This is a genomic window from Enterococcus sp. H57, from assembly GCF_003112495.1.
GTDB classification, from domain to species: Bacteria; Bacillota; Bacilli; order Lactobacillales; family Enterococcaceae; genus Enterococcus_B; species Enterococcus_B faecium.
Map to the genome: position 1 here is coordinate 31,153 of NZ_BEHC01000044.1, position 42,285 is coordinate 73,437.

General features: G+C 37.9%; 38 protein-coding genes and 2 pseudogenes. 28 read left to right on the forward strand and 12 right to left on the reverse strand.

Features of this window, described 5'->3' with window-relative positions; genetic code table 11:
- The 11 genes from DIZ30_RS13705 to DIZ30_RS09490 all read left to right on the forward strand — a co-directional run.
- A partial coding sequence (locus DIZ30_RS13705; protein ID WP_234414799.1) for a dihydroorotase occupies positions 1-636 on the forward strand: 636 nt, incomplete at its 5' end.
- A gap of 4 nt (positions 637-640) precedes the next feature.
- Positions 641-1,717, forward strand: a complete 1,077-nt coding sequence (locus DIZ30_RS09445) for a carbamoyl phosphate synthase small subunit (protein WP_002299712.1) — start codon at positions 641-643, stop codon at positions 1,715-1,717.
- A 4-nt stretch (positions 1,718-1,721) separates the two neighbouring features.
- A complete protein-coding gene (gene carB, locus DIZ30_RS09450) occupies positions 1,722-4,907 on the forward strand; it encodes a carbamoyl-phosphate synthase large subunit (RefSeq protein ID WP_002299713.1) in 3,186 nt (1,061 codons plus the stop codon).
- A gap of 53 nt (positions 4,908-4,960) precedes the next feature.
- Entirely contained in the window at positions 4,961-5,737 is a 777-nt protein-coding gene (locus DIZ30_RS09455) for a dihydroorotate dehydrogenase electron transfer subunit (protein ID WP_002288879.1), read from the forward strand.
- Positions 5,734-6,666, forward strand: a complete 933-nt coding sequence (locus DIZ30_RS09460; protein ID WP_002299718.1) for a dihydroorotate dehydrogenase — start codon at positions 5,734-5,736, stop codon at positions 6,664-6,666. Before DIZ30_RS09455 ends, DIZ30_RS09460 begins: the two co-directional genes overlap by 4 nt.
- Complete coding sequence (gene pyrF / locus DIZ30_RS09465) at positions 6,663-7,379, forward strand: orotidine-5'-phosphate decarboxylase (protein ID WP_002299720.1); 717 nt, start codon at positions 6,663-6,665, stop codon at positions 7,377-7,379. The genes DIZ30_RS09460 and pyrF overlap by 4 nt, the downstream gene beginning before the upstream one ends.
- A 6-nt stretch (positions 7,380-7,385) precedes the next feature.
- Entirely contained in the window at positions 7,386-8,015 is a 630-nt protein-coding gene (pyrE, locus tag DIZ30_RS09470) for an orotate phosphoribosyltransferase (RefSeq protein ID WP_002288884.1), read from the forward strand.
- Entirely contained in the window at positions 8,003-8,317 is a 315-nt protein-coding gene (locus DIZ30_RS09475) for a hypothetical protein (RefSeq protein WP_002288892.1), read from the forward strand. The genes pyrE and DIZ30_RS09475 overlap by 13 nt, the downstream gene beginning before the upstream one ends.
- Positions 8,318-8,354: 37 nt before the next feature.
- Entirely contained in the window at positions 8,355-8,996 is a 642-nt protein-coding gene (locus DIZ30_RS09480) for a YfbR-like 5'-deoxynucleotidase (RefSeq protein WP_002288886.1), read from the forward strand.
- A 42-nt stretch (positions 8,997-9,038) separates the two neighbouring features.
- Positions 9,039-9,731, forward strand: a complete 693-nt coding sequence (locus DIZ30_RS09485; RefSeq protein ID WP_172436436.1) for a carbonic anhydrase family protein — start codon at positions 9,039-9,041, stop codon at positions 9,729-9,731.
- Positions 9,728-10,630: a LysR family transcriptional regulator gene (locus DIZ30_RS09490; RefSeq protein WP_002299726.1), complete on the forward strand. Its 903-nt coding sequence runs from the start codon at positions 9,728-9,730 to the stop codon at positions 10,628-10,630. Before DIZ30_RS09485 ends, DIZ30_RS09490 begins: the two co-directional genes overlap by 4 nt.
- Before the next feature lie 157 nt (positions 10,631-10,787).
- On the opposite strand, the gene efbA is transcribed toward DIZ30_RS09490, so the two are convergent.
- Positions 10,788-12,494 carry a fibronectin-binding protein EfbA gene (efbA, locus tag DIZ30_RS09495; protein WP_002301264.1) on the reverse strand — a complete coding sequence of 569 codons (1,707 nt, stop codon included), beginning with the start codon at positions 12,492-12,494 and terminating at the stop codon, positions 10,788-10,790.
- A 189-nt stretch (positions 12,495-12,683) separates the two neighbouring features.
- Here efbA and DIZ30_RS09500 point away from each other — a divergent pair, with 189 nt between their 5' ends.
- The 11 genes from DIZ30_RS09500 (at position 12,684) to DIZ30_RS09550 (ending at position 23,106) form a co-directional block, all read left to right on the forward strand.
- Positions 12,684-13,307: a hypothetical protein gene (locus tag DIZ30_RS09500; protein WP_002299728.1), complete on the forward strand. Its 624-nt coding sequence runs from the start codon at positions 12,684-12,686 to the stop codon at positions 13,305-13,307.
- Positions 13,308-13,756: 449 nt separating this feature from the next.
- Positions 13,757-14,806 carry a tryptophan ABC transporter substrate-binding protein gene (gene trpX, locus DIZ30_RS09505; protein WP_002299729.1) on the forward strand — a complete coding sequence of 350 codons (1,050 nt, stop codon included), beginning with the start codon at positions 13,757-13,759 and terminating at the stop codon, positions 14,804-14,806.
- Positions 14,803-15,684: an ABC transporter permease gene (locus tag DIZ30_RS09510; RefSeq protein ID WP_002299730.1), complete on the forward strand. Its 882-nt coding sequence runs from the start codon at positions 14,803-14,805 to the stop codon at positions 15,682-15,684. Before trpX ends, DIZ30_RS09510 begins: the two co-directional genes overlap by 4 nt.
- Positions 15,685-15,686: 2 nt before the next feature.
- Positions 15,687-16,457, forward strand: a complete 771-nt coding sequence (locus DIZ30_RS09515) for an ABC transporter ATP-binding protein (RefSeq protein ID WP_002289629.1) — start codon at positions 15,687-15,689, stop codon at positions 16,455-16,457.
- Positions 16,458-16,735: 278 nt separating this feature from the next.
- A complete protein-coding gene (gene aroE / locus DIZ30_RS09520; RefSeq protein WP_002289627.1) occupies positions 16,736-17,590 on the forward strand; it encodes a shikimate dehydrogenase in 855 nt (284 codons plus the stop codon).
- A 177-nt stretch (positions 17,591-17,767) separates the two neighbouring features.
- Entirely contained in the window at positions 17,768-18,931 is a 1,164-nt protein-coding gene (locus tag DIZ30_RS09525; RefSeq protein WP_002317702.1) for an LCP family protein, read from the forward strand.
- Between the two features lie 116 nt (positions 18,932-19,047).
- Positions 19,048-19,458 carry a VOC family protein gene (locus DIZ30_RS09530; protein WP_109023193.1) on the forward strand — a complete coding sequence of 137 codons (411 nt, stop codon included), beginning with the start codon at positions 19,048-19,050 and terminating at the stop codon, positions 19,456-19,458.
- A 173-nt stretch (positions 19,459-19,631) separates the two neighbouring features.
- On the forward strand, positions 19,632-21,860 hold the full coding sequence (gene topB, locus DIZ30_RS09535) for a type IA DNA topoisomerase (protein WP_109023194.1): 2,229 nt from the start codon (positions 19,632-19,634) through the stop codon (positions 21,858-21,860).
- A 169-nt stretch (positions 21,861-22,029) separates the two neighbouring features.
- Positions 22,030-22,314: a hypothetical protein gene (locus DIZ30_RS09540; protein ID WP_002317704.1), complete on the forward strand. Its 285-nt coding sequence runs from the start codon at positions 22,030-22,032 to the stop codon at positions 22,312-22,314.
- A 160-nt stretch (positions 22,315-22,474) separates the two neighbouring features.
- Positions 22,475-22,711: an AbrB family transcriptional regulator gene (locus DIZ30_RS09545; protein ID WP_002289715.1), complete on the forward strand. Its 237-nt coding sequence runs from the start codon at positions 22,475-22,477 to the stop codon at positions 22,709-22,711.
- Positions 22,708-23,106 (forward strand): type II toxin-antitoxin system death-on-curing family toxin, encoded by a 399-nt coding sequence (locus tag DIZ30_RS09550; protein WP_002306744.1) that lies wholly within the window; start codon positions 22,708-22,710, stop codon positions 23,104-23,106. Before DIZ30_RS09545 ends, DIZ30_RS09550 begins: the two co-directional genes overlap by 4 nt.
- 659 nt (positions 23,107-23,765) lie before the next feature.
- On the opposite strand, the gene DIZ30_RS09555 is transcribed toward DIZ30_RS09550, so the two are convergent.
- Positions 23,766-24,710, reverse strand: a complete 945-nt coding sequence (locus tag DIZ30_RS09555; RefSeq protein ID WP_002289717.1) for an L-lactate dehydrogenase — start codon at positions 24,708-24,710, stop codon at positions 23,766-23,768.
- Between the two features lie 296 nt (positions 24,711-25,006).
- Positions 25,007-25,951 (reverse strand): AraC family transcriptional regulator, encoded by a 945-nt coding sequence (locus tag DIZ30_RS09560; RefSeq protein WP_025479171.1) that lies wholly within the window; start codon positions 25,949-25,951, stop codon positions 25,007-25,009.
- 192 nt (positions 25,952-26,143) lie between these two features.
- Between DIZ30_RS09560 and DIZ30_RS09565 the strand changes: the two genes are divergently transcribed.
- Both DIZ30_RS09565 and DIZ30_RS09570 read left to right on the forward strand, forming a co-directional pair.
- Entirely contained in the window at positions 26,144-27,385 is a 1,242-nt protein-coding gene (locus DIZ30_RS09565; protein ID WP_256624758.1) for an MFS transporter, read from the forward strand.
- A 21-nt stretch (positions 27,386-27,406) separates the two neighbouring features.
- Positions 27,407-29,422, forward strand: coding sequence for a family 78 glycoside hydrolase catalytic domain (locus tag DIZ30_RS09570; RefSeq protein ID WP_109023195.1), 2,016 nt, complete (start codon positions 27,407-27,409; stop codon positions 29,420-29,422).
- 82 nt (positions 29,423-29,504) lie between these two features.
- Here DIZ30_RS09570 and DIZ30_RS09575 read toward each other — a convergent pair whose 3' ends face one another.
- The 5 genes from DIZ30_RS09575 to DIZ30_RS09595 form a co-directional block, all read right to left on the reverse strand.
- Positions 29,505-30,878: a PTS ascorbate transporter subunit IIC gene (locus DIZ30_RS09575; RefSeq protein WP_002306740.1), complete on the reverse strand. Its 1,374-nt coding sequence runs from the start codon at positions 30,876-30,878 to the stop codon at positions 29,505-29,507.
- A 25-nt stretch (positions 30,879-30,903) separates the two neighbouring features.
- Complete coding sequence (locus tag DIZ30_RS09580) at positions 30,904-31,188, reverse strand: PTS sugar transporter subunit IIB (protein ID WP_002286047.1); 285 nt, start codon at positions 31,186-31,188, stop codon at positions 30,904-30,906.
- A gap of 1 nt (position 31,189) precedes the next feature.
- A complete protein-coding gene (locus DIZ30_RS09585) occupies positions 31,190-33,205 on the reverse strand; it encodes a PTS sugar transporter subunit IIA (protein WP_109023196.1) in 2,016 nt (671 codons plus the stop codon).
- 178 nt (positions 33,206-33,383) lie between these two features.
- Entirely contained in the window at positions 33,384-33,689 is a 306-nt protein-coding gene (locus DIZ30_RS09590; protein ID WP_002286049.1) for a hypothetical protein, read from the reverse strand.
- Between the two features lie 88 nt (positions 33,690-33,777).
- Positions 33,778-34,809, reverse strand: a complete 1,032-nt coding sequence (locus DIZ30_RS09595; protein WP_002324094.1) for a Gfo/Idh/MocA family oxidoreductase — start codon at positions 34,807-34,809, stop codon at positions 33,778-33,780.
- 206 nt (positions 34,810-35,015) lie between these two features.
- Here DIZ30_RS09595 and DIZ30_RS09600 point away from each other — a divergent pair.
- A pseudogene (locus DIZ30_RS09600) lies at positions 35,016-35,892 on the forward strand (MurR/RpiR family transcriptional regulator).
- Positions 35,893-36,043: 151 nt separating this feature from the next.
- Here the strand turns inward: DIZ30_RS09600 and DIZ30_RS09605 are convergent.
- A pseudogene (locus DIZ30_RS09605) lies at positions 36,044-36,496 on the reverse strand (class C sortase); the annotation flags it as partial.
- A 144-nt stretch (positions 36,497-36,640) separates the two neighbouring features.
- Between DIZ30_RS09605 and DIZ30_RS09610 the strand changes: the two are divergent.
- A complete protein-coding gene (locus DIZ30_RS09610; RefSeq protein WP_002324091.1) occupies positions 36,641-37,426 on the forward strand; it encodes a hypothetical protein in 786 nt (261 codons plus the stop codon).
- Between the two features lie 72 nt (positions 37,427-37,498).
- Here DIZ30_RS09610 and DIZ30_RS09615 read toward each other — a convergent pair whose 3' ends face one another.
- Genes DIZ30_RS09615 through DIZ30_RS09625 form a run of 3 tightly spaced genes read right to left on the reverse strand, consistent with a single transcriptional unit; the run spans position 37,499 to position 39,919 of the window.
- On the reverse strand, positions 37,499-38,146 hold the full coding sequence (locus DIZ30_RS09615) for a TetR/AcrR family transcriptional regulator (RefSeq protein ID WP_002324090.1): 648 nt from the start codon (positions 38,144-38,146) through the stop codon (positions 37,499-37,501).
- Positions 38,147-38,153: 7 nt separating this feature from the next.
- Positions 38,154-38,840, reverse strand: a complete 687-nt coding sequence (locus tag DIZ30_RS09620) for an ABC transporter ATP-binding protein (protein WP_002286060.1) — start codon at positions 38,838-38,840, stop codon at positions 38,154-38,156.
- 5 nt (positions 38,841-38,845) lie between these two features.
- On the reverse strand, positions 38,846-39,919 hold the full coding sequence (locus DIZ30_RS09625) for an ABC transporter permease (protein WP_002300612.1): 1,074 nt from the start codon (positions 39,917-39,919) through the stop codon (positions 38,846-38,848).
- A 222-nt stretch (positions 39,920-40,141) separates the two neighbouring features.
- On the opposite strand from DIZ30_RS09625, the gene DIZ30_RS09630 reads away from it, so the two are divergent.
- Both DIZ30_RS09630 and DIZ30_RS09635 read left to right on the forward strand, forming a co-directional pair.
- Positions 40,142-40,816 (forward strand): response regulator transcription factor, encoded by a 675-nt coding sequence (locus DIZ30_RS09630; protein ID WP_002286063.1) that lies wholly within the window; start codon positions 40,142-40,144, stop codon positions 40,814-40,816.
- A 4-nt stretch (positions 40,817-40,820) separates the two neighbouring features.
- Positions 40,821-42,161: a cell wall metabolism sensor histidine kinase WalK gene (locus tag DIZ30_RS09635; protein WP_002297809.1), complete on the forward strand. Its 1,341-nt coding sequence runs from the start codon at positions 40,821-40,823 to the stop codon at positions 42,159-42,161.
- The last annotated feature ends 124 nt before the right edge of the window (positions 42,162-42,285 follow it).

The window sequence follows — 42,285 nt, forward strand, 5'->3', positions numbered from 1 at the left end:
AGAGATCTGTTGCTAGCTGAAGCAACTGGTGTTCATTACCATGTTTGCCATGTTTCTACTAAAGAAAGTGTCCGTGTAATCAGAGACGCAAAAAAAGCAGGAATCCACGTAACAGCAGAAGTTTCACCCCATCATCTTATTTTGATCGACGAAGATATTCCCGAAGATTTCGGCTTTTGGAAAATGAACCCGCCGCTAAGAGGACGGGAGGACAGAGAAGCTTTGATCGAAGGCTTGCTTGACGGTACGATCGATTGCATCGCTACAGATCATGCCCCCCATGGATTAGAAGAAAAAAGCCAAAGTTTCATGAAATCACCATTTGGTATCGTAGGAAGCGAAACAGCGTTTCAACTGATCTATACTCATTTTGTAGAAACTGGTCGATTCACGTTGGAACAAGTGATCAATTGGTTGGCAGTTAAACCGGCTGAGATTTTTGGTTTGAATGCAGGAACGCTAACGGTTGGTGCCCCCGCTGATGTAGCAGTTTTTGATATTACACAAACTTGCACGATCGATAAAGAAGACTTTTTATCAAAAGGGGAGAATACACCTTTTATCGGCTGGAAAGTAAAAGGCGAAACACAAATGACTTTTGTCAACGGAAAACTTGTGTGGCAGAAGGGAGAATAAAAGTATGGAACGTTTGCTTATATTAGAAGATGGAACAGTTTTCGAAGGAAAGGCTTTTGGTGCAGATGCTAGTGTCTTCGGAGAAATCGTTTTTACAACAAGTATGACTGGTTATCAAGAAACTATCACTGATCAAAGTTTTAACGGTCAAATCATTACATTTACCTATCCTATGGTGGGTAATTATGGGGTAAATAGAGATGATTATGAATCGATTTCTCCAACATGCAAAGGAGTAGTAGTAAAAGAACATGCACGTGTAGCTTCAAACTGGCGAAACCAAATGACGCTAGATTCATTTTTGAAACAAAAAGGAATTCCTGGAATATCAGGTATCGATACGCGCGCCCTTACTCGCAAAATCCGTGAAGTCGGAACGATGAAAGCTAGTATCGTTGATGCTGGAGATTCCTTCGAACATGCATTTGATCAGCTGAAAGCAACCGTTCTAGCAACCAATCAAGTGCAGCAAGTCTCAACTAACAAACCTTATCCAAGTCCAGGAACAGGTCGGAAAGTCATTGTCATTGACTTCGGCTTAAAACATAGTATTTTACGAGAATTGAGTAAAAGAAACTGTAACCTCACAGTACTTCCCTATAACACAGATGCCGAGACGATTTTAGCGCTATCACCAGACGGAGTCATGCTGACGAATGGACCTGGTGATCCAAAAGATGTGCCAGAAGCAATCGAAATGATCAAAAAAATCCAAGGAAAAGTACCGATTTTTGGTATTTGTCTCGGTCACCAGTTATTTGCTTTAGCCAACGATGCAGATACCTATAAAATGAAATTCGGACATCGAGGATTAAATCACCCGGTACGAGAAGTAGCGACCGGAAGAATTGATTTTACTTCTCAAAATCATGGCTATGCAGTCGATGAAGCCACGATTGATCCAGAAAAACTCATCGTAACTCATGTAGAAGTAAATGACGGAACAGTAGAAGGAGTCAAACACAGAGATTATCCCGCTTTCAGTGTGCAGTTTCATCCAGATGCTGCCCCTGGTCCGCATGATGCACTACATTTATTTGATGAATTTATGGAAATGATGGATGCAGGAAAGGAGCAGTAAACAGATGCCGAAACGTACAGATATCAAGAAAATTATGGTGATTGGATCTGGTCCGATCATCATTGGTCAAGCCGCAGAATTTGACTACGCAGGAACACAAGCATGCCTTTCCTTAAAAGAAGAAGGATATGAAGTGGTTTTAGTAAATTCTAATCCTGCGACGATCATGACGGATAAAGAAGTGGCAGATCAAGTATATATCGAACCGATCACACTTGAATTTGTATCAAGGATTCTTCGAAAAGAGCGTCCAGATGCTCTCCTTCCAACTTTAGGCGGACAGACAGGCCTCAATATGGCAATGGAGCTGGCAGCATCAGGTATTTTAGAAGAATTGAACATAGAACTTCTAGGAACAAAGCTTTCTGCGATCGATCAAGCAGAAGATCGTGATCTATTCAAACAGTTGATGAAAGAATTGAATCAGCCAATCCCCGAGTCTGAAATCGTCAATACAGTAGAAGAAGCTGTAGATTTTGCAAATAAAATCGGCTATCCTGTCATCGTTCGTCCAGCCTTTACTTTAGGCGGAACTGGTGGAGGTATGTGTGAAAATGAAGAAGAATTACGTATCGTATCAGAAAATGGATTAAGTCTTTCCCCCGCTACCCAATGTTTGATTGAACGAAGTATTGCAGGTTTTAAAGAAATTGAATATGAAGTGATGAGAGATTCGGCTGATAATGCAATCGTTGTCTGCAATATGGAAAATTTTGACCCAGTGGGTATCCATACAGGTGATTCTATCGTATTTGCCCCTAGTCAAACATTGTCTGACCATGAATATCAAATGCTTCGTGATGCTTCTCTTTCGATTATTCGAGCACTTAAGATCGAGGGAGGCTGTAACGTCCAACTCGCTCTTGATCCACATAGTTTTAATTATTATGTGATTGAAGTCAATCCGCGTGTTTCTCGTTCATCTGCGTTAGCAAGTAAGGCGACTGGCTATCCGATCGCTAAGCTAGCTGCTAAAATAGCGCTTGGATTAACATTAGACGAAATGAAAAATCCTGTTACAGGAACGACTTTTGCAGAATTTGAACCTGCATTAGATTATGTTGTAGCTAAAATTCCTCGCTGGCCGTTTGATAAGTTTGAAAACGGAGAACGGCTTTTAGGCACGCAGATGAAAGCAACTGGTGAAGTGATGGCTATCGGTCGGAATATCGAAGAGTCTTTATTGAAAGCTGTGCGTTCTTTAGAAATCGGTACACACCATATCGAACTTCCTGAGTTGGCAGACATCACGGACGATGACCTAATCCAAAAAGTGGTTCGAGCACAAGATGATCGCCTGTTTTATGTAGCTGAAGCTATTAGAAGAGGGTACACCATAGAAGAATTAGCAGATTTGACAAAAATCGATTTATTCTTTTTAGATAAACTGTTGCATATCGTAGAAATCGAACAGCAGTTGAAACAGCAGCCGTTGGATGACAAGATATTGAAAACAGCGAAACAAAACGGTTTTACAGACAAAAAAGTGGCGGAGCTGTGGGAAATAAACGAAGAAGCCGTTCGCCAGATGAGAAAAGAAAATGATTTGATTCCTGTATATAAGATGGTTGACACTTGTGCAGCGGAATTCGAATCAAAAACACCTTATTTTTATAGTTCCTATGAATATGAAAATGAAAGTTCACGATCAGAAAAGCACTCAGTTCTAGTACTGGGATCTGGTCCTATCCGTATCGGACAAGGGGTTGAATTTGACTATGCGACTGTGCATTCTGTCAAAGCAATCCAGCAGGCAGGATACGAAGCAATCATCATGAACAGCAATCCTGAAACAGTTTCGACTGACTTTTCTATTTCGGATAAATTATATTTTGAGCCATTGACCTTCGAAGATGTGATGAATGTGATCGAGCTAGAACAGCCGATAGGAGTAATCGTTCAATTTGGTGGTCAGACAGCAATCAACTTAGCCGAACCTTTGACTGCTGCTGGTGTAAAAATCTTAGGGACGACGATCGAAGACTTGGATCGTGCGGAAAATCGTGATTTATTCGAGCAAGCGCTGAAAGAGTTGGATATTCCTCAACCTTTAGGGGATACTGCTACAAGTAAAGAAGAAGCCGTGGTTATCGCTTCGAGAATTGGTTATCCAGTTCTTGTTCGTCCAAGCTATGTATTAGGCGGACGTGCGATGGAAATCGTTGAAAACCAGCGAGATTTAGAAGATTACATGGAACATGCCGTGAAAGCATCTCCAGAACATCCAGTACTAGTGGACCGTTACTTGCTTGGCGGTGAATGCGAAGTGGATGCGATTTGTGACGGTGAAACAGTACTCATCCCAGGGATCATGGAGCATATTGAGCGTGCTGGTGTCCATTCAGGGGATTCAATGGCTGTGTATCCACCTCAAACATTATCTGAATCGATCAAGAAAACGATCGAAGATTACACGATCCGCTTAGCATTAGGTTTGAATTGTGTCGGGATGATGAATATCCAGTTTGTCATCCATGAAAATGAGGTTTATGTGATCGAAGTCAATCCTCGAGCAAGTCGGACTGTTCCATTCTTAAGTAAGGTGACAGGAATTCCAATGGCACAAATTGCGACGAAAGCTATTTTGGGAGAGAAACTAAAGACACTTGGTTATGAAAACGGACTTTATCCAGAAACAAAAGAAGTTCATGTTAAAGCACCTGTCTTTTCTTTTACGAAATTGCAGAAAGTTGATACTTACTTAGGGCCTGAAATGAAATCGACTGGAGAAGTAATGGGATCTGACAGACAATTAGACAAAGCTTTGTACAAGGCATTCGAAGCTTCTGGATTACACTTGCCTGAATATGGAGCCGTATTATTTACGATTGCGGACGAAACAAAAGAAGAAGCACTAGAATTAGCTAAACGTTTTACAGAAATTGGCTATAGTCTGATAGGAACGAAACATACAGCTGCTTATTTCGAAAAAAATGGTCTGGTCGTTGAAACAGTAGCGAAAATTTCTGAGGAAGCAGCAGAAAAAAATGTAGTCGACTTAATAAGAGATGGTAAAACACAAGTGGTTGTCAATACGATTGATAAAGATCGGGGAAATGCTTCTAAAGACGGTTTCATCATCCGAAGAGAAGCAGTTGAACATGGTATTCCATTGTTTACTTCTTTAGACACAGCAGATGCGATCGTTCGAGTGATGGAATCCCGTGCTTTTTCAACTAACCCTATTTAACGGCGAGCACATGTTAAGATAAAAAGACGAAAAACCGTTGCAGGAGGGGACAGATGAAACAAGAAATGATGGAAATCGTTCAGCAAAAACAGCTGGCACCAAAGATTTTTGAAATGACATTGAAAGGTGATCTAGTAAAAGAAATGCAGCAACCAGGACAGTTCTTGCATATTCTCGTGCCGCGTGCAGACTTGCTATTACGCCGACCGATTAGCTTGAATCATATCGACCACGAAACAAATACTTGCCGTATCATTTATCGGGTGGAAGGTGAGGGGACTAGAGTCTTCTCTACTCTTTCTGCCGGAGACCATTTAGATGTCATGGGTCCTTTAGGCAATGGTTTTGATTTGTCCAATCTTCATACAGGAGACGAAGTATTTATAATCGGTGGAGGAATCGGTGTCCCTCCTCTATATGAGTTATCAAAACAGTTAGTCGAAAAAGGAATTAAGCCAACGCATTTTTTAGGTTTTGCCACACATGAAGTCGTTTATTATGAAAAAGAATTTAATCGTCTAGGAGAAACAAGAATCGCTACTGACGATGGAACATACGGTATGCACGGAAATGTCGGTAATTTATTGTTAGGAACGAAGACGGAACCTACAGCTGTTTTTGCATGTGGTTCAAACGGGTTATTGAAGACAGTGGAACAGCTGTTTTCTTCGCATCAAAATGTCCAGTTATCATTAGAATCCCGCATGGCATGTGGGATAGGGGCTTGCTATGCTTGCGTTTGTCATACGCCGGAAGATGAAACAGGAACAAAAAGTGTGAAAGTTTGTGACGAAGGACCGATTTTTAAAATAGGAGAGGTAATTATATGAATGAGAATCCTTTAGCAGTCAAGCTCCCCGGTCTAGAATTAAAAAATCCTATCATGCCGGCAAGCGGCTGTTTCGGTTTTGGCAAAGAATACGGAAAATACTATGATTTGAATCAGCTTGGATCGATCATGGTCAAGGCAACGACTCCAAATGCCCGCTTTGGCAATCCCACACCAAGAGTGGCGGAAACACCATCTGGCATGTTGAATGCAATTGGTTTGCAAAATCCTGGTCTAGACGTTGTTATGCATAAACTTCTTCCAGAATTAGAGGAGTACAATGAGTTACCCATCATCGCAAATGTTGCTGGTGCTTGTGAAGAAGACTATGTAGAAGTTTGTAGCAAAATTGGCGAAGCGCCAAATGTGAAAGCAATCGAGCTGAATATTTCTTGCCCAAATGTCAAACATGGCGGAATTGCTTTTGGAACAGATCCTGATGTTGCTTTTCAATTAACACAAGCAGTAAAGAAAGTTTCTTCTGTTCCTGTCTATGTCAAATTGTCCCCAAATGTAACAGACATCGTTCCAATCGCTCAGGCAATCGAAGCTGGAGGGGCGGATGGGTTTACGATGATCAATACTCTTCTTGGTATGCGGATTGACCTTAAGACAAGAAAACCGATTTTAGCCAATCAAACAGGTGGACTCTCCGGACCAGCAATCAAGCCTGTCGCTATTCGTTTGATTCACCAAGTAGCAAGTATATCCAGCCTTCCAATCATTGGGATGGGCGGCGTGCAGACAGTGGATGATGTTCTTGAGATGTTTATGGCTGGAGCAAGTGCTGTAGCTATAGGGACCGCGAATTTCACCGATCCGTATATCTGTCCTAAACTAATTAAAGAGCTCCCTGTGCGAATGAGCGAACTAGGCATCGAATCGCTGGAAAGATTAATAAAAGAAGTGAGAGAGGAACGTGAACGATGAATCAACTAGACCAACGACCAATTATTGCATTAGATTTTTCAACTAGGCAAGAGGTAGAAGACTTTCTTCGATTTTTCCCGAAAGAAGAAAAATTGTTTGTGAAAATCGGAATGGAATTGTTCTACCAAGAAGGACCTGAAATCGTACGTTATCTAAAAGAGGCTGGTCATAATGTATTTTTAGATCTGAAACTTCACGATATTCCGAATACGGTCGAAAAAGCAATGCGGGGATTGGCAAAGCTTGGTGTTGATCTCACCTGTGTTCATGCCGCTGGCGGTATTCGTATGATGGAGGCGGCAATGCGAGGATTAGAAGAGGGGACTCCAGAAGGTGGAAAACGTCCGCTACTTCTAGCTATCACTCAGCTTACTTCTACAAGTGAAGAAGAAATGCATGCCGATCAACTAATCGAAGTTTCTTTAGAAAAAAGTGTGATCCATTATGCTAGCTGTGCCAAAAAAGCAGGATTAGATGGTGTGGTTTCTTCTGCTTGGGAAGTAGAAGCGATCAAAGAAATGGCAGGAGACGAATTTGTTTGCTTAACTCCGGGTATAAGACCAGAAGGAACAGTCGCAGGAGATCAGACAAGAGTAGTCACACCTTCTCAGGCAAAAGAGATCGGCTCAACTTTTATCGTTATAGGTCGACCAATCACTCAGTCAACTAATCCTTATAAAGCATATCAAACGATTCAAACAGAATGGAGCTAACCTAAAATGAATGTTGAACAAAGTATCGCAAAAGACTTATTAGAAATTGAAGCAGTATTTTTAAATCCAAGTAATCCTTTTACATGGGCAAGTGGAATCAAAAGCCCAATTTACTGTGATAACCGAATCACGATGAGCTATCCAAAAGTCCGAAAAGAGATCGCAAAAGGATTAGCAAGCAAAATCAAAGAAGCTTACCCTGAAGTACAAGTGATTGCTGGAACTGCAACAGCAGGAATCCCTCATGCCGCATGGGTAGCGGAAATACTGGATTTGCCAATGGTCTATATTCGAAGTAAGGCGAAAGATCATGGGAAAGGTAACCAAATCGAAGGACGTATATTTGAAGGTCAGAAGATGGTTGTGATCGAGGATTTGATTTCTACAGGCGGAAGTGTCTTGGAAGCAGCTGAAGCAGCAAAAAGAGAAGGTGCGGATATCCTTGGTGTTGCGGCTATCTTTACGTATGAGTTGCCAAAAGGAAAAGCAAATTTCGAAAAAGCCGAAATCCCTCTTATGACGTTGACCAATTATTCTGTATTGATTGAAGCAGCTTTAGAAGATCGTTATATCGATGAGCAAGAATTAACTCTGCTAAAAGAATGGAAAAAAGATCCTGAAAATTGGCAGATTTAAGCGCGCTTGATGAAGATAGAGAAATCCGATTTGTGTCTCCAGAATCATCAATTGGAATAGCAAAAATCCAAAAACTGATTGCGAGAAGCATCTTTTCATCAGGTATGAAAAGAAACTTCTATCGTGATCAGTTTTTGATTTTTTTAAAATTCATTTTTCTAAGACTGGTTAGCAGAAAGAAGAGAATAATCTCTTCTCTTTTTTCTATTATATATAGATTTTCTCTATTTTTTGGTAAGGGAGCTGTTTCAAAAATGGTAAAGAGCGGAAATGTTGCGAATATCAGTTATTTAATGATATGATATTCGGAAAAAGAAATCTCAAAGGGAGGTAACTTTTATGGGATTGAATGAATTTATTTTAGGATTGAACAATTTAGAGACGATCACAAGGGCACCTGGATTTTTTAAATATACAGAGCATACAGTTGCAGCACATTCGTATCGTGTAGCATCTATTGCGCAAGTTCTAGGAGACATTGAAGAAGCGAATGGACAACCGATCGATTGGAAACTGCTCTATGAAAAATCATTGAATCATGACTACACAGAGCGTTTTATTGGTGATATCAAAACGCCGGTGAAATACGCAAGCAAAGAGTTAAGAGGGATGCTGCAAACAGTTGAAGAAAAGATGACGGACGAATTCATCAACCAAGAGATTCCAGCTGAGTTCCAAGAAGTTTATCGCCGTCGGTTGTTCGAAGGAAAAGATGAAACCGTAGAAGGAGAACTATTAGCCATTTCAGATAAGGTTGACCTTCTTTATGAATCTTTTGATGAAATCATCAAAAATAACCCGGAAAAAGTTTATAAGGAGATGTTTATTGAGGCAGTGACTACGATTAAAAGCTTTGAACATCGGCCTTCTGTTCAGTATTTCTTTAAAGAGATATTTCCGGAACTATTGAACCAGGAATTTTATGGAAAAGAGGCGTTTTTAGAAACCGTCTCAACGATTGTAAAGAAAGAAGAAAAATAAAAATAATATGAGATGCAGGGGGAAGTATAGTTGAAAAAGAATATGGATGTCGAATGGGGCTATTCTGGAGACAAAGGTCCGGAAAATTGGGCGAGTTTATGTGATTGGTTTGCGAGAGGTGCGGAATTTCCATTGCAGTCGCCTATTCATTTGACCAAGGGGGAAGAAACCAAAATAGAAGGAGACACGCTTTCCTTTCATTATCAAAAGCAACGGTTTACTGACAAGGAATTCAAAAACACGATTCATTTAGTACCTTTTGACCAACTCAGTTATGTAGAGTTCAAGAAAGAACGCTATTATTTGACAGATATTCATTTCCACTTGCCTTCTGAACATATCATCAACGGAAAACAGGAAGATATTGAATTTCATTTTGTTCATATGAACAGCAAAAAAGAGAATCTAGTCGTGGGTGTCATGTACCAGCTAATGGAACAGGAAGGTTGGCTGTATAATCAAGAAAATGGGGAAAGTTGGAACTTAGAAAAACATGAGCATTGGGTAAATCCGGATGTGTTCTTTCCGGAGCAAAAAAGCCATTTCCATTATATTGGCTCATTGACAACTCCGCCTACCAGCGGGCCAATCCAATGGTTTGTAATGGATCATGTAGGAAAACTGAACCAAGAGTTTCTTCTCCCCTTCGATGGTCAGTATGCTCGACCGAACAACCGACCAATCCAGCCCTTGAATGGAAGAGAAATTTATTATTTCGAGGAGTTTGAGCAATGAATATCCAGCAGATGAAATACGTGGTCGCTGTAGCAAACAATGGTAGTTTCAGAGAAGCGGCAAAGAAAATGTTTGTCTCCCAGCCAAGTCTTTCAGCTGGTATCAAAGAATTAGAAACCGAGTTAGGGATCACGCTGTTTACTCGAACGAATCGAGGGGCATATTTAACAGAAGAAGGGCAAGACTTCTTAAATCGTGCCGAGAAAATATTGGTCCAGCTTGATACATTAGAAACTCACTATCTAACGAGTGAAAAGAGAGACAATTTTTCGATCGCTGCCCAGCATTATGATTTCTTAGGTCCTTTGACCGCACAGCTACTCGAGGAATTCAAAGACGAGATCAAACAATTTCGGATCATGGAGACGACAACAGCGAGAGTGATCGAAGAAGTCAAAGAGCAGCACAGTGAGATCGGCATTATTTATATGAATGAGCATAATCAAGCTGGTATCAGAAGATATTTACAACTAGGAGAGCTAAGTGGCCGCAGCATTGGAAAATTCAAAACGCATATTTTTTTAAGGCAAGGACATCCATTAGCTGAACACGCAGAGATCACCAAAGAAGAATTGTTATCTTATCCTCAAGTTCGTTTTACACAGGATGGAAATAATTTCCCGTATTTTTATGAAGACCTTATCGAGATCCCTGATCAAGAAACAGTGATTTATACGAGTGATCGAGGTACTTTGATGAATATCGTTCTTGAAACTGATGCTTACGCTTCAGGATCTGGTATTGTGATTGGAGGGATTCGCGAGCATTTGCGGTTAATCCCTTTGGCAGAAGGCGAACTAAATGAATTTTATATCATTTATTCGGCGAAACGTCCGCTCAGTGAAATCGCTCAAAGATTTATCAAAGAGCTTACTCGGTTACTGGACCAGCAGAGCTAAGAAAAGCAGATGAGAACGCTGTTTATTGAACACCGTTAATCAAAAAAGAGGGGTTGTGACAGAATTTTGTCACAACTCCTCTTTTTGTAGCAAACAATTTATAACTAATTGCTGTTGTGGGAAAGTACGCAAATATGATTCTAGAAACACTCATTGATTACCTGTTTTGTTTCATAGCTGTAATTTTTTCTTCTTCTGGTGTCACGATAATCGTCTTTTGGTTTTCATAAATAACATAACCAGGCTTGGCGCCATTTGGTTTTCGGATATGCTTTACCTGTACAAGATCAACCGGCACTTGGGCAGAGTATCGGTATTTTGAAAAATAGGCAGCTAACTCGGCAGCTTCTGTAATTGTTTCATCTGAGGGCTTGTCACTTTTAATGATGACGTGCGAACCGGGTATATTTTTTGCATGAAGCCAATATTCGGTTTTTTTAGCTGTCTTCATTGTCAGCTGGTCATTTTGAAGATTGTTTTTACCAACAAGAATGAGCGTTCCGTCAGAAGAAAAGTATTGATCAGGCTGAGATGGTTTCTTACGTTTTTGTTTTTTTAAGTTCTTCTTTTTCAGGTATCCTTCTGAAGTCAATTCTTCTTTGATTGCTTCGATATCCATTGGGCCGGCAATTTCCAGTTGAGATAAGACAGATTCAAGATATTGGATTTCATCTTTGGCTTCTTGGATTTGTTCGCCAATCAGCTTAACAGCGTTCTTCAGCTTTTGGTAACGATGGAAATATTTCTGTGCATTTTGATTTGGTGTCAATGCCGGATCTAGTGCTATTTTGATTGGCCGATCTTCTTCATAATAATTAGGTAAAACAACTTCTTTTGCGCCGCGTGGTACTTGTGTCAGAAAAGTAGTAAGTAGTTCGCCATCTCTACGGTAATTCTCAGCGTTTTCGGATTCTTTGAGTGTTTGTTCACGTTTTTTCAATTTATTTTTATTTCGTTTTAGTTCATTTTCGATTTTTCGAATCAGTTCTCCGCCTTGTTGTTTTGCCCGATCTTTCTCTGCTTTTTCGTGATAATAGCTATCTAATAATTGACTGAGTGTTGGATAAGCTGTTACAGCAGATGCCTGTTCGGACAATACCTGATAAGCAATCGGTGTGAAAAAATTTTTATTTTCCGTTTCGTAAAAAGTAGGAATAGGCTGATGGCTGATGGCTGAGAAAAATTCGTCCCATACAACCATCTTTTCATTAGGACGTTCCAGTAATCTTTTGGTCAGCTCTTGAGCGGTATCGAAACCGATTCCCTGAAACTGACGTTGGATTGCTTTTGGCTCTAGTTCAGTTTGGGAAAGCCGATGAAAGATTTTTTCTTTCTCGGAGCTAAATGGGTTCAAGACCTCTTGTTTTGGCGGAGCAACATATTCTACACCAGGAAGCAAAGAACGATAAGTGTTTTGAGAGCTTCCAATGTGTTTGATCGCATCCAGTATTTTTCCAGTTTCTCGATTAACTAAGACGATCGTACTATGACGTCCCATTAATTCAGCGATCAATATGATATTTTGTAGATCACCCAACTCGTTTCGTTTAGCAAAGTGGAAATGGATCACTCGATCATTTTCGATTTGTTCGATGTCTTCTAAAATAGCGCCATCCAAATATTTTCGAAGCATCATCACGAAGTTAGGCGGATTATCAGGATTCTGATAATCGATTTGGGTAATCTGTACACGAGCATAACTTGGGTGCGCAGATAATAATAATCGATGGTTTTTGCCGCGTGAACGAATCACCAGCACGATTTCATTTTCATAAGGCTGATGGATTTTCGAGATCCGGCCAGATAGTAACGTTTCACGCAATTCGTTGACCATCGCGTGGGTAAATACACCATCAAAGGACATGGTTCATTCCTCATTTCTTTTCATAAGTATATTCATTATAACGAAAAAAAGAAGAAAAACCAATTTGGCCGAATAGTAAAGTAAAAGTCTAGAAAAATCTTGGACTAATTACATAAAAAACAGTGTTTCTATCGTTGAAATCCAAATTTTTAGGTATAATAAAAAATAGGAGAAAAAGTAGAAAAGAAGGTGTTTGTTATTTGGGAAGTAGTTAAATCGAGAGTACAAGAAATGAATGAACATTTCTCAGTGTCATTCGCAGAAAATCCAAGTAAGTATTTTCGACGTCTTGTGTTTCTGCTCATCTTATCATTGCTGTTAACAGTTGCAATGTTTTTATTGCCGGAAAAAATCCGAGAAGAGCAAGTAAATAGTCTCGTTTATTCGTCCATACCAACCAGCAAATTGAAACCTTTTGATTACAGCAAAGCTGATCAGAAAATCAGACAAAGCCGGGCGATATCGGTGATGTTCAGCAAACCGAACGGGAAAACCTATCAGGACATGCTTGATGTTTTTAATGATCCTGAGCTTATGGAAGAATTGAATCGACCGATCTTTTATTATCCGATCGTTTATGATGTACATGAACTGGAACAAAAATATAACATACGAACGGATGAAGTGACATTTATTTTTTTTGATGGAGGAAAAGAAGCAAATCGGATAACTGCGGGTAAGGGAGGAATAACTGATTTTGATAAGGAGTTGATCCCTGAACTGAATCGACTTCCGTTAGCCAATATCAAACAATTAGAAGAAGAATTGGATAGAACGGGAGTAACTTCCCAAAATTCCGAGATTGCTAATTGAGACATTGGCGCGATGAAACGGTGGGTCTATATAGCGCTATTTTTAATTATCAGAACAAGTGATGTTTGATCTTCAAAATAACAAATAAAAAATTAAAAAATATAGTTGACGAAATTCAAAAATTCGATTAGACTTAAATCAATTCTTAAGGAAAGGGTGACCTGTAATGAACTTATCAAAACGTATTTCAGCAGAAAACAAAAAAAATTGGCGCAGCTGGCGTAGATAAGTTGTATTAATGGTGAGACTTTCCCATAGATACAACTTTTTAGAGTGCATTTCTAAAGCTTGTATCTATGCTAGACATGAACATTGACTGCCGCATAGATTAGAATCTATGCGGTTTTTTGTGTAAAGACAATGACCGCTTTGGCCATTGTCTTTTTTTGTAGACTGGATACTTGCCTAATTATAATAAATAAAAAGATTGATTTTGCAGGAGGAAAAAAATGAAAAACAAACGATTAATAACAGTTGTAGTAATTATTTTAGTTTATTTAGCAGGCGCATTTATTTATGGAAAAGCCTCAGGCGAAAAAGAAAGTACTTCGACGAACCAGACAAAAAAAACAACAGTTGTTGGGGTATTGCAATACGTGAGCCATCCGGCATTAGATGAGATTTATCGAGGAATCAAAGATGGTCTGAAAGAAGAAGGATTAAAAGAAGGAGAAAATCTTGAGATCAAATTTCAAAATGGACAAGCCGATCAGAGCAAGCTAGCCACAATGAGTCAACAGCTAGTACAATCTGATCCAGATGTCTTGATTGGAATCGCAACACCTGCCGCTCAATCATTAGCAAACACGACTTCATCGATCCCAGTTGTGTTAGGTGCTGTAACGGATCCTGTGGGGGCTGGATTAGTTGCTTCTTTAGAGAAACCTGGTGGTAATGTAACAGGTGTTTCTGATCAGCCGCCTGTTGCTTCACAAATCAAGCTTGCTTCTGATTTGTTGCCAAATGCAAAAAAAGTCGGAATCTTGTATGCTTCTTCAGAGGATAATTCAAAATACCAAGTAGCACAAGCAGAAGAAGCTGCAAAAAAAGAAGGGTTAGAATCAGTAAAATATGCGGTGCCTTCCACTAATGAGATTGCACAAACGGTTCAAGTGATGAGCCGACAAGTCGATTTTATCTATGTTCCATTAGATAATACCATTGCCAATGCGATGCAAACAGTGGTAAAAGAAGCAAACAAAGCAAATATCCCCGTCATTCCATCTGTGGATACAATGGTGGAACAAGGTGGACTAGCAACAATCGGGATCAATCAATATCAATTAGGGCTTCAAAGCGGTAAGATGGCAGCAGAACTTGCGAGTGGAAAAGAAAAACCGGAAACGACGCCTGTTTATACATTTGATCAAGGGGATACAGTGATCAATCAATCTCAAGCTGATCGCTTAGGAATCATTGTTCCCCAATCGATGAAGGAAAAAGCCAAAATCATTACAGATGACTCGCAGCAAGAAACATCTAAGGAGGATGACAAATGATCGTATCAGCTATTTCACAAGGCATGCTTTGGGCAATATTAGGATTAGGGATTTTCATGACTTATCGGATCTTAGACTTTCCTGATATGACGACAGAAGGGTCCTTCCCATTAGGTGCTGCTGTCTGTGTGACAGCTATTACTCATGGGGTAGCGCCGATTGTAGCTACATTATTAGGCGTAGGTGCTGGCATGATAGCAGGACTCGTTACGGGGTTACTTTATACAAAAGGAAAGATACCGGTTATTTTAGCAGGGATTTTAGTGATGTCAGGATTGAACTCAGTTATTTTGTTTGTGATGCGAACACCAAATCTTTCTTTATTGAATCATCCGATTCTACAAGACAGCTTCCATAGCTTTGGGTTACCTGATTACTTTGACACAGTCCTTCTTGGCTTCATCTCTTTGGGCATCTTGATTGCTGTACTGCTATTCTTCTTCAATACAGATTTGGGTCAAGGCTATATTGCGACAGGAGACAACGAAACGATGGCTCGGTCGTTAGGGATAAAAACCGATCGTATGAAAATTTTAGGTTTAACTTTGTCGAACGGTGTCATTGCATTATCCGGTGCGCTGATTGCCCAGAACGACGGATATGCAGATGTAAATAAAGGGATTGGCGTAATCGTCATCGGTCTTGCTTCCATCATCATCGGTGAAGTGATCTTCCAAGAATTGACGCTAGCAGAAAGATTGATTGCTATTGTTGTCGGCAGTATCATTTATCAGCTATTGATTTTAGTAGTAATCAAACTAGGGTTTGACACGACTTATCTGAAGTTGTTCTCCGCTATCATCTTAGCTATTTGTCTGATGATCCCGCAATTGAAGAAAGCACTGAACTTAAAAACGGGTTTTGAGAAGGAGGCATAGTAATGACTGATATATTGACAATCAAAAATGGCAGAAAAGTCGTAAACAATGGAATGAATGAAGAGAAAGTACTATTGGATGAAATTAACCTTACAATCAGAGAAGGGGACTTCATCACTGTCCTTGGCGGGAATGGTGCTGGAAAAAGCACACTGTTCAATACGATCGCTGGTACGCTTCAACTCAGTCAAGGATCGATCTCTTTTAAAGATCAGCTGATCACAAAAGATTCAGAAGAAAAAAGAGCACGATTCCTTTCTCGAGTTTTCCAAGACCCCAAGATGGGAACGGCTCCTCGGATGACAGTAGCAGAAAATTTGCTACTTGCACAAAAAAGAGGTCAAAAACGGAAATTCCGTTTACGTAACTTGAAAAATCAAAAAGAAGATTTTTTCAGACTATGTCAAGAAGTCGGTAATGGCCTAGAGCAACACTTGGATACTCCAGCGGGTGAATTATCTGGTGGTCAACGCCAAGCATTAAGCTTGCTGATGGCGACGATCACAGCTCCTGAGTTACTATTATTAGATGAACATACTGCAGCTTTAGATCCTAAAACAGCTAAAGCATTAATGCGATTAACAAATCAGCGGATCAATGAACAAAAATTGACTTGTCTCATGATCACGCATCGAATGGAAGACGCCTTGAAATACGGAAATCGTCTGATCGTACTCCAAAAAGGGAAAATCGTTCAAGATATTTCTGAAAAAGAAAAGCAACATTTGACAATGGGCGACCTTTTGCAGTTCTTTGAAGAAGTAGTGGATTGATTTCGACAGAAAAATTCCTTTCAGTAGAAGGACTTGAAAACTCATTGACATCTTCCTTTGATTCATCCTATACTTAAAACAATAAACAATTAAACATATTTGGGTGTTTTGTAGGATCACGTAGTCAATGATTTTAACAATTAAATAGAATATTCTTTGCTCTGACAAGTAAACGATGAGAAAAGAATTTGCTACTTTGCCACCTAGACGTTTCGTACTTTTTCGTATCAAACGCTAAGTGGCTTTTTTTATTGAAGTAAGAACAAAGGAGGAATAAGATGATTTCTGGACAAACCAAATTAGCTGGGCTCTTTGCTGATCCGGCTTCTCACAGTTTATCCCCATTGATGCACAATACTGCTTTTGAAGCAAACAACATCGATGCGGTGTATTTAGCTTTCCAAGTAAATCCAATGAATTTGAAGCAAGCAGTCGAAAGTATTCGAACTTTTGATATGTTAGGTGTAAATCTTTCGATGCCGAATAAAACAGCGGTTATTCCTTATCTGGATGAGGTAAGCCAGGAAGCGCAATTGATCGGAGCAGTGAATACGATCGTGCACGAAAAGGGTCGTTTGATTGGCTATAATACCGATGGTGCGGGCTTCATGCAATCCGTGCAAGAAGCTGGGATTTCGATCAAAAAGAAAAAAATGACTCTACTGGGAGCTGGAGGTGCAGCAAAGGCAGTCACTGTTCAAGCAGCGTTAGACGGCGCTGAGGAAATCGTAGTTTATAAACGAAACAACCAAACATTCGCTCAAGTAAAAGAAACATTCGAACAACTCAGCTATCGAACTTCTTGTAAGATAAAAGTTCGTGACTTTGCCGATACGCATCAATTAAGAAAAGACTTGAAAGAAAGCTGTCTTCTAGTCAATGCAACAGATATCGGGATGGGAAAGAAAATCAATCAGTCACCGCTCTTAGATATAAGCATGATGCATGAGAATCTAGCGGTTTTTGATTTGATTTATGCACCTAGAGAAACACGTTTATTAAAAGAAGCAAAAAAAGTAGGAGCAAAAGGATACAATGGACTTGGCATGTTGATCTACCAAGGAGCAATCGCGTTTGAATTATGGACAAAGGAAAAGATGCCGATCCATGTGATTGAAAAGCTGTTTGATTAAAAAAGGATAATAGATAAAGATCTTTTATTCTCGCATAAACGGTCTCAAGAAAAGTAATCCTTTATGTATCGAAGCATTTATTTCGTTATTTTTTATTAAATTATCAAAAAATGATAGGCTTTTGTCGATTGGTTATCGTATCCTTTATTTATCAGTAAGAAACGAGGAGGAACCACAATGAGTCGGATGGATCGCTATAAGGACATCCATAAGAAGGCGAAACCTCTGAAGCGGGATACGGGGAGTATTTTTGCTAGAAGAGAACGAAAACGAACGCGTATGGAAAATGAGGAAGATGCTTCCCGTATTTATGAAAGAGAGCAGCATTCATTTGAACATTTGAACCAATACGAGCAACAGATATACAGAGATGCACCAAGAGCAGAAGAACAACAAAAAAATAAAAAATTTTTCAATCGGCAAAAGAAGAACAAACCGTTAAAACCTCGAAGAAAGCGATCGTGGAAAAAAATCATACTATCGATTTTGCTTGTTTTGATCCTTTATTCAGGTATCTCATTTTTTATTGGTAAATATGTAGCTGAACATGACACAAGCTTAGAGGCAGCGACTTCAGAAACCTTTCATGGGCAAAAAGCGACGAATGGTGCGCATAATATTTTGATCCTTGGAAGTGATACACGCGGAGAAGATGCCGGGCGAGCCGATACGATCATGGTCTTACAGTTGGATGGTCCTTCCCATAAGCCGAAACTGATTTCTTTTATGCGTGACAGCTTCGTTACGATCCCAGGGGTAGGACAAAATAAGATCAATTCAGCTTATGCATACGGAGGAGCCGATCTAGTGCGTCAAACTTTAGTAGAAAATTTTGGAATCGATTGTCAATACTATGCGAAAGTCGATTTCAAATCGTTTGAAAAAGTGATCGATGCCTTATTCATGAACGGAGTGAAGATCGATGCAGAAAAAGATCTGAATCTGGATGGTGTAGATATTAAAAAAGGGGTCCAGAAGATGGATGGACATGTTCTTTTGCAGTACGCACGTTTCCGAATGGATGAACAAGGAGACTTTGGCCGTGTCAGACGCCAACAGCAAGTAATGAACGCTATTTTCAGCCAATTGAAGAATCCATTGAATCTGATCCGTGCACCTTATGCAGCTGGTAAAGCTTTAGGGTATACATCCACAGATGTCACTGCTTGGTTCTTGACGAAAAACCTCTTTTCGATTGCACGAGGAGCTGGTGGCATTGATCGAATAAGTGTGCCAGTAGACGGTTCGTGGAATTATGGGCAAAGTGATTATGCTGGCAGTATTCTTGAAATTGATAATCAAATGAATCAATCTGCTATTACAGATTTTTTGAATAAATGATCATAAAAAAGATCAAGAAGAAGCTGCGCAAGGCTTTTGTCATGAATCAATCAAACGATTCACTCGTAAAAAAAGCTTTCTTATGGTAGATTTAACCAAGAGAGGAGCTGTTTACATTGGATATCTATCTGAACTTCAAAAATGAGTCGCGTGAAGCCATCGCTTTTTATGAAAAAGTTTTTGAGACTGAAGCATCAGGTATCACCACATACGGTGAAAAGCCTGGAATAGAACAAATGAACTTGCCAGAAGAAGCAAAAAATCTAATCACGAATGCACGGCTGAACATTTATGATACATTAGTTATGTTTGCAGATACGCCAGAAGGAATTGGTCCTGAATTAGTTGTGGGAAATAATGTTTCTTTAGTCATCCAGACAAGAAATGAAGAAGAAACGAAGCGCCTATTTGAAAGCTTAGCTGAGGGTGGTAAGATTGAGATGCCACTGGATGCTGTTCCGTGGGCTCAATTGTATGGGATGGTAACTGATCGATTTGGCATCAACTGGCAGATCAACCAAGAGTGACAGCTAAAGATGAATATTTTTTGGAAACATCATGCAGCAAACGGAACATCGTTTGTTTGCTTGATGTTTTTTGTGCCTATTTCGACTATACGGTATCTTTTTTTTATTGCCAGATGCGAAAATATGTTCCATAATAGAGAAGTCCGCAAAAATCAAGTAACGGAGGTCAGAAGATGAAGACGGTGATACTAGCTGAAAAACCTTCACAAGCAAAAGCCTATGCTGAAACCTTCCAACAGCGAAAGCGACATGAAGGGTATTATGAAATCAGCGATCCATTGTTTGCTGGTGAAGTAACCATCACTTATGGTTTTGGACATTTGGTAGATATGGTTGCTCCAGGAGCTTATGAAGAGCGTTGGGCAAAATGGTCGTTAGAAAATTTGCCTATTTTCCCAGAAACCTTCCGTTACGAAGTTCCAAGGGACAAACGTACACAATTTTCGATCGTAAAACGAGAGTTACAGTCAGCTGATACCATCATTATTGCAACAGATGGTGATCGAGAAGGTGAAGCCATCGCGTGGTCGATTATTCGACAAGCAAACGCATTTTCTAAGGAAAAGAACTATTTACGTTTGTGGATCAATTCTCTTGAAAAAGAAGCAATCTATGATGGTTTTAAGAATCTTCAACCTGGGAAGAACTATTTTCCAAAATATAAAGAAGCGCAAGCAAGGCAGAACGCTGATTGGCTGATTGGAATGAATGGAAGTCCATTATATAGCTTGCTACTTCAACGAAAAGGGATTGATGGCAGTTTTTCTCTTGGTCGTGTACAAACACCGACACTCTATATGATTTATCAGCTGCAAGAAGAAATCAAACACTTCAAAAAAGAAACGTACTTTGAAGGAGAAGGTTTAATTACGACAAACAAAGGGCAGTTTTCTGGAAAAATCGTACCAAAAAAAGCATTTAAAACCCAAGAAGAGTTAACGAAGGAAATAGAAAAACTTGGAGCGCATTTAGGTAAGCAAAACGGACGGATTCTTGAAGTTACGAAAAAGGAAAAGAGGTTGCATAGTCCACGTTTATTTTCGCTATCTAGTTTGCAGACAAAGATGAATCAGCTAATGAAAGCAAGTGCTAAAGCCACACTTGATGCTGCTCAAGGATTGTACGAAAGCAAGTTTCTAAGCTATCCAAGAACGGATTCCTTTTACATTACAGAAAATGAGCATCAGTATCTGGTTAAACATCTGCAAAATTATAAAAAATTTTTAGGAATAGAAGAAGTACAGACAACTGAGATCAAAGCAAAGAAACGATATGTCGATGCGAAAAAAGTTCAAGAACATCATGCAATTATTCCGACAAAGACGATTCCGACTCCTGCACGCTTTGCAAAGCTATCTAAATTACAGCAAGCAATCTATTTGCAAGTCTTACGTACCACTGTGGCTATGTTTGCTGCAGATTATATTTATGAAGAGACGACTGTCATGACAGGTGTACAGCAATTAAAGCTAAAAAGCATCGGAAAGATCCCATTACAGCAAGGTTGGCAGGAAATCTTGCGCATCAAGTCAAAAAAGAAAGAAGCACAGACTCTTCCTCCTATCGTAGAAAATGAAGAAGCAGAAGTAGAGCTGAAAAGTATGGAGAAAGAAACACAACCTCCGAAACCCTATACCGAAGGAACGTTGATCACAGCAATGAAAACTGCGGGAAAAACGCTGGATAATGATGAAGCGCAAGAAATCCTCAAAGAAGTAGAAGGAATAGGAACAGAAGCTACACGGGCCAATATCATTGAAAATCTAAAGCAGAAACATTACATCGAAGTCAATAAAAACGAAATAATCGTTACGCCAAAAGGAATCACTCTTTGTAAGGCAGTAGCTAATGAACCATTGCTGACAAGTGCAGAAATGACTGCACGCTGGGAAGGATACTTGAGAAAAATTGGTAACCAAGAAGGGACGCCATCTGTTTTTTTAGAGAACATCAAAAAATTCATCCTACATTTATTGACAGAAGTACCTAATCAAATCGATAAGGTAGATTTTTCAGATGAGATCAGCGGAACACGCCAGATAAAAGCGATGGAGAAGAAAAACGATCAATTAGGAAGATGTCCAAAATGTAAAAAAGGGACAGTCATGCTTTATCCTAAAATCGCTACATGCTTGAACCCGGAATGCGACTTCAAATTATGGCCAACAGTAGCTAAAAAGAAGCTGACTAAAACGAATCTTAGAGATTTGCTTTCAAAAGGAAAGACAAGTAAAGTTGTCAAAGGTTTTACTGGTAAAAAAGGGAAATTCGATGCAGTTTTAGTATTAAAAGAAGATATGACGATTGGTTTTTCTTTTCCTTGGATCGAAAACAGCGGAACAAAAGCAGTTGATGGAAACAAAGAAACATCAAGAAAAAATAATGAAAACGAAGTAGAGTAAATGAAACAGTGAAATAGCGGAATATTTATTCCGAAAAGTGAGAATATAAATACCAACAAAACTAAAAAATATCAGTGAATCAAGCAAAAATGTTGGGGTAGGCTGATTTTATATAGATAGCAAGGAGTTTTTTTATTTGAAAAAAGTGCATTCATTTTTAAATTATCTTATGGGAGCAATCACAATTGTGGCTGTGTACCAAGCATTTCTAAAGTATCCTGATTACGGGACGAAGTTGTTGTCATTGACGCACAATCAAACAGCATATTCACCAACGTTGATTTTATCGACTTTGACTGCAGGAGCTAAAAGCGCTACTTATTTTTTTCATAAAACGACAAGCATGCTAAAGCGAAAGAAACAGCGAAAACAATTGTTGATGGTGGTAGCGGCTATGATCATTATTTATTTTCTACCAGTTATTACACAAGTATTTCATCAATATTTTGGTTAAGAATACGAGAGTTTGTGACAAAAGTCATGTCACAAACTTTTTTTCTTTGTCATTTTTTCGTAAGAAAAAGCAAAATAAAAGTATATACATTGATTAAAAGTATATACTTGGATATAATGTACTTACTATAGAATGAGAATGGTATAGAGGGTGGCGAAATATGAAAAAAATGAAAAAGTATAAAATTAGAAAATCTGGCAATAGCGATGTAACAACTATCCCACCAGAAGTAAAAGAATTCATGGGTGTGCAGACAGGTGACGCAATCAGTTATGTTTTTCAATCTGATGGTTCTGTACGAATGATCAAAGCACAAGAAGAACCTGATATTGATTCATTAGTTGATTCGATCATGAATCAATATGAAGACGCGTTAAAAGATTTGGTTGATTTATGAGGTATCTTTCGACTAAAGAAATTATCAAAATCAACGCGAAAGTTATTTTACGTCACTCGCCAGGCGAAATGATCGGTGTAAAAGATGCCAATGCATTAGATATGGCTGTTAAACAGCCTTCACAAGCAGTATTTAATCAAGAACTCTATCCCGAAGTCTATGAAAAAGCGGCGATTTTAGCAATTAATTTAGCTAAAAAACATCCTTTTCATAATGGCAATAAACGAACTGCTCTTGTTGCCATGTTGTTGTTTCTTCAATTGAATAATTGTCCAGTTGCTTTTTCTCGTCAAGAAGCTGTTGATTTTATCATAATGATTACCACTAGTTCATTGGATTTCGATTCACTAAAGTCCAAGATAACCAATTATTTACGACAAACCGCAATAAAATGAACGAATTAAAAACTTTATTTCTCAATTAGATCAGCATGTCATGAAGGAATATGCTGATTTTTTTGTATGGTTAATCATACAAAATAGTTTTTTCATAAAAATATGGATTAATTTTGAAATAATTGATTTAAAAGGAATACAAAAGAGTGGATAGTAGGAAATAGTGGTTTAGAACTAGTGGACTGGTTTTTTATATATTTTAGTTTACATAATATATATTATACAAAGTAGATTCAAAAAATGATAAACCTCTCTCGAACGGTTTTTTATCAAAAATCGTCATTTTTCCATCAAAATCTGCTTATGCAAAATTATAAAAAAATTTTGCAGTTTTTCTTACTTTTTTTGTCGTTTAATTGAATGATAAAAACCAGTTTCTTTATTAAGTTAATCAAATATGAACGAATTAGATATGAATCATTGTATTTGCCGTTGCAGAAGGATTTTTTAATTAACCACAGATAAACATTGATAACGATTCGCTTATTGTAATCAACAGATTAAATTTCATATGTTCATATGTACGGATACATTTTTGGACTGATTAATTTTAACCATTCTGTTTATTTGCTTACCTATTAGATATCAATAAAAAACTGCTTAACAGCTATTTCAGCTGTTAAGCAGTTTTAGGATTTTTAGTTCATATTCATTGTTTCTTATAATACAGTGTTCAATACTTCTCTTAAAGCACTTGTTGATTTGCTGAACATTGCTTTTTCTTCTTCGTTGATTGATAATTCAACAACTTCACGAACACCATTTTCGTCAACGATTGATGGCACACCTGTAAAGATATCTTTTTCGTCGTATTCACCAGTTAAATAAGCAGATACAGGCAATACAGCTTGTTCGTTATTCAAGATAGCTTTTACGATACGTGCAGTACTCATACCAATACCATAGTAAGTTGCTTTTTTACGATCAATGATCTCATAAGCAGCATTACGGACTTTATCAGCAATCACATCTAATTCATCTTGGGCAATACGATGGTCTTTTTCTACAATTTCAAACACTGGTTTACCACCGACAGTTGTATGTGACCATGCAGCAACTTCTGAATCACCATGTTCACCTAAGATATAGCCGTGGACGCTGCGTGGGTCAACTTTTAATTTCAATGCGATTTCTTTACGGAAACGAGTTGTATCCAATGTTGTTCCAGTACCGATAACACGTGATGTTGGCAGACCAGATTCGTTCCAAGCGATATATGTCAAAATATCTACTGGGTTTGAAGCAACAACGATAATACCGTCGAATCCTGATCCCATGATTTCTTTTACGATTTGGCGCATGATTGACGCATTTGTTTTAACTAAATCTAAACGAGATTGACCAGGTTTTTGGTTGATACCAGCTGTGATAACAACGATATCAGCATCTTTACACTCTTCATAGCCACCTGACCATACAGCCACATTTTCATCGCCCCAAGCCATACCATCTAAAAGGTCCAATGCTTCCCCTTCTGCTTTTTCTTGATTCACATCGATCAATACTAATTCATTAGAGATTCCTTGGTTGATCATTGCATAAGCGATACTTGTTCCAACAAAACCTGTACCGACGATTACTACTTTACGACTTGTTTTTTTCATGAATAAACAGCTCCTTTTCATAACTATTTGTTACTTTCATGAAAAGTATAGTCTTGTTTATTCATTTTATCAACATGTTAATTATAATAGTTGTTATTATAATTTTTGATGGAAACGAATTCCTGAATACGCATAACAGATAAATGACAAATGTTTACACCTATATCCCCTGATAATACAACCAAAAGTTTAGAACTGAAAATAAATCCAAAAAAAATTCGCTGCAACGATATAATAAGACAGCAACCGCACCTAAAACAATTTTCCTTCATATGCTTTAGTGAAAGATTTTCTTCTTAATGTTTATTTCTCCATTCATTGGGAGTACATGTTGAATACTTCTTGAATAATTTGAATAAAGAAGTCGTTTGTTTATATCCGATACGATTAGCGATTTCTTCCAACGAAAAACTCGTTTCTTGAATCAGTTCCAACGCAAAGTCGAATTTTTTCTTTAGAACCAGTTCTTGAAAGGAAGCATCAAAATACATTTTCAATTTATTACTAAGATAGACCGGATTGTAGCCAAAATGAGCTGCTGTTTCTTTTAACGTACAAGAAGTAAAATGCTTATCGATATAATCTAATACTCTAAGCATCTCATTTTCTGCGCATCCATCTGCTGATGAAAAGCTTTGTTGTTCTAATAAATGAGTCAATTCGATCAGTAATAGTGATGTATAGAGATTTAACGAACGGAACTTATGACTGTATGTATCAAAATAAATCAACAGCATATTTTCAATCAAATGCGTCAAACGACTTGTTTTTCCGCCGCGAAAATGAATGAATTGTGTATGTTCCCCTTTTTCTTTTGATGCATTGATCAAAAAAGAAGAAAGTAGATTATTTGTGCTTGCCAAATGATTCAATATCTCTGTAGATAAGGTTTCTTCTTTTAATAAGATGTTGATTAAAATATCCTCTTGCCCTGTGTATTCGATTCTTTGAGTAGCTTCTTTATCAATGATCACCACGTCACTTTCTTCCATCTCTATCCTTTCTCCATTGATAATTTGTAAACATGTACCGCTATACATATAATTGATTTCAACAAAATCATGTGTATGCTCGGGAACTTCCGCATATCGACGGTGTTTACTGATATGAATATTTCCCTGTTGAAATAGATCTCCTCGGTGGATTTTTGGCGGTGTCTGAAGATGGTAAGCTAAGTTTAAATCATTGATATTCATTCCTTGTTCACGCTGCAGAGTTTCGATTGATTCTTCGTTACGCAAAAAAGTGTCTAATTCAGCTAGTTCCAATTGACTCCCTCCTTTTTGTAAGTGGTTTCTTTCGCTTATTAGTTTACGCTGTACTGCTATTATATGCAAAGCTATTTTTGGTTTCATAAAGACTTTCTATGGTTGGGACATGAACTTCCTGTGATTCCGCTATTGAGAGAATAACCACTTCATACTATATTTTTGATAAGCGCTTACAAAAATGAAAGGAACATGCTTATGAATAAAAAGATGATGAAATTTTCTCTGCTGTCAGTCTCTCTTATTCTGACTTCTGCTGGTGCAGTCACGTCTGCAATTCCCAGTATGTCAGCTACTTATGTCACGCGTTCTTTATCTGCTGTTGAATTATTAACGACTGCTCCCTCCTTTATGGTCACTATTTTTGTTTTGATTAGTAGTTTTATTGCTAGGAAAATCGGACAAAAACAAACTGTGATCATCGGATTAGTGATTGCATCGATTTGTGGTATCCTCCCCCTCTTCTCACAAAGTTACAGTATTGTCTTAGCTTCAAGAGCTGGACTAGGTATTGGCTTTGGATTGATCAATTCTTTGGCAGTCAGCATGATTGCTGCCTTTTATCACGGAGATGAACGAGCCTCTATGATTGGTTTTCAAAGTGCATTTCAAGGATTTGGTGCAGCTTTAATGACATTTGTTGCAGGACAGCTAGTACAGTTAGGTTGGCAATATACCTTTTTAATCTACGCCATCAGCTTACCTATTCTTGTCTTGTTTGTTTTGTTTGTTCCTACACCTGAAACAACTGAACTTCAATCACATGGCACAGCCCCAACAAGACAAGTTATCAAAACGAATCCTAAAATGATTAGTTATGGTATTTTTCTCTTGCTGGTCATCGTGGTATATAATGCTGTATCGATTAAATTAGCCACAGTCCTGACGACTTATTCTCTAGGAAACGAAACTAATGCAGCGAATATCTTAACAATCATGCAATTGGCAAGTATGGCTGCCGGAGTTTGTTTTGGCTGGCTTCAGACAAAAGCACATCGCTATATGCTTACACTTTCTTTACTACTGATGGGAATCGGCTTTGTATTGATTGCCACTGTGATAAACCTGTATGTGATTGGGTTTGGTGCGATCCTAACAGGAATTTCTTTTTCGTTATTCATTCCTTACTTATTCAACCAAGTAAGTATCCAAGCGCCTAAGCACGCGGAGAGTTTCAATACTTCAATCTTATTGGTTGGCGCTAATTTAGGTACTTTCATTGCACCATATGGTTTGCTCTTTCTCTCTTTTGCTTCTCTTGGGAGTAAAACACTTGCTGTTTTCGTCAATGGCAGTATCTTGCTGTTGATTAGCGCGCTTATTAGCCTTCTAGTAGTACACAGGACGAATAGAAAGACAGTGATAAGAGTAGATGAAGAAATAAAAGAACAATTGACAACAAAATAAATTTGATGGAGGTCGTGTAAAATGACAAATGAAAAACATAAAGATAGATGGCTTTGGTATCCTGGAGACTTTGAGATCCGCCATGGACTGCTACAAAATTTCCAACGGGAAGAACGAGGTTTTGACTGGCCAGCGTACTGGTACATGGATGATTGCCATCGGAACGTCAAGTTTAAGAGATATTACTTTCTTGATCAACCTTCCATGTTTAAAGTGACGATCCAAGGAGTTGGGTATGTAGAAATTAATGGACAAAAACATCCATGTGGAAAATGGCTGACTTGTCCAGCTGGTAAAGCAAAAATTCGTATCTTTGTAGGACATACATCAGGGCTACCAGCAATGTTTATCGAGGGAGACGAAGTAAAATCAGATATTGGCTGGACAGCAAGTAATTTTATTGAAGAATATCCAGCTGGCTGGAGTCCGCTTTATGTCGATATCGCAAAAGACCCAAATCAAATCTATTATCAAAAAGAATGCGTCCATCCAGTCACTGAAACGGAGACTGGCGGAGGAATCTTATTCGATTTTGGGCGAGCAGTGAATGGCTGTGTAGAACTAATATCTCTGGATGACCACATCGAATCTATCACTCTATGTTATGGAGAGTCCGATGTAGAAGCTATGGATATCGATTATTGCTACTATAAGCAAATAGGAATGACAAGAAAAATGAAAGCTCGTAAACGCGCTTTTCACTATTTGTTTATACCAGAGGTTTCTACTGGAATGGTTCAACTTCAAGTTTTTCATGAATTTTTATCTCTTTCGAAACAAGCTGCTTTTTCAAGCGATTCTTCTTTACTGAATCAGATCTGGTCAGTATCAGAAGAAACCTTCAAGTTATGTAGTGATTTGTTTTTTATCGACGGTATCAAACGAGATCGCTGGATTTGGTCTGGAGATGCGTATCAATCATTCATGATCAATCAATATCTTTTTTTTGACGAGGAAATCAATAAACGAACGATATTAGCATTAAGAGGACAAAATGAAATCAAGCAGCATATGAATACTATCGTTGACTATTCGATCTTGTGGTTGATTGGTATCGAAAACCACTATATGATGACGAAAGACTATGAATTTTTACGCATCGTCTACCCTAAGATGCAATCATTAATGAGATACTTGATGGAGCAAACGAATGAATTAGGGTTTATTTATGGGAGAGCAAAAGATTGGATATTTATTGATTGGTCTGAAATGGATAAAGAAGGAACGCTTGCTGCAGAACAAGTCTTATTACTGAAAGCCTATCATTCCATGATCACTTGCGGAGATATCTTAGCTGAAACATATGGAGAGAACGAAAATTATCATACTCATCTCTATCAAGAAAAATATCAACTATTGAAACAAAACCTATTTGACTACTTTTGGGATGAAGAACTTGGCGCTTTTATCGATTGCTATGAATCTGGGAGAAGAAATGTGACGCGTCATGCGAATATTTTCGCTGTTTTATTCGATTTTGCTAACAAAGACCAACAGCAATCGATCTTAAAGAATGTCTTATTGAATGACACTATCACACAGATTACTACTCCATATTTCAAATTCTATGAACAAGATGCTTTATGCAAACTCGGACAGACGAATATCGTCTACCAAACGATTCTTGATTATTGGGGAGGGATGTTATCTCATGATGCGGTAACTTTCTGGGAAGAATACGACCCTACTCAAACAGGAAATGAAAAGTACAGTATGTATGGAGATCCTTATGGAAAAAGCTTATGCCATGCATGGGGAGCAAGCCCAATCTATCTTTTAGGACGCTATTTTATCGGTTTGTATCCAACAAAGCCAGGTTATGAAGAATTTATGATACAACCTAATCTAGATTCATTTGAAACACTGAATTGTACGCTACCTATCAAAGATGGAAAGATTTCGCTTGAAAAAACAAAAGATAAGATCGTGATTACTTCTGATAGAACAGGCGGAACAGTGAAAATGAATGGTAAAAGTTATCCTCTTCTAGCAAAACAGCCACTTGTCTTAACAAGCTATTCAAAAATAAATGCATAAAACAAAAAACTGCTTGCGACATATCAGAAGACTTTAAATCTTCTTCTGATATTGTCCAAGCAATTTTTATTTTGAAGTTTACTTAATTCTGTTCTTTAGAAACAATGTTTGTTCTTTTTCCGGCAAAAAGAAAGCTAGATAATACGACAAGTAAAAAGAAAGCGATGATTCCAACTGTCAAGGCCATTTGACCGTATTCTCCTAGTTTCCCAAGTACAAGTCCTGGTACTAGATAATCAGTATCGGCAAATGTAGAAGAAGCGATTTTAAGATCTCCTAATACTGGAAGGATAAATAATGGCAGCCAACTAATCAATAAGCTATTGAAAGCAGAACCTAATACCGCCCCTCTTCTACCGCCAGTCGAGTTGCCGAAGACACCAGAAGCAGCTCCGCAGAAGAAATGTCCTACTACCCCAGGAATGATAACTGTAGTTTGCAAGCCTATCATAGCAAACATGGATAGTGTTCCTACAAAGAAGCTAACAAAAAAGCCAATTAATACAGCATTAGGTGCATATGGAAAAACGATAGGAACATCTAATGCTGGTTTAGAATCGGGTACGAGTTTTTTAGCAATCCCTTGGAATGCTGGAACGATTTCTGCCAATACCATTCGAACCCCTTGAAGGACGATAACAAACCCAGCTGTGAATGTTCCAGCTTGGATCAGTGCAAAGATTACAGCGTTGTCTCCATTGCTTAGTTCTCTTTCAACAAATCCAGGACCAGCTAACAAAGCAAGTGCGACATATACGATTGACATCAAGAGCATGATCGATACAGTAGAATCTCGCAAAAAGCTGAAACTTTTAGGAATCTTTATGTCCTCTGTAGAACGGTCTTTGTTTCCAAAAAACTTTCCGATCCATCCACTAGAAGCATAACCGATATTTCCGGTATGCCCTAACGCAACTTGATTGTTTCCAGTGATGTTCTTCATAAACGGTTGACAAAGAGCAGGCGTAATAGTTAATAGTGTTCCTTCGAAGACCCCGCCTAATAAGATCATCCACAAATTTGCAGTAAACCCCGCGCTTACTAAAATGACTGCTGTTAGACAAGAAACATAAAGCATTGCTTGACCTGTAAGAAAAATGAATTTATATCTTGTGAACCGAGCAAGTAAAATATTCACGATCATCCCTACTAGCATGATCAAAGCAGTAGGTGTACCGTATTGTTGCAAAGCAATCGCCACTACTGCTTCATTGCTAGGAACTACTCCTTGAGTATGCAGAGCTGTTTGGAACATCGAAGCAAAAGGGGTTAGTGAATTACTGATTAGACCAGCACCGCCGATCAGTACTAGGAATCCGACAAATGTTTTGATAGTTCCTTGGATCACTTCTGAAAATTTCTTCTTCTGAAGAACGAGACCAAGCAGTGCAATCAAAGAAACGAGGATGGAGGGCTGACTGACGATTGACACAAACAAATTCAACAATTTATCCATTGATAGTTCCTCCCTTGAATTATTTTTATTCTTTTGACAAGATCTTCGTTACTTTTTCTTTTACTTCTTCGCTGTCAATGATCGATTGCAAAGGTACGAGCTTTTCATCAGGTATAGAAGTTAGCGTATCTTTCAAAGAATGCTCAATGAAGAAATAATCAGCCATATCGCTAGATACACTTCCAACATCCGTATGACTTACTTCAAACTCGTCCACATCTGCTCCAAGATCTGCAAGTGCTTGTTTGATGTTCATCTCTACCATAAAACTTGTTCCTAATCCACTTTGACATACTGCAAAAATTTTCATATCATTCGTCTCCTTTTCTTATGATCGCTAATATTTCTTCTTTTGTTGATGCGTGTAATAAATCTTGAAGATTTTGTTTATTAGAAAGTAGCTTTGTTAAATTTGCCAACGCCCGAAGATGCGCCTCATTATCGATAGCAGCTAAACAGATAAACAAACTAATGGGATGGGCAGGATCATCAAGCAGATCCACAGGTTGTTGAAGTTTCAGAAAAGACATCCCTACTTCATTTACGCCATCTTCTGGACGAGCATGAGGTAATGCAATGTGGTCGCCAATATGGATAAACGCACCATACTGCTCCACGCGCTCGATCATAGCTTTGATATAACTTTCTTCTATTTTATTTTCTGATAATAGCGGCTGTGCGGCAAATGTGATTGCTTCTTGCCAGTTTTTTGGTTGATCCGATAATTGGATCATTTCTTCTGTTAATAATTCAGATAGCATAGGACGTTGATCCTCCTTCTTTTCTAAAAGTTTGTTCATTTTACGATTTAATACTTGATAGAGCTTTTCTTCGTCTACGCCTTCTTTTAATTCGATATAAGGCAGTAGCGCCGACAACAATTCTTGGGCAGAAGGCATTGAAAATCCTGGTATCAGCCAATCTCTTTGTACTTGATTGATCAGCTGATTTTTTTCCAAGTCAGTCATGATTGGATGCAGAACATAGAGAGACTTTTTCTTATCAGTAAGTGTGAGAGGTACAGTAGAAAAAATAATATCGTAAGAAGTTTCGTCAACCTCGTGTAAGCGGTCAGCTGAATTAGTCTCTGTAAAAAAGATCATCGGGAATAATTGCTGAAGTTCACTTTTTAAGATCAATGAAGAGCTAATGCCACTTGGACAGACGATCACGGCTCTTATTTTTCTATTTCTTTCTTCTGCGTCCGCTTTTCTGATCTCTCCGCCAAATAGTATAGTGAAAAAACCAATCTCTTCTTCAGGGATGCTCTTTCCTATTCGTCTTTCTAACGGAAGTAATGCTTTTCTTGTCATTTCGTAGATGGAAGCATATTGATGCTTAATTTGATCGATCATCACATTAGGTAAATAAAAAGAATAGGAAATACGAAAATAGGCAGGGACCAAGTGATAAAAGACATTCATCAATAATTCACGAAACGAATCAAATTCTACGGCCATCAGGAATTCCATGCGATGGATGACTTCTGAAGAACATTCCAGCAAAAAATCAAGTGCAGGCTCCTGGACATCTCCTTCAACGATCGATGCTAAGCAAAGAGAGAAAAATATAATCTCCGAATTTTGATGTTCGGAATAGCCAAGGCCAGTCAATACTTGTCGACTAATGTCAGTGACTGCAAGAGAAGCCAACAGTTCAGCATCTTTTACCAGTTCCATGGATGTTTTTCCAATTCGAATGGTTGTCAAACTCAAATAATAAGCTAATTCATCCATTCGATTTGGTGCGAATCGAAGATCTGATAGTGAAATCGTTTTATCTAGCAAATCTCTAACTTTGGCGTAATAATCAATGGAAAGGGTTGCGGTTAAATACGTGAGCCCAAATCTTCCAGCAAGTGACTGCATCAAACGAGCAGTGCGATTTTTTGCTTCTCTTCTTAATATTGCTTCTGACCCTAGCAGCCTAAAACCAGTTTTCCTAGTATACGACAGCTGACAATCTTCCACTTCTAATTCATTTCTTATCTTTTTGATATCTGACAGGACTGTCCCTTTAGAAACCTGAAGAAAATCTTGAAAATGAAAAACAGAAACAGACGTTGCAGTCGAATAAACCATCAAATAAAGAAGATCTCTTCGCTCTTGTTCGGTATACACAGCTTCAAATCGAGTAATATCCAAAAATTTTTCTGCCCAGTCGATTGCTCGGAATTTCTTTATACGGATATGGGTATCATCCACATATTCGGCAAAAGGAGTTAATTGTTTGATCGCCTCGCTTGTATTTACTTCGATGATCTCTGCTGCTTTTTCTAGACTGATTTCTCTTGGTGTTTTCAGGAGATAACTAATTTTGTAGTTCACAGCGCTGTTCACCTCCTACTTATATTCTAGTATGGTAGCGCTTTTAAATCGAGGGGTGTTTGGTACAACTTACAGTTGGATTTTTTTTACGAATGTACCGAACGACTTCTATCGAATGGATACAGAAAAAAAGCAGGTGACCAAATGTCTCCTGCTTTTATGAATTGATTTCGTCCGATCAATGATGATCATGTTTATTTTTTGAGGTCAGTTCTTCAAATTTTTCTTTGACATCTTCAACCGCTTTTTCGATATCTTTTTCAAAGTGATTGGGCTCATTAGGCTTTGTTTCCTCTTCTACAGAATTTGAACCAGATAAAGCTGTTTCTTTATTTTCTGTTTCACCAGAGTTTGTGCCAGCTAATGATTCTTCTTTGTCTTCTGTTTCACCAGAATTAGTTCCTGCTAAAGCCACTTCTTCTTCTGTTTTAGGGGCCATTGAACCTCTTAATCGTTTGTGTTTTTCACCGTCATAATTTGTCATGTTGGTTCCTCCTAGTAGTTCTATACTTTTTCATCGTACAATAAGACAGTTTATGCGTCAAAAAACAAACCCGATTCTTACAAATATGTCATATTTTTCCTTCTGATTCTTGAATGCTTTTGATTCCTTCTTCCAAAATTTTCATTTGTAAGATTGTTTCTTCATCTTTGATGACTTTTTCTGCGCCATTAACTAATGTCTCGTAAATCCCTTCGTAGACACGGCTGTAATCACCAACCTCGGAAATTACTTTTTCTTCATGATAACTCCCTTGTTCATCTATATAGGTCAATACACCATAATGTTCGGGCAAATCGATACCAAAGTCTTCATGATCAGGCATGTAAAACATTTTCAGATGTTCTTCTTGTCGATCTTTTGTTTGTTTCACGAACATCCCTTTTTTTCCGTAAACGACGAAACTTGGACGTTCTTTGATGCGGAAATAACTGGATTTTATCGAAATTTTCATATTTCCATAGAAAAAATCCAGATCGAAGTAATCATTCATTCGTCCTTTCCCTAAAAGTTGACGTACATCATAGCTGATATCATCTGGTTCGCCGAAATAAGAAAGAACTTGATCTACTGTATGACAAGCATGTCCATATAAATAGCTGTTCGTAGTAGAAAATTCATGCGTATTTTCTGGTACTTCCGGTCTGAAATAATCATAATGCATTTCTACTTCTAAAATATCCCCTAATTTTCCGCTTTTGATTACTTTTTGGACTGTCAAGAAGTCAGAATCGAACCGTCTGTTTTGGTAACATTGGATAAATAGCCCTTTTTCTTTTGCTAATGCAAATAACTCTTCTGCTTCCTTTGACGTTTCTGCAAAAGGTTTCTCTACTAGTATATTCTTACCATGTTCGAGTGCCATTTTTCCATATTCATAATGAAATTGACTAGGTGTAGTGATGACAACTAATTGGATCTCAGGATCATCCCAAAGATCAGACAGCTGATCAGTATATTCGATGTCTTCGAATGTTTTCCACACTGGTTCAGATGGGGAAAAAATTTTTTTGATATTGATTTTGTTCGTAAGTTTTCTTGAAAAAGGCAAATGATAGCGATTTGTACTCTTTCCATTGCCAAGATAAGCGATTGTAAGCATGAGTGGTGCCTCCTTTTATTGATGTTTTCAGTATATCCTAGAAAAGCGCAGAAAGTATTTATAATAGCTATTCTGGTAAAAAAGTTCAGAAAAACACTTGTTATTATTCGGTTTGATGAAATTAATGTTCAAAGTAAGGATAAAAATCAAAAAGATAGTAGCGGAACCAAGTGTTTATCAGTAAGATAGAATTTGGAGGTCAGATCATGCTTATTGAAGAAAAACTAACAAAACAAGAGTTGTTTACCACGACAGAGAAACGGATTGCCGATTACATCCGTAGGAATATCGAAGCTGCAGTCTACATGACGATTGAAGAATTAGCAAAAGCTACGTATACTTCCCATTCAGCTATCATTCGTTTATGCAAAAAAAATGGGATTCAGCGGATTTAAAGAATTCCGTTTCGAGTTAGGGTGGGAAGTTCATCAATTGATTGCTCAGTTCAATCAAACGATTGATCCTAATTTTCCTTTTTCAAGTGAAGATAGCACTCAGCAAATTGCAAAGAAAATGGCGGATTTATCGATCCAGTCAATAAAAAAAGCACAATTGCAGATTGAACATGAAGATTTAGATCAAATCGGTAAAGTATTGAACAAGGCACAGCGAATCTTTCTTTTTGCAAAAGGTGATTCTCAAATCACGGCAAGGAAATTCCAGAATAAAATGGTCAAGTTGAATAAGTTTTTGATCATGGCCGAAGAATACAGTGATTCTTCTTGGAATGCAGCCAATTTGATTAGCGAGGATTGCGCCATTTTTATTAGCTACAGCGGTCGCATCCATCATTATGAACGAATAATGACCTATTTGAAGCATGTAGAGGCCCCTACCTTGCTGATTACCGGAAATCAGCATTCAGAAATGGCCAAACAGGCTGATATGTGTCTTGTTATATCGCAGGAGGAATATGATTTTGCTAAAGTAGCAACTTTCTCCTCTCAAATTGCCTTCGATTACGTATTAAATACGTTATTCTCAGTGATATATTCTCAAAATTTTGAAGAGAATATCCGCAACTTGAAAAACAAACAAGAATTGATGCAAAAAGGCCTTCTTAAAGAATATCGGAAAACTTAAGAAAAGATCCTCATTTAGTAATGAGGAAGATAGTGTTTGATAGGCTCTCTTTGATATCATCATAAAAACAGGCTGAAGTTTTCTTTTTCAAACTTCAGCCTGTTTGTTTACGGAACGATTCGAATAGATATATTATAGAAATGAGGAATAGCTAACTTCTGTTTCTTATTTTGAACGATTGACGAAAAAGATATATAAGAAGGAGGAAAATCAGTATACATGCAGCTAACAATCCATACAGGAAAAATCGTTTGTTCTCGGATACTTTCTGTACTTCTTTTTGAACTTCTTTTGCATGATAAGGAACCCGGTGCCCTCTGACAAGTAAGCGATGACTGTTGACCATATAAGGTGTACAAGTTAGGAGTGTCACGAAATCCTGCCCTTTTTCGATTCTCAGATCTTTTGTATCAGTCGGTTCTACCGTCTTGATCTGATCGACTTGATAAGCGAGTGTCCGTCCATTGATTTCGATATAGAAAGAATCACCTAAAGTCAGTTTCGGTAAGTCTGTGAACAACTTTGCTTGAGGCAGTCCTCGATGGCTGGAAATAACGGCATGTGTATTTTCTCCCCCCGTAGGATAAGACGTTCCTTCCAATAATACGGAAGACGCACGCTGCCATTTCCAATCGAAAAAAAGAAGATCAAAGAAATTATGGTCAAGAATAATTGTCAGTTGAATTTGTTTCAGGAAGAAAGCCCATATGAGCAATCTTTCTTTATTATGTATTTTGTTGTGCATCTCATGAGAGAATCCCAAGGAACTCCATTTGAATGGAAAGCTGGAGACTCTTATGTACAGTTGATAAATATCGATAAAAAAGACTTCTTAATCTTGAAAAATCTCTTAGGAAAATTGAAGTACAGCAGCTATATAAAAGTAGTGAACTATTTTGTCAATACGATTTTTTCAGAATTTTCGGAGAAAGAAAAAAATGAAATCAGTGAGCAGATACGAAAAAATATGTCCTACTGTTCGTTTTCATCCTCTGATTGCAAAGAAAAAAACGAAGAATATGTTGTTCAATTATTAACGCAAATTTATTTTTTCTCCCGTATTTTCCCATACGATACGACTCATTTGACGATCTGTGCAACTTACTTTGCACAGCAGATGCAACACCGCCAGATACGTCTATATGCTGGATTTCGTGCAGAACTTCAATTTTATTCCACTCTACTGAATCAGAATCTGATTTATTATTTATCTAGCTATATCTTTTGGATGCTTATCGGTAATCCTGAAATTCACCATTATACTTCTGATAAAAAAATACTGATCATCAGTGACTTAAGTCTTCGACATAGTCAATATATTGAAGAATATATCAGTGATATTCTTGCTGTGCATAAAATTCACTCTGAGACAACTGCTATTACTGAAGATCAGCTGTCGAAATACAATCTTCTCGAGTATGATCTGATCGTTACGAATCAACCCATTTTGAATGCCCATGTTCCTCATATATTGATTGATGATAATGTGTCATTCGCAAATGAAGAAGAACTCATCCGCTTATTCGAGTTATGAATAATCAAAAAACAGCTATGTATAAACCACCCTGATAAAAATTTCAGGACAAATACACATAGCTGTTTCTTTTTATTGTATTCCTTCAGCAATCCAACGAGATTTATAGCGAAAGTCTTTTAACAACTCTTCTTTTGTCCAATTATTTGCAATGAGATCCGTCAATGTGTTCATTACGAGGGACATGGAAAAGTATAGGAAACTAACTGCTTCTTCCGACGATTGAATGGAGAAATGATTGATTCTTAATAATTCCAGCCATTTTTTGTTCATTGGAGAATCAGCCGATAGTTCTCTACGTTTGGTTGTCTGCTGATCATTTCGCTGGGTTAACAAGTATAACCTTTGCCAATAGATACTTTCGTGATCTAAGTCGCAGCACCACTCTAAATATTTTTCGATCCCCAAAAAGAAATGTTGTTTGTTTTCGCTAATGAATTTTAAGATATCTTGATGGACTATGTGAGAACTGCTTTTGATCGTATACAAATAGGCATCTTCCAAATCTTGAAAATATTTATAAAAAGCACCGCGCGACATCCCTATCTTGTCAACGATCTCTGAGACTTTGACTTGGCTGATGTGCTGTGAGCAAAATATCTCCAGTAATAGGTCATCGATTCTCTGTTTCTTTGCGTTCGATAAATTGAAAAAAGTTTCTTTTGGCATCCACATCTCTCCTTTATCTCTGATTATACGTGGATAGCCCTTCATTGTCATGAAGGATTCATTCCTTCTTTTTCTCTTCTTCTGTCAAGTACCCATCTTCCATTCGATAAACGCGATCACTCCATTGAATCATACGGACATCATGAGTAACCATAATAGTCGCTTTTTGTTTCTCATGAGCTTCTTTAACTAGTAATTTGACGACTTCATATGCATGATCTGTATCCAAACTAGCTGTTGGTTCGTCTGCTAAGATCAAGCTTGGCTCATTATATAAAGCGCGAGCAATTGCCACTCTCTGTCTTTCTCCACCAGAAAGGTCTTTAGGATAACTATTTTTAAGTGACTGGATATCTAAAGATTGCAGCAAGGAATCGATTTTTGTTGAATCTTCTTTTTTTGAAGTAACTTGGTCAACTAGTTCAAATTGTTCCTTTACCGTTAAAAAAGGAATCAAATTAGAGCTTTGGAGAATAAATCCAATTTCTTTAAAGCGTAAATCTGCTCGTTTTTTTTCTGGAAGCTCAGTTAGAGAGTGACCGTTGATCACTATTTCTCCGGAAGTCGGTGTTTGCAATCCTCCTGAAATGGTAAGGAAAGTACTTTTACCTGAACCAGAAGGACCAATGATGCTGACGAATTCTCCTTCCTTTACATAAAAATCAATTGCTTTCAAAGCTGAGACCTTTGTATGACCAGAACCAAATGTTTTGGTAACTTTTTTCATCGTTAATATTTTTTTCATTTTTATTAACCTCCTATTGCTGTAATTGGGTCTACTTTGGTTATCGTACGTATCGAAAACAATCCGCCTAGCATTGCAACAATGATCAAAATCCCACTATATAGCAACCATTGTGACCAAAAAACAGCAAAAGGCATCGCGCTTGGTAAAATCAGACTAGTCAAATAAGCAAACAAAAGAGCAAGCAGAACGCCTACCACCCCAACAATAAAGGACTGTGCTACTAAAGATTTAGCGATGAAGAAATTTTTGATCCCTTGTGCTTTCATTACTCCAAAAATAGCAGTCTTCTGAAGTGTCATCACGTACATGAAAATACCGACCACAGCAGCAACCACTAAGAACAAAAAGTATATCATCGCATTTAAGGTCATATTTTGGGCAGAATAGCCAGGAATACTTTCAATGAATGTCCCAATAGTTAATAACTGTAGACCCTTCGATGCTTTTTCTTTCGAAATTTTAGCTGAATCCTTTATTACGATCCCATTGATCGGCTGTTCTTCTTCAGAAGCAAACGGCTGTTGTCCATACTTCAAAGCAGTCCACGTATCTAGGGACGCATAGATGACGGGAGAAACTGTGTAATAAGTTTCAGGAAAGATACCGACAATCGTCAAAGGATCGTCGTAACTGCCAATTTTGATCGTATCTCCAATTTTATAGCCTGAATCAGCCAGATTTTGAGAGATGATGATTTCATTCTTTGTTTTAAGTTCATGCCCTTTCGTGAGTTTTGGTAATAAAAATGCTTCTTTCGTTGTGCCGAAAACTGTAACATTTTCTTTGTTTTTTCCTTTGATTGCTCCGCTGTACAATCCGATTGGTGCTTTCTCTCCTTCTTCAATGTATTTCAGATCTCCTCTTGTTAATTGTGAAGCTGCAAATACTTGATTTGCATCCTCCGATAAAACAATCTCTTGTGCGTCCCAATCATCGATTGCTTTTTTAAACTCTTCTGAAAGTCCATTCGCTAGTCCTGACAACATGAATACGACATACGCAATCAAGAACATAATACCGACGATCAAGCCATATCGTAATTTAGAATAGCGAATTTCTTTGATAGCTAGAAACATTTGTTTTTCCTCCCTATGATAGATTGATAGTGACAAAATGTCACTCGTTGAATAGTGTAACTCCAAAGTGACATTTTGTCACTTATGTTGTTTTTTTTCTTATCAATAAATTGTCTAAGACATCTTTCGATAAAACCTTAACATGAGTCATAAAAAATTTATTTAAGCCTTATTTATGCTTTCCATGATAAACTAAAGTGACCAAATCAATGAGGTGGGAAAATGATTAAACTATTAGTAGTAGAAGACGATAAAGTATTATCCAATAATATAAAAGAAATACTCGCTGCAATCGGCGAGATAACACAAGTTTATGATGGTAGTGAAGGACTGTTCGAGTTGGAAAGTGGAGTTTATGATCTTGCAATCTTGGATTTGATGATGCCGGAAATGAATGGATATGAAGTGTTAGCAAAAATACGGAAAGAAAAAATACAGACTCCAGTATTGATTTTGACTGCAAAAGATAGTTTGGAAGATAAGATTGAAGGATTTGAACGAGGTGCAGATGATTATCTAACAAAACCTTTCTATCGAGAAGAACTGATCATGCGCGTGAAAGCATTATTGAAACGCTCGCTAGGTCTCTTTGATGAAAATGTTCTGAAGTATAAGGATATCAGTTGTGATTTAAAAAGCAATGAAGTCTTGTATAAAGAACAAGTTTTGCCCATACAAGGAAAAGAGTTTGAATTGCTCGTTTATTTTTTACAAAATAAGGGAATCATTTTGACAAAAGAGCAGATATTTGACCGGATCTGGGGATTTGATTCTGATACGACGATTACAGTTATTGAAGTTTATATGAGCAACTTACGAAAACATCTGCGAAGTACTGGATTGGATAAAGAAATCAAAACCTTACGTAATGTCGGTTATATACTGCAAAGGGTGTGATGCAATGAATGGAGATATTACACGAAAGCAACGTAGTCGCTTTTTTGCGACAAATGTAGCAGCATTTGCTTTTATCTTTTTTCTTTTGGGATTCATTACTTTACAGATATTAAACCAATCTGCATACAGAGAAACAGATCTGTCATTAGAGAAAATAAATTTTGATTCTCGAACAGTACAATTAGAGATACAAAGATATCAGCAAGGCGATCCCTTTTTAAACCCGACTCAAACGGAACAAAACAGAACAAACATGGAACAGCCATTAATGGAACCATCAAATGACCGTTTTAACACTCAAGTGATCTTGTGGTCTAAAAATGGTGAGATATTGAATAAAGCAGCTATTGGTGGGCGTTTCAACCAAATCAAAGAATTAAAAATGGATACGAAAAATCTGAATACCATCCAAAATATTGAATTAAATGAAGACAGTGGCTCATCTGCCCTCTCTTTCCGTTCGATTACGAAAAAAGCGGAGACGAATCAAGATGGCGTTGCCTACATCCAAATTTTAGAAAATACAAATCAAATCAAGAATTCATTAGCGACTTTTCGCACGATTATGATTTTGTGTATGATTGTTTTTTGGATTCTCTCTATTGGTATCAGTTATTACTTGTCTAGTCTAAGCATGCGCCCTATTATTCTTTCTTGGAGAAGACAAAAAGAATTTGTTGAGAATGCTTCTCATGAATTGCGCACACCGTTAACGATTATTCAAAATAGTTTGGAACATCTTTTTACCAAGCCTAATCATACTATTATTGAAGAATCCGAAAGCATCGCTCAAGCATTGTCAGAGACGAGGCGCCTCACTGGATTGACTTCGGATTTGCTGACAATCGCTCGGAATGATTCTGATCAGCAGCTGCTTTCAAAGCAAATGATCAATACACAAGAATATATCGAACAACTTGTTAAACCATTTCAAGAGATGGCCACCATAGATGGAAAAGAGTTTATTCTCCATAACGATGCAACATTAGAAGTACCAATTGACGAAAAAAAAATCCATCAAGTTTTGGTTATTTTGCTGGATAATGCATTAAAATATACGAATCCAGAAGATAAGATCATTTTGGACTCATCTGTTAACCATAAAGAATGGCTGATTCACGTAAAGAATACTGGCCCTTCTATCAGTGAAGAAGATCAAGCAAGGATTTTTGATCGATTTTATCGGGAAGATCAATCTAGGGCGAAAGAGACTGGCGGATACGGGCTTGGCTTGGCAATTGCAAAACAGGTAATCGAACAGCATCATGGACAAATTTCTGTATCCAATTATCTTCCACAAGGAGTCGATTTTAAAGTCCAATTGCCGTTGAAGCCTAAAAAATAATGCTTATCCCTAAAAAAGGGCTGTGACAAATGTACCGACCCCCAAAAGTTAGACCAAAAAATCTAACTTTTGGAGGTCGGTATTTTTTATGGCTAAGTATACTTTTGAACTTAAATTAAAGATC

Bases quoted from the DNA above. Each gene is read 5' to 3' on its own strand.
- DIZ30_RS09445 (WP_002299712.1), top strand. From the start codon at position 641: ATGGAACGTTTGCTTATATTAGAAGATGGAACAGTTTTCGAAGGAAAG.
- carB (WP_002299713.1), top strand. From the start codon at position 1,722: ATGCCGAAACGTACAGATATCAAGAAAATTATGGTGATTGGATCTGGT.
- DIZ30_RS09455 (WP_002288879.1), top strand. From the start codon at position 4,961: ATGAAACAAGAAATGATGGAAATCGTTCAGCAAAAACAGCTGGCACCA.
- DIZ30_RS09460 (WP_002299718.1), top strand. From the start codon at position 5,734: ATGAATGAGAATCCTTTAGCAGTCAAGCTCCCCGGTCTAGAATTAAAA.
- pyrF (WP_002299720.1), top strand. From the start codon at position 6,663: ATGAATCAACTAGACCAACGACCAATTATTGCATTAGATTTTTCAACT.
- pyrE (WP_002288884.1), top strand. From the start codon at position 7,386: ATGAATGTTGAACAAAGTATCGCAAAAGACTTATTAGAAATTGAAGCA.
- DIZ30_RS09480 (WP_002288886.1), top strand. From the start codon at position 8,355: ATGGGATTGAATGAATTTATTTTAGGATTGAACAATTTAGAGACGATC.
- DIZ30_RS09485 (WP_172436436.1), top strand. From the start codon at position 9,039: ATGGATGTCGAATGGGGCTATTCTGGAGACAAAGGTCCGGAAAATTGG.
- DIZ30_RS09490 (WP_002299726.1), top strand. From the start codon at position 9,728: ATGAATATCCAGCAGATGAAATACGTGGTCGCTGTAGCAAACAATGGT.
- efbA (WP_002301264.1), bottom strand. From the start codon at position 12,494: ATGTCCTTTGATGGTGTATTTACCCACGCGATGGTCAACGAATTGCGT.
- trpX (WP_002299729.1), top strand. From the start codon at position 13,757: ATGAAAAACAAACGATTAATAACAGTTGTAGTAATTATTTTAGTTTAT.
- DIZ30_RS09510 (WP_002299730.1), top strand. From the start codon at position 14,803: ATGATCGTATCAGCTATTTCACAAGGCATGCTTTGGGCAATATTAGGA.
- DIZ30_RS09515 (WP_002289629.1), top strand. From the start codon at position 15,687: ATGACTGATATATTGACAATCAAAAATGGCAGAAAAGTCGTAAACAAT.
- aroE (WP_002289627.1), top strand. From the start codon at position 16,736: ATGATTTCTGGACAAACCAAATTAGCTGGGCTCTTTGCTGATCCGGCT.
- DIZ30_RS09525 (WP_002317702.1), top strand. From the start codon at position 17,768: ATGAGTCGGATGGATCGCTATAAGGACATCCATAAGAAGGCGAAACCT.
- topB (WP_109023194.1), top strand. From the start codon at position 19,632: ATGAAGACGGTGATACTAGCTGAAAAACCTTCACAAGCAAAAGCCTAT.
- DIZ30_RS09540 (WP_002317704.1), top strand. From the start codon at position 22,030: ATGGGAGCAATCACAATTGTGGCTGTGTACCAAGCATTTCTAAAGTAT.
- DIZ30_RS09545 (WP_002289715.1), top strand. From the start codon at position 22,475: ATGAAAAAAATGAAAAAGTATAAAATTAGAAAATCTGGCAATAGCGAT.
- DIZ30_RS09550 (WP_002306744.1), top strand. From the start codon at position 22,708: ATGAGGTATCTTTCGACTAAAGAAATTATCAAAATCAACGCGAAAGTT.
- DIZ30_RS09555 (WP_002289717.1), bottom strand. From the start codon at position 24,710: ATGAAAAAAACAAGTCGTAAAGTAGTAATCGTCGGTACAGGTTTTGTT.
- DIZ30_RS09570 (WP_109023195.1), top strand. From the start codon at position 27,407: ATGACAAATGAAAAACATAAAGATAGATGGCTTTGGTATCCTGGAGAC.
- DIZ30_RS09575 (WP_002306740.1), bottom strand. From the start codon at position 30,878: ATGGATAAATTGTTGAATTTGTTTGTGTCAATCGTCAGTCAGCCCTCC.
- DIZ30_RS09580 (WP_002286047.1), bottom strand. From the start codon at position 31,188: ATGAAAATTTTTGCAGTATGTCAAAGTGGATTAGGAACAAGTTTTATG.
- DIZ30_RS09590 (WP_002286049.1), bottom strand. From the start codon at position 33,689: ATGACAAATTATGACGGTGAAAAACACAAACGATTAAGAGGTTCAATG.
- DIZ30_RS09595 (WP_002324094.1), bottom strand. From the start codon at position 34,809: ATGCTTACAATCGCTTATCTTGGCAATGGAAAGAGTACAAATCGCTAT.
- DIZ30_RS09610 (WP_002324091.1), top strand. From the start codon at position 36,641: ATGAGAGAATCCCAAGGAACTCCATTTGAATGGAAAGCTGGAGACTCT.
- DIZ30_RS09615 (WP_002324090.1), bottom strand. From the start codon at position 38,146: ATGACAATGAAGGGCTATCCACGTATAATCAGAGATAAAGGAGAGATG.
- DIZ30_RS09620 (WP_002286060.1), bottom strand. From the start codon at position 38,840: ATGAAAAAAATATTAACGATGAAAAAAGTTACCAAAACATTTGGTTCT.
- DIZ30_RS09625 (WP_002300612.1), bottom strand. From the start codon at position 39,919: ATGTTTCTAGCTATCAAAGAAATTCGCTATTCTAAATTACGATATGGC.
- DIZ30_RS09630 (WP_002286063.1), top strand. From the start codon at position 40,142: ATGATTAAACTATTAGTAGTAGAAGACGATAAAGTATTATCCAATAAT.
- DIZ30_RS09635 (WP_002297809.1), top strand. From the start codon at position 40,821: ATGAATGGAGATATTACACGAAAGCAACGTAGTCGCTTTTTTGCGACA.